This window comes from Dactylosporangium sp. NPDC049140 (assembly GCF_040648435.1).
On the sequence record NZ_JBEZDS010000045.1, the window covers coordinates 1 to 54599 of the forward strand.

The following is a 54599-nucleotide window of genomic DNA, read 5'->3' on the forward strand; positions in this document are numbered from 1 at the left end:
AGCGCCGGCCGGGGCGCGACCCGGGCCGGAACGTAGATGTACATGCCGAGGCCGGTCGGGTTGTTGCCGAAGCCGGTCACCTGGGTCAGGCCGGCGGCCAGGGCGGGCGGGCCCGGCAGGACCAGGGCGGCGAGGCCGGCCGCGAGTGCTGCGGCCGCGGCGAGCAGCAGCCGTGGGATACGGGTCATGGGGTACGTCCTGTTCTGATCAGGCGGCGGTGCAGCGCAGCACAGGCGTGCCGGGACTGCCGCTCACGGAGCCGAGGAAGCCGAACTGGGTGCTGGCGCCCGCGCTGAGCGCGCCGTTGTAGCTCACGTTGCGGGCCGTGACCGCGGCGCCGGAGGACGTGACCGTCGCGCTCCACACCTGGTTGACCGTTTCGCCGGAACCGAACTGCCAGGCGACGGTCCAGGACGCGATCGGGGCGGATCCGGCGGTGACGGTGACCGCGGCCTGGAAGCCGCCCTGCCACTGGCCGGTGACGGCGTACGTCGCGGTGCAGGCCCGGCCGCCGTCCGGCGGAGCGGAGCTCGAAGGCGAGGCGGGCGGAGCGGAGCTCGAGGGCGAGGCGGGCGGCGACGAGCTCGGACCGCCGGTGCTGCCGATGCTGCCCGGCACCGACCGGAGCGCGGCGTACCACGTGGCGGCCATCTTGTCGTAGCCGCCGGCGGTCGGGTGGACCCCGTCGACGAGGTCGGCGGCGGTCAGGACGGCGTGCATGTCGACGAGGTGGACGTGCTTACCGGCGCCCGCCCGGCTCTGCACGATGCCGGGGATGGCGGCGTTGAACGTGCGAACGGCCGACTCCTGGCCGGAGTTCGCGAGGGGAATGATGGTGGCGACGAACACCTCGGCGGTGGGTGCCGCGGAGGTGATGTGGTCGATGAGCGTCGACAGCCGGCCGGGCGCACCGGACTGGTTGTAGTTCTGCAGCACATCGTTGGTCCCGATGTGCAGCAGGACCGTGTGCGGGTTCGACGTGCGCAGCCAGCCGGCGATATTGGCGTCGATCTGGTCGATGCGCCAGCCCGGGTGCCCCTCGTGGTCGTGGTCGCCGAGCGCGGCCGGCCCGTTGAACTGCGAGCCGACGAGGTCCACCCGGTAGCCGCCGGCGGCCACGCGCTGCCACAGCCCGATCCGGTAGCCGCCGGGCACCTGCGTGCCCTCGGTGATCGAGTCGCCGAGGGGCATGACCCGCACGCCGCCGTTGGACTCCGCCCCGGCGAGACCGGGCGTCAGAGCCATGGCGGTCGCGGTCGCCACGGCGACCGCGACGAGCATTCGATGAAGTGACTTCACGCGCCCTCCAGAAGGCTCCGTGTTAGCGCTAACAGCCGCGACCGGACGCTGCCAGAGACGGGCCGGCAATTCAAGGGGACAAGGGTCGTAGATGCATTGGCGTGTATCGCTGTGATGTAACTTTCGTTTCTGCGGAAACCGACCTTCAACCAGGCCACGACATAACAGTTATCGCTAACATCGCCCGAACCCGGCGCGACCGATCGGGTCGCCGCCGGTGCGGCGGAACCGCCATCCCCCGGATGCTCGTCCGGCGGCCGGTTACGCATAATCGTGTACCGATGAGAGGCGTGGTGCTATTCACGGCGGGGGTCTCGGCCGGGCTGCTCACCGTCGCGGTGGCCCGGGGCTGGCTCGGGCCGGACGTCGGCCGCGGGGCGGCGTTCTGCGAGGCCGCGCGGCCGGGGCCGGTGAAGCAGCCGGCGAACACGTTCAGCAACCTGGGGTTCGTGGTCGCCGGGCTGCTGATCGCGGCTGATCGCGGTACCAAACCCATCAACACGGCGATGGCGTGCCTCGTCGTGCTGCTCGGGCCGGCCAGCGCCGCCATGCACGCCACGCAGTCGGCGGCCGGTGGGGGGCTCGACGTGCTGAGCATGTTCCTCATCGCGTCGTTCGCGCTCGGGTACGCCGTGATGCGGTGGCGCCGGGCCGGGTGGCGCACGATGGGCGTGACGTTCGCGGCCGGGGTCGCGGGCTGCGAGCTCGCCGGGCGGTGGCACGAGCCGGTCCCGGTGGTGATGTACGCCGGGAACGCCGCCTTCGGGCTGCTGCTCGTCGCCGCGGCCGGGCTCGAGGTCGCGATCATCCGCCGCGGGGAGGTGCGGTCGCGGCCGGGCTACGCGTACGCGTCGGTCGGCACGATGCTCGTCGCGTTCGGCGTGTGGAACGCCACCCAGAGCCGGCTGTGCGACCCGTACTCGCCGGTGCAGGGCCACGCCGTGTGGCACCTCATGACCGCGGCCGCCGCGTACCTGCTCTACCGGTACTACGCGAGCGAGCGTTGAGCAGCGGGCCCGCGGCCGCCCGGGGGGTATGGGCGGCCGCGGGTGTCTGCGCTGTACAGGCAGCATTCCCGTAGCAAACGCTACGGGTCCATGTTTCGATGTCGCTACGGGATCTCCGTACGGGATCGTTTGGAGTTGCACGACAGGACGGGGGAAGCATGGCGCTGCCGCCCGACCCGGCCCGGGCGCACGGCCTGGACGAGCTCGTCGGCTGCCTGCGCGGGCTGAAGGCGTGGGCCGGGGACCCGTCGTTCGAGACGATCACGCGCCGGATCAACGCGCGCTGGCGGGCCGCCGGGCGCCGGGCGGACGAACTGGCCCGGCGCGGTACCGTCGTCGACTGCTTCAAGACCGGCCGCCGCCGCATCAACGCGGAGCTGATGGTCGCGGTGGTCCAGGCGCTGCACGACTACCCGGAGTACCTGGCCCGCTGGCGGCAGGCCCTGCGCGACGGCCGCGTCGGCACGGAGGCGGCGGCCCGCGTCCGGGTCGCCGACCGGCTGCCGGCCGACATCGCGTTCGTCGGCCGCGACGCCGAGCGGCGGCGGATCGCCGGGCCGGTCACCGTCGTCAGCGGCATGCCCGGCGTCGGCAAGACCGCGTTCGCCGTGCACGCCGCGCACCGGCTCGCCGCGGAGGGCCGCTTCGACGCGACGTTCTTCGCCGACCTGCGCGGGCGGCACCCCGATCCGGCGCTGCCGCCGGCCGAGCCGGGCCAGGTGCTCGACGGCTTCCTGCGCCTGCTGGGCCGCCCCGCCACGCCGGACCGGGCGGCGGCGCTGCGGGCGCGGCTGGAGGGCCGGCGGGTGCTGCTGGTGCTGGACAACGCCGCGTCGGCGGAGCAGGTGCGGCCCCTGCTCGACGCCGTCCCCGGCGCCCAGGCGCTCGTCACGTCCCGGCGCCGCCTCGACGACGCGGACACCCGGATCTGCCTGTGCCCGTTCACGCCGGCCGAGGCCGAGCGCATGCTGCGCGGTGCGGTGCCCGGCGTGCCGGTCGGCGCCGACCCGGACGCGTACCGCCGGGTCGCCCACCGCTGCGGCCATCTGCCCCTCGCGCTGCGCCTGACGGCCGGGCAGATCGCGGCCCGCACCGGGTGGACGGTCACCGACCACGCCGACCGCCTCGACGAGCGCCACGCCCGCCTGCGCCTCGACGGTGAGGTCGAGGCCGCGCTGCATCCGTCGTACCGCGCGCTGCCGCCCGAGTCGCAGGCGCTGCTGCGGCGGCTCGCGCTGCACCCGGGCCCGGACCTCGACGCGGGCGCGGCCGCGGCGCTGCTCGGCACCGACCCCGCCACCGCAGCCCCGCGGCTGCAACGGCTGGCCGACGAGCATCTCCTGGAGCGGCCCGCGCCCGGCCGCTACGCACTGCACGATCTCGTCCGTGTCTTCGCCCGCGACCGCGCCGAGGACGAGGACCGCCCGGCCGAGCGCGCGCTGGCCGCGGCCCGGCTGCGCGACCACGAACGGACGACCGTGCGCCGCTGACCGGCGGGGCCGGGCGCGCGGCGACCGCGGTGCGGACCCCGTCGACGGCGCCGCGCACCGACCGGGCCGGGCCCGGGCGCTCAGTCCACCGGCAGTCCGGCGTTCTGCGCGGTGAGCCGGGCGTGGGTTTCGAACAGCGCGTCGACGCCGGCCTCGTCGATCCAGGCGAAGTGCCCGTAGGCCTCCAGCGACACGAAGCCGTGCAGCGACGACCACACGTGCAGCATGGCCTGGAAGGTGTCGGCCGGGATGGCGATGGGCAGCTCGTCGTTCTTGGTCGCGGCGCAGGCCGCGATCGCCGGGTGGACCTCGCGGATCCGCGGCGGGCCCAGCCGCCCGGCCATGAGCGCCTCCACGAACAGCGCGGACATCTGCGACATCGCCCGCTGCGCCGCCTCCGTCGTCGAGCCGTCCTCGGGGGCGACGTAGCCGCTGACGGGCAGGCCGAAGATCAGCGCGAAGCGCTGCGGCTCCTCGCGGGCCCACCGGCGGTAGCTGTGGGTGATGGCTCGGAACCGGCCGGCGATGTCGTCGGCGGGCAGGGCGTCGCGGGCCTCGGCCACGGCGGTGCCGAGATCGTTGTACGCGTCGGTGATGAGCTCGCTGAGCAGCGCGTCGCGGTCGGCGAAGTACCGGTACAGCGCCGGAGGGGTCATGTCCATCGCACGGGCGATGTCGGTGAACTTGAGGTCGGCGGTGCCGTGCTCGTGCATGAGGGTGACCGCCGTGCGCTTGATCTCCTCGATCGTGGCGGCGCGGGCCTTCTCGCGCCGGGGGGCGGGGCGCGGGGCGTTACCCATGGCGTTCCTTCCGATGAACGGTGCGTTAAGCATCGTTACAGACGTGAAGCCGCTTGACAAGTGATGGCTCGTAGTGTTCGTTAATAGTCGTAACGGAGATGACGCGACATTACCTGAGGCAGGAACGATGACCGACCTCGCAACGCGCCCGCAAGCCGAACCAGCAGGTCAACCGGGGCCCAAGCTCGGCCCGCTCGGGCGCCTCGGGCGCCTGTCCTACCGCCGGAGAGGTATCACCGTCCTCGCCTGGCTCGCCGCGCTCGCCGCCTCCGTCGTGCTCTCGGCGTTCTTCGGCGGCGATTTCAAGGCCGACTACTCGGCGCCCGGTTCGGACTCCAAGGCGGCCCTCGAGCTGCTCGAGCAGCGTTTCCCGAGCCAGTCCGGGGCGACCGTCTCGGTCGTCGTGCGCGCCGACGGCGGCGTCGCCGGCGTCCAGGGCGAGGTCCAGGCGCTGCTTGCGGCGCTGGCCAAGGCGCCGCACGTGACCGCCGCCGAGGACCCGTTCACCAAGCCCGGGGCGATCGCCGGGGACGGCCGCACCCTCGCCGCCGACCTTCGCCTGGACGTCACGAACCCCGACGACATGCCCGTCGCCGACAGCCAGCGGCTGCTGGACATCGCCCACGCCGCCGAGCACCCCGGCCTGACCGTCGCGCTGGGCGGCCAGAGCATCCAGCGGGCCGAGCAGGGCGCGATCGGCTCCGAGGGCATCGGCCTGGCCGCCGCGATCGTCATCCTGCTGCTCATGTTCGGCTCCGTCGTGGCCGCCGGCCTGCCCGTCATCGTCGCGGTCGCCGGGCTGGCCGTCAGCAGCAGCCTGACCGGGCTGCTCATCCTGGCCGTCGACGCGCCGGACTGGTCGACGTCGCTGGCCACCATGATGGGCATCGGCATCGGCATCGACTACGTGCTGCTGATGGTCACCCGCTTCCGCGAGTGGCGCGCCGCCGGGCTCGATCCCGAGGCCGCCACCGTCGCGACGCTGGACACGGCCGGCCGTTCGGTAATGGTCGCCGGGAGCACGGTCATCGTCAGCATGCTCGGCCTGTTCGCCATGGGCCTGTCCTTCATGCGCGGCGCGAGCCTGGTCACCATCCTGGGCGTCCTCGTCACGCTCGTCGCCAGCGTGACCCTGTTCCCGGCGCTGCTCGGGTACCTCGGCCGCTACGTCGACAAGCTCCGCCTGCCGCTGGGCCGGCGCGCCGCCGTCACCGTCTCCGCCGGCGGCCATATCGAGCCGGGCCGCACCTGGCTGGGCTGGAGCCGTGCCGTCCAGCGCCACCGGTTCCTCGCCGCCCTCGCCGGCGTGGCGATCCTGCTGGCCCTCGCCGCGCCGTTCCTCGGCGTGCGGTTCGGCTTCCCCGACGCGGGCAACAACCGCGCGGAGACCTCCACCCGCCAGGCGTACGACCTGGTCGCGGAGGGCTTCGGCCCCGGTGCCAACGGCCCGCTCGTGCTCGCGGTGGAGCTGCCCTCCGGGGAGGCGCCGCTGGACGCCCTCGCCGCCGCGCTGCAACGCACCGACGGTGTCGCGGCCGCCCTGCCGCGCCAGCTCAACGGGGCCGGCGACACCGCCGTCATCACGGTGCTGCCGAAGTACGGCCCGCAGGACGAACGGACCGAGCGGCTCGTCGAGCGCCTCCGCGACACCCTGCCCGCCTCGGTCGCCGGCACCGGCGCGGTCGTGCACGTCGGCGGCGTCACGGCGACGGCCATCGACAGCACGGCCAACATCTCCCGGCGCCTTCCGCTGCTCATCGGCGGCGTCGTCCTGCTGTCCATGCTCCTGCTGCTCGTGTCGTTCCGCAGCGTCGCCGTCGCGGTCAAGGCCGCCGCGATGAACCTGCTCTCCGTGGCCGCCGCCTACGGCGTGGTGGCCCTGGTCCTGCAGGGTGGCTGGGCCGGCCGGCTGATCGGCATCGACACCGAGACCCCGCTGCCCGCGTTCATCCCGGTGCTCATGTTCGCGGTCCTGTTCGGCCTGTCGATGGACTACGAGGTGTTCCTGGTCAGCCGCATGCGCGAGGTCTGGACCCGCACCGCGGACAACGGCCGGGCGGTGACGGAGGGACTCGCCGGCACGGCCCGGGTCATCACGGCGGCCGCGGCCATCATGATCGCCGTGTTCGCCGCCTTCGTCCCGAGCCCGGATCTGGTGCTGAAGGTCATCGGCGTCGGCATGGCCGCGGCGATCCTGCTGGACGCGACAGTCGTCCGGCTGCTGCTCGTCCCGGCCGTCATGCACATCCTGGGCCGGGCCAACTGGTGGATGCCGGCCTGGCTGGGCCGCCTGCTGCCGGAGCTGCACGTCGAGGGCCGGGCGCACGAGCACCTGCCCACGCCGGAGCCGGAGCTCGTGCCGGCCTGACCGGCACCACCGGGGGCCCGCCGCACACCGCGGCGGGCCCCCGGCGTATGCCGGCCGCACGTGGCGTGAACGTGCCCGCCCCGCCGCCGTGCGACGGCGATGCCGGCATCGCCGCCCCGGCGTCAGCGCCGGACGGTCTCGCGGAACGGGCGGAAGAAGTCGCGCAGCTCCTGCGCGTACAGCGCGGGCTGCTCGAACGGCGCGAAGTGCCCGCCGCGGGCCGGCTCGCGCACGTACGTCGTGTTCGCGATGCGGTCGAGCCAGGCGCGGGGCGGGCGGACGAGGTCGCCCGGGAAGAGCGAGAATCCGGACGGTACCTCGACCCGGCGGGCGTGCTGCGCGGGCGGGATGGCGCCGTTCGCGCGGTACATCCGCATCGCCGGGCCGATCGTGCCCGTCAGCCAGTAGATGGTGATGTTGGTGAGGATCTCGTCCTTGGAGTACACGCTCTCGAGGTCGCCGCCGCAGTCGCTCCAGGCGCGCAGCTTCTCGGCGATCCAGGCGGCGAGCCCGGCCGGGGAGTCGTGCAGCCCCACGGCGGCGGTCTGCGGCCTGGTGCGGTGCATGGCGGCGTAGGCGCCCTCGGCCGCGCCCCAGGCCGCGGCCGAGTCGAGGAACGCCCGCTCCTCGGGCGCGAGGAGGGCCGGGTCGCCGGTGTACACGGGCATGCCCACGTCCATGCGGTGCACCGCCACGACCCGCTCGGGGTGATCGAGGGCGAGGTACCGGCTCACGCCCCCGCCGATGTCGCCGCCGGCCGCGCCGAAGCGCGGGTAGCCGAGCACGTCCATGAGCTCGGCCCAGAGCCCCGCGACCTGGATCGTGTTCACCGGCGGCCCGGCGGGCCGGTCGGAGTAGCCGTAGCCGGGCATGTCCGGCACGATCACGTCGAACGCGTCGGCGGGGTCGCCGCCGTGCGCGCCCGGGTCGGTCAGCAGCGGGATGACCTTGGTGTACCGCCAGAAGGAGTCCGGCCATCCGTGCCCGAGGATCACCGGGAACGCCGGTCCGGCCGGCGCCGCGGCGCGGGCGTGCACGACGTGGAGCCGGAGGCCGTCGCCCAGGGTGACCCGGTAGCGCGGCAGCCGGTTCAGCGCCGCCTCCCGCGCGGGCCAGTCGAAGCCGTCGGCCCAGTACGCGACGAGCTCGCGCAGGTAGGAGACGTCGGCGCCGAGATCCCAGCCCGCGCCCGCGGGCTCGTCCGGCCAGCGCGTGGCCCGCAGCCGGACGCGGAGGTCCTCCAGCGGCCCGGCGCCGGCGAGCGGGGCGAACGGTTCGATCATGTCTGGAACCGTACCCCCGGTCCGATATGTACGATCGTACACATGAGCACTGCCGAACTCGGCGACGACGATCCGCGCTCGATGCGTGAGCGCATGCTGGCCGCGGCTCATTGAACACCGGAACGCGTTCTGTAAACAATTCCCAAAACACGTATTGACAACTTTAGTTACACCGCAGTTCAGTGAAAAGCGTGCTCAAACGCCGCCTCCTGTCCCAGACTGCCGCGCTCGCGCTCCTGCTGGGTGCGCTCGTCGCCGCCCAGCCGGCTCAGCCCGCCCAGGCTGCCACCAACGTCGTCACCGACGGCAACGCCCGCTTCGAGGTGCTCACCCCGACGCTCATCCGCCTCGAGTACGCCGGCGACGGCGCCTTCCAGGACGCGACCACGTTCAACGCCGTCAACCGCAACTTCCCGGTGCCGTCCTACACGACGACCGCCACGTCGGACGGGTACCGCGAAATCCGCACCAGCGCGCTGACCCTGCGCTACAAGCAGGGCAGCGGCGCCTTCACCGCGGCGAACCTCTCGGTCGCGCTGTCCACCGGGGTGACGGCCCAGCCCGCCTTCCCGAGCTACTGCGCCTGGAACACCGCCTGCGAGGCCGAGAACGCGCTGCTCACCGGGCGCGCCACGCCCGCCTACGACCATACCGGCTACACGGGCTCGGCGTTCGCCGCCGGGATCGAGTCCACCGGCTCCGGGATCGCGGTCGACGTCAGCGGCGTGCCCGCGGCCGGCAGCTACCGGCTGCAGGTCCGCTACGCCAACGCGACCGGCGGCGACGGGCAGAACACCACGCGCACGCTGTCCACGAGGGTCGGCAGCGCCGGCGGGCCGCAGCTCAGCCTGCCGCCGACCGGCAGCTGGGACACGTGGGGCACCGCGTCGGCGACGGTGAGCCTGCCGGCCGGCACGAGCACGGTCACGCTGGTGCAGAACGCGTCGGACGCCGGGCGCGTGAACATCGACAGCATCGCGCTGACGCCCACCGGCACCACCGCGTTCCCGGCCGCCTCGACGGCGCTGCTCACCACCGGCTACGGCGCCGGGCCCAAGGACGCCCTCGGCGGCTGGTCGCGCTCGCTGGACAACCCGCGCACGATCCCGGTCCCCGAGCACCCGGGCATCCTCGCCCGGTCCGGCTGGTACCTGCTCGACGACTCCCGCACCGCGCTGTTCAGCGCCGCGCACGCGCTCGCCGACCGGCCCTCGCACGGCAGCCAGCCGTACCAGGACGGCTACTTCTTCGGCTACGGGCAGAACTACAAGCAGGGCCTCGCCGACCTCAACGCGCTCACCGGCGGCTCCGCGCTGCTGCCCCAGTCGGCGTACGGCGTCTGGTACTCCCGCTACTACGGCTACAGCACGAGCGACTACCAGAACTCGCTGCTGCCGACCTTCCGCAGCACCTTCACGCCGATCGACTGGCTGGTCGTGGACACCGACTGGAAGTCGCCGAGCCAGTGGAACGGCTGGAACTGGAACTCCGCGCTGTTCCCCGACCCGCAGGGCTTCCTGAACTGGACCAAGCAGCAGGGGCTGAACGTCTCGCTGAACATCCACACCAGCATCGCCGGCAACGACCCGAAGTACGCGGCGGCCAGCAGCACCGCGGGCGGGCTGATCCCCGACGGCGGCAACTACGTGTTCGACTGGTCGAAGCCGGCGCACCTCAGTGCGTACATGAACCTGCACAAGCCCTTCGAGCAGCAGGGCGTGCGCACGTGGTGGCTGGACTACTGCACCGGCTGCGGCGCCTCGACCGCGTCCAACCCGCACGTGTCGCCGGACACCTGGATCAACCAGGCCTACGCGGACGCCGCGACGGCCCGGGGCCTGCGCGGGTTCTCCTTCGGCCGCATCGGCGGCGCGGAGTACGGCAACGACGACTCCAACTTCGCCGTCGGGCCGTGGGCCGAGCGGCGCAACACCTTGCAGTTCACCGGCGACACCCCGGCCACGTGGGACATGCTGAACTTCGAGGCCCGGTTCACCCCGGACGCGGCGGCCGCCGGCTTCTCCAACGTCAGCCACGACATCGGCAGCTTCCACGGCGGGCACCTCGCCGACGACATGTACGCGCGCTGGGTCCAGCTGGGGACCTTCCAGCCGATCGACCGGCTGCACTCCGACCACGGCGACCGGCTGCCGTGGAACTACACGGGCACGGCGGCGGCGAGCGCGGAGACGTTCCTGCGGCTGCGCGAGGCGCTCGTGCCGTACACGTACACCCTCGCCAAGCAGGCGAACACGACAGGCGTGCCGATCGTGCGGCCGCTGTACCTCAACTACCCGGCCAGCAACGAGGCGTACACGAACCCGACCGAGTACCTCTACGGCGACAACGTCCTCGTCGCGCCGATCACGAGCAGCTCCGGCTCCCGCTCGATGTGGGTCCCGCCGGGCACCTGGACCGACTACTTCACCGGGAACGTCTACAGTGGACCGGCCACGGTCACCGTGTCGGCCCCGCTGACCGAGATGCCCGTGCTCGTCAAGTCCGGCGGCATCCTGACGACCCGCACCGACTACGCCGACAACGCCGGCCAGCGGCCGCTGACCCAGCTGACGGTCAATGTGGCCGCCGGGGCCGACGGGAGCTTCTCGCTGTACTCCGACGCGGGTGAGGGCACGTCGACGGCCGCGACCAGCGCCCCGCTGGCGTGGAGCGAGGCGTCGCGCACGCTCACCATCGGCGCGCAGACCGGGTCCTTCACGGGGGCGCCGACCTCCCGGCAGTACACGCTGCGGCTCTCGAACTCCAACGCGCCCACGGCGGTCAGCGTGGACGGGGTGCAGGTGCCGGAGACCGCGTGGTCGTGGAACGCCAACCGGCGCACGGTGACGGTGACGACGGCCGCGCTACCGCTCAACGCCGCGCACACCGTCTCGCTGGCCGGCTCGGCCACCGCCAACCCGACCGGCGGCGAGGTCATCGGCGCCGGCGGCCTGTGCCTGGACGTGCGCGGCGGGGCGTCGGCGGACGGCACCGCGATGCAGCTGTACGGCTGCAACCACTCGGCCGCGCAGACGTTCGCCTACGGGTCCGACAACACCGTGCGGGTGCTCGGCAAGTGCCTCACCGCCGGGGCCGGCGTCACGATCAGCACGTGCTCCGGCGCGGCCGCGCAGCAGTGGTCGCACCAGTCCAACGGCGCCCTCACCTCCGGCGGGCAATGCCTGGACGTGCCGAACTCGAACACCACCCCGGGGGCGGTGCAGCTGCAGGTGTACACCTGCAACGGCTCCTCCGCCCAGCTCTGGAAACTGCCGCCGGGCCCGGTCACCGGCCCGGGCGGGCTGTGCGCCGACGTCGCGAACGCGTCGCCGGACTCCGGCACCGCGGTCCAGCTGTACACCTGCAACGGCAGCGACGCGCAGCGGTGGTCGGCCCCGGGCGACCAGACGCTGCGGACCCTCGGCAAGTGCCTCGACGTCGTCAACGGCGGGACCGCCAACGGCACCGCGGTGCAGCTGTGGGACTGCAACGGCACCGGGTCGCAGACGTGGACCACCCGCGCGGACGGGACGCTCTACAACCCGCCGTCGGGCCGCTGCCTGGACGACCCGAACAACAACCAGCACGCGGGTGACATCCTGCGCATCTGGGACTGCAACACCACGGCCGCCCAGAAGTTCCGGCTGGGCTGACCCCACGGGCGCATCGGGCTCTGCCGCCGCCACGGCAGGGTCCGATGTCCCGCGCTACGGTGGCTTTATGCCGAAAGCAGTCTGGAACGGAATCGTCATCGCCGAGAGCGACGACACCGTCGTGGTCGAGAGCAACCACTACTTCCCGCGCTCCGCACTGCGCGACGACGTGGTCCGGGAGTCGGGCACGCACACGGTCTGCCCGTGGAAGGGCACCGCGTCGTACTACACGCTCGAGCACGAGGGCACCCGCAGCGACGACGCCGTCTGGTACTACCCGGAGCCCAAGCCCGACGCCGCTATGGTGCGCGACCGGGTGGCGTTCTGGAAGGACGTGCAGGTCGTCGCCTGACGACGACGCCGATGGTGGCGCTGACCGGAACGGGGCCGAAGAGGCGCGAGTCGTAGCCAGGGGTGTCGCCGAGCACGACCATCGCGCCGGGCTCCACCAGCTCGGCGACGCGCTTGACGAGCCAGCCCGGCCGCTGGGGAGCGACCGGGCCGGCCTGGATCTCCACGCCCGGCGGGAGCCGCACCGGCCCGGTGGGCCGGTGCAGCACCACGATGTCGCCGACCCGGAGGGGCCGGCCGCGGTACCGGCGGGCGAGCACCAGATCACCGTCGTGCAGGGCGGGCGCCATGCTGCCGCCCGACACCCGCACGACGAACCACGGGAACCACTTCACGGCGACGGTGCCACCTGATCGGTCCGTTCCGCCCCCGCGCCGGCCGGAAAACCGATCAGCATGTACCCGTCGCGTACTTGGCGTAGCAGTGGTTCGGCACGCCCGGGCAGCCGTACATGCACTTCTGGCACCAGTGCAGGCCGCCGGAGCACCAGCAGCTGAGGTGGTAGGCGCAGTCGGCCTCCGCCTGCGCGGGGGCGATGCGGGCGAGCATGCGGTCGGCGAGCCGGTTCACGAGTGCGACCATGGGCGTCCTTTCTCGATCGAACAACGACGATCGAAGGGTCGACGACCGCGCGGAGAGGTGTCAACGCGCGACCGCGAAACGCCGGGCCGGGCGTGAAAGCGCCGTGAAAAACTGTCCCATCGAGATTGATCACGGTAACGTGCCCGGCGTGCGCCAGCCCCTCCACGACGCCTGGCACGCGGTGCGGCTCGGCGTCCGGGCCTGCCCGGGCCCGCTCGCCGGCGACGCCGCCGTCTCGCTGCTCGGCGCGGCCGTGCCGGTCGCCACCGTCTGGCTGCTCAAGCGCGCCCTCGACGAGCTTTCCGGCGGCGGCGGTACCGCCGGAGCGCTCACGGTGAGCATCGCCGGGCTGGCCGGCGCCGGGCTGCTCGCCGCCACCCTACCGTCGCTCGGCACGTTCCTGCAGCACCAGGTGGGCCGCGCGGTCGGCCGCCGCGCCCAGTCGGACCTGTACCGGGCCACGGCCCGCCTCGGCGGCCTCGCCCGGCTCGAGGACCCGCAGTTCCACGACCGCCTCCGCATGGCCCAGTCCGCCGGGCGGTCGGGCCCGGGCCAGGTCGTCGGCGGCGTGCTCGGCATCGCCCAGCTCACGGTGACCCTGGGCGGCCTGGTCGGGGTGCTCGCCGCGATCAGCCCGGCGATCGCCGCCGTCACCCTGCTGGGCCTCGGGCCCGCGCTGCTCGCCGAGGTGCGGCTGAGCCGCGAGCAGGCGGCGATGATGTGGAGCATCAGCCCGCACGAGCGCCGCGAGTTCTTCTACGCCGAGCTGCAGACCAGCATCCCGGCCGCGAAGGAGGTCCGCCTGCTGGGCCTGTCGGAGCTGTTCCGCCGGCGCATGCTCGACGAGCTCGCCGCGGCCGACGGGCAGCGGGGCCGCCTCGACGCCCGCACCCTGCGCGTGCAGCTGCTCCTGGGCCTGCTTTCGGCGGCGGTACTCGGAGCGACACTCGCCTGGGCCGCCCGCTCGGCGGTGCACGGCGGCCTGTCGGTCGGCGACGTCTCGGCGCTCGTGGCCGGGATCGCCGCGCTGCAGACGGCGCTCGCCGCGCTGGTCGGGCGCGTCTCGGTGGTGCACCACGCGCTGCTGCTGTACCGCCACTTCCGCGCCGTGCTCGACGCCGAGCCCGACCTGCCGCAGCCGCCGGACCCGCGCCCGGTACCGCCGCTGCGCCACGGCATCGAACTGCGCGACGTGTGGTTCCGCTACTCCCCCGACCAGGACTGGGTGCTGCGCGGGGTCAGCCTCGTCATCCCGCACGGCCGGGCGGTGGGCCTGGTCGGCCTCAACGGCGCGGGCAAGAGCACCATCGTGAAGCTGCTGTGCCGCTTCTACGACCCGACGCGGGGCGCGATCCTGTGGGACGGCACCGACCTGCGGGAGCTGTCCCTGGAGGGCCTGCGCGCCCGCATCGGCGCGCTGTTCCAGGACTACATGACCTACGAGCTGACGGCCGGGGAGAACATCGCCCTCGGCGACACGACCGCCTTCGGCGACGCGGACCGCATCGAGTCGGCGGCGGCGCGGGCCGGCATCGACCCGGTCCTGCGCGCCCTCCCGCGCGGCTACGACACGATGCTGTCCCGGATGTTCGTCGACGACTTCGACTCCGACGGCGTCCTGCTCTCAGGCGGCCAGTGGCAGCGCCTGGCCCTGGCCCGCACCTACCTGCGCGACCGCCGCGACCTGCTGATCCTGGACGAGCCGAGCGCGGGCCTGGACGCCGAGGCCGAACACGCCATCCACCACGGCCTGCACACCCACCGCACGGGCGCGACGAGCCTGCTGATCTCCCACCGGCTCGGCGCCCTGCGCGAGGCCGACACCATCGTCGTCCTGTCGGGCGGCGAGATCACGGAGCGGGGCACGCACGCGTCGCTGCTGGAGACGGCCGGGGAGTACGCCCGCCTGTTCCACCTCCAGGCCGACGGCTACCGCCCGGAGTCCGAACCCGTCGCCTGACGCCGCGCCGTCCACGCGGCCGGTGGCTGCTGCTCAACGACCCTCTGGTAGCCCCGTTCGTGCAGTCCCACGAGGCACGACTCCGCTGACGCCGCCCGCGAAGCGCGGACGCCTTCACGAACCTGTCAGGCCGTCGGTGTGCTGCAGCCACGCGTCGATGCCGGCCAGGGCCGACCCGATCAGGTCGTGGGGTGCTCCGCTGTGGCGCAGCGAGGTCCGCGCGCAGTCGGCCAGCTGCGCGTCGGTGAGGCCGAGGTGGTCCCGGACGCGGGCGTACTCGGTGAGCAGGTCCGTGCCGAACAGCAGCGGGTCGTCGGCGTTGATGCTGCAGGGCACGCCCCGGGCGAGCAGGGCCGGAAGGGGATGGCGGGCGATCGAGGGGACCACCGAGAGCATCACGTTGCTGGTGGGGCAGATGTCCAGCGCGACGCCGGCGGCCGTCAAGCGGTCGAGCAGTTCCGGGTCGGCGACGGCCGCCACACCGTGCATGATCCGGTCGGCGCCGAGCACCTCCAGCGCGTCACGTACCGACTGCGCACCGGTCAGTTCACCGGCGTGCGGTACGGCGAGGAGGCCACCGTCGCGGGCGATGGCGAACGCCTCGGCGAACAGGGGGCCCGGGGCCGCGGTCTCGTCGCCGTCCAAGCCGAACCCGACGACACCGTGCTCCCGGCGGCGGACCGCGAGCCGCGCCAGCGCAACGGCCTCGTCCGGCGGCCGGTCCCGGTTGGCCGCCACGACCAGTCCGAACCCCACGCGGTAGCGAGCCCGGGCGCTGCGTCCCGCGTCGAGTACGACGTCGAGCACTTCGGCATCGCCGCCCAGGCGGCCGCCGAACAGCCCCGGCCACATCGACGGTTCCACCCACACCGCACCCGCGAGCGCCGCGTCCTCGACGATCTCATGGACCAGCCGCTGCGCGTCCGCGGGCGTACGCAGGCACGCGGCCGCGGCGGTGATCGTGTCGGTGAACGCCGCGAACGAGCCGTACCCGCTGGGCAGCGGGGCGACGACTCCCGCCCGGCCGGCCAGCTCCAGCAACGTCGAGCGGCGCATCGCCCCGTCCACATGGACATGAAGGTGAGCCTTCGGCAACGCGGCGAGGTCCCGGTGGGCGGACATCCCGGCATGGTCGCACACCGGCGCGGCAGTTCGCGCTGCGCTGGCGGAGAACGCACGGTCGGCCCGCACGCTGACGCTGCGCTGACCGCTCTGGATTTTTCGTCCAGCGTCTGGACGGTTACTATAGGCGGGTGGACAGCGCCGATGCGATGATCGCCGCGCTGCGGCCCGTCGCGGACGGGATCGCGGCGACGTTCGGGCCCACCTGCGAGGTCGTGCTGCACGACTACCGGCGCGGGGAGCGGTCCGTCGTCGCCGTGGCCGGGAGCGTCACCGGGCGGGCGGTCGGCGGGGCGCTGAGCGAGATCGGGCTCGCCGTGCTCGCTCAGGGCGACGCGGCCGGCAACGACCTGAACTACGTCTCGCGCACGCCGGACGGGCGGGTCGTGAAGTCCTCAACGATGCCGCTGCGCGACGCGGACGGGCGGGTGTTCGGGGCGCTCTGCGTGAACGTCGACGTCACCGCGCTGCGGCAGGCCGGGGACCTGCTCAGCGCGCTCGCCGGGGCGGTACCGCCGCAGCCGCCCGCGACCACGTTCACCAACGACTTCGAGGATGTCGTCGACGCGCTCGTGCGGGCCGAGGAGCGGGCGCGCGGCCGGCCCGCCGCCGGGCTGGGCCGGGGCGAGCGGATCGCGCTGCTGCGCGCGCTGGACGAGCGCGGGGTATTCCGCGTGCGCAACGCGGTGCCCCGGGTCGCCGACCGTCTCGGGGTGTCCCGCTCCGCCGTGTACGCCGACCTCGCCGAGAGCCGCAAGGACAAGGAGCCGACGGCATGAGCCCACGCACGCTTGACGATCCCGATACGCCGTTCCTGGCCCTCGATCCGCACCGGGTCGCGACGAACGTGCGGCGGCTGCGCGCGCACCTGGACCGGCTCGGGGTACCGCTGCGGCCGCACGTGAAGACGGCGAAGTCCCTCGACGTGGCGCGGCTGGTCCACGACGGCGGGCCGGGCCCGGTCACGGTGTCGACGCTGGCGGAGGCCGAGGCGTTCGCCGCGGCCGGGTACCGCGACATCCTCTACGCGGTCGGCATCGCGCCGCACAAGCTGGACCGCGTGCGGGCGCTGCGCGGGCGCGGGGTCGACCTGACCGTGCTCCTCGACAGCGTCGAGCAGGCCGCGGCCGTGGCGGCGGCCGGGGTGCCGGCGCTGATCGAGGTCGACTGCGACGGGCATCGGGGTGGTGTACCGCCGGATGGTCCGCTCCTCGTGGACATCGCGCGGGCCCTCGGCGCGCCCCGCGGGGTGCTCACGCACGCCGGCGAGTCCTACTTCGCCGACGGCGACGAGCAGCTGCGGGCCGCGGCCGAGCACGAGCGCCGCGTCGCCGTCGCGGCGGCCGGGACCCTGCGCGCGGCCGGGTTCGCGGCGCCGGTCGTGAGCGTCGGCTCGACCCCGACCGCGCACTTCGCGACGGACCTGACCGGCGTGACCGAGGTGCGCGCGGGCAACTTCGTCTTCTTCGACCTGGTGATGGCCGGCATCGGCGTGTGCACCCACGCCGATCTCGCGCTGAGCGTCGTCACCACGGTCATCGGGCACCGGCCGGACCTGGGCCGGATCCTCACCGACGGCGGGTGGATGGCCACCTCACGCGACCGCGGTACCGGGCGCCAGCGGGTCGACCAGGCGTACGGGCTCGTCGCCGACCTCGACGGCAACCCGTACGACGACCTGCTCATGACCGACGCCAGCCAGGAGCACGGCATCCTCGCCGTCCGCCCCGGCGGCACCGCGGAGCTGCCCGACATCCCGGTCGGCGCCCGGGTGCGCATCCTGCCGATCCACGCGTGCGCGACCGCGGCGCAGCACGACCGGTACCACGTCCTCGAGCCCGGCTCGCGGACGATCCAGGCCGAGTGGCCCCGAGTGCGAGGCTGGTGACCATGCGGTTCCTGTCCGAGGCGGACTCCGCCGCCCTGATCGACGAGGAGCTCGCGTTCGCGGCGGCGCGCGAGGCGCTCATCGCCGCCGTCGACGACCGGGCCGAGGTCTTCCCGGCGGTACTCGCGCACGGATCCGATCCCCGCAACCGGTTCACGGTCAAGTCGGCCGCTTCGACCGGCCTGGCCGGGCTGAAGGTCGGCAGCTACTGGCCGGCCGCGGAGCCGCGGCACAACTCGATCGTGCTGCTGTTCGACCAGGCGGCGGGCCGCATCGCCGCGGTGGTGGAGGCCGGGGTCGTCAACGCCTACCGTACCGCCGCCGCCGACGCGGTCGCCGCCGACGCCCTGGCCCGCCCGGACGCCGCGACCCTGACCGTCTTCGGCACGGGGCATCAGGCGCTGTACGAGTGCGCCGCCCTGAGCCGCGTCCGGCCCGTCAAGTCGATCCTCGTCGTCGCCCGAAGCCCGCAGCGCGGCGAGGAGTTCCTGGCGCGCCTGGCGGGCCGGGGGCTGGCGGGCACGCTGACCCCGGCGCGCGAGGCGTGCCTGGCCGCCGACGTCATCGTCACCGCCACGACCGCGACCGCGCCGCTGTTCGACGCCGCCTGGGTGCGCCCGGGCACGCACGTGGCGAGCATGGGCTCGGACGCGGCGGGCAAGCAGGAGCTGCCGCCGGCGCTGTTCGAGCGGGCCCGCCTCTTCTGCGACCTGCCGGCCCAGTCGCGGCGCATCGGCGAGTTCCAGCACCTCGCGGACGGCGCCGGCCCGCTGACGGCGATCGGCGACGTGCTGACCGGCCGCGCCGAGGGCCGCCGCGACCCGGCCGACATCACCGTCTTCGACAGCTCCGGCATCGCCCTGCAGGACCTCTTCATCGCCGACGCGCTGCTGCGGCGGGCCTGAGGCCCGCGCCGGGGCGGCGCAGGGTGCCCCACACGATCTTGCCGGTGACGGTCGGCGCGCTGCCCCAGGAGGTGCACAGCCCCTCGACGATCAGCAGGCCGTGCCCGCCGGTCTCCGGGTCGGGGGTGCGCAGCCGCGGCAGCGTCGGGCGGCCGTCGCGCACCGCGACGATCACGTAGTAGCGGCCGAGCTCGACGTCAGGTCGCGCGGTGAGCACCTTCGCCAGGGCCTGGCGCAGCACGGGCGTGGTGGCCCGGCCCGGCACCCCGGCCGGTTCGAGGACCGCCAGCGGGAAGTCCTCGACGACGGGGCACCGCAGGCCCGCCCGGCTCATCGTGGATCATCGCCGTCCGGCGTATGGACCCCCTCGGCAGCCGGGTGGTTCTGGTTGCCCACTTTCGCATCCTGAGAGTTGCCCACTTTCGCATCCTGAGATCGGTAAACAAATGGTGTCCCAGATGACCGCCTCGCGGAAGTCCCGGCGGCACACGCGAGGGCCGGCCGCCCCCTCGGCGACCGGCCCTCCCGCAGTAGCGTCAGCGCTGCTGGGTGTCGCTCTGCCCGGTGTGCCGCTTTGCGTAGTCGACGCCCTTGTCGATCTGGTCCGAGTACTTCTCGCCAGTCCGCTGGTCCGCCTGGTCCCCGGCCTTGTCGACGGCCTTGTCGACCTTGTCGTCGTGCTTGCCGAGGAACTGCTTGGCCTTGTCCATGAAGTCGTTCATGATCCACTGCCTCTCTGACGGGGATGTCGACCCGGTACCCGCGCTGACCAGCCGTAACCACCGGGCCACGGGTGAGGCGGCCCGTCGCGGGAGCGGGTCGCCCCGCACAACGGCACCGTCTTCGAGCCGGCGGCGGGACGTATGCTCGCCGGACATGAGGCGCAGAGCGATTGCCGGCGTGGCCGTGATCGGGGCACTCACCGTCGCCGGAGTGATCGTCCTCGTGCTGCACCGCGGGCCCGGCGGCGCCGCGAGCCCGCAGGCCGCGGTCGCCGGCTACGTGGCGGCGCTCGGCGCGGGCGACCGCGGCCGGCTGGAGGACATCGCCGACCCCGACCACGACGCGAGCACCGAGATACCCGACCGGCTGCGGCGGCTGGGATCGGGCCGGCTCGTCGTCACCGGCACGGCGATCGGCACCACCGAGTCCGACCACCTGCGGCCGGTGGACATCACCGGCACCGTCGAGGGCTCGCCGTACAGCGAACGGCTCTGGCTCTACCGCCACGACGACCGGTGGTTCATCGCGCTGGGCCCGCACCGCGACGCCCGCCGCTGACGGGCCTACACGGCCGGGGCGCGCCGGCTCAGCGGGTCTGCCAGGCGCGCCACAGGCGGGCGTAGGCGCCGCCAGCGTCGACTTGCCCGCGCCGGTGGAGCCGACGAGCGCGACCCGGGTGCCGGGCGCCACGCGCAGCGACACGCCGTGCAGGACGTCGGTGCCGTCGTCGTACGCGTACCGCACCCCGGTCATCGTCAGGTCCGCGGGCGCCGGCACGCCCCGCTCGGGGTCCGCGGCCGGCACGGGCACGCCGAGCACGCCGACGAGGCGGGCCAGGGCGGCGCCGGCGGCCTGGATGTCGGCCCCGCTGAACAGCAGCCCGCCGACCGGGTTGAACAGGCGGTGGAAGAGCACGGCCGCGGCCGCGGTCTCGCCCACCGTGACGGCGCCGGCGCGCACGAGGAGGTAGCCGGCGACGACGATCGCCAGGACGCCCGCGAACTCGGCCCGGTTGACCCGCCCGACGAGCCGCGTGAACAGCTTGAACACCGCGTACTCGATGTCGCGGGCCCGGGCCGAGGCCTCGTCGATGCCGCGCAGGTGCCGCGGCTCGAGCCGGTAGGCGTGCACGGTCGGCCGGCCGAGCATGCTCTCGACCAGCAGCCGGCCGCGGTCGGCGATCGCGGCGCGCTGGCGGCGGTACCCCGGGGCCGAGCGCGGCAGGTACCAGCGCAGGCCGAGGACGTACAACGGAAGGGACACCGCCCCGGCGAGGCCCAGGCGCCAGTCGATCCCGGCCATCGTGGCGAGGCTGAGCACGGCCAGCAGCGCCGAGGAGATCATGGCCGGCAGGATCTCGGTGACCACCCGGTTGACGGCCGCCACGTCCGGGCCGACGCGGGCGAGCAGGTCGCCGCGGCCGGCGCGCTCGAGGGTCGCGGCCGGCAGGTGCAGCGCCCGCTCCACGGTGGCCTCGCGCAGGGTGGCCAGCAGGCGGCCGCCGGCCCGCGCGACGAGGAAGGCGGCGAGCCCGGCCGTGAGCCCGGCGGCGAGCGCGGCGACGCCGATCACGACCCCGATCCCGGCGATCGCCGACGGCGCGGCCCCGGCGCGGACGCGGTCGACGAGCACGCCGAGCGCGGAGACGGGCACGATCGCGGCGGCCGCGCCGATCAGGCCGACGGCGAGGGTGCCGGCCACCTCGAGGCGCCGGGTGCGCAGCTCGCCGCGAAGCCAGCGCCAGGTCTCCCGCGCGGTCGCGACCGGCAGGCTCACCGCAGCACCGCCTTCGCGTAGTCGGCGTCGCTGGCGCCCAGGTCCGCATGGGTGCCCGCGGCCCGGACGCGGCCGGCGTCGACGACCACGACCCGGTCGGCGACGGCGAGCAGGGCCGGGCTGCTGGTCACCACGAGCGTGGTCAGGTCCTTGCGCAGGGCCCGGACGCCCAGGGCGACCGACTGCTCGGTGACGGCGTCGACGGCCGTGGTCGGGTCGTGCAGCACGAGGATCGGCGGCCGGGCGAGCAGCGCGCGGGCGAGGGCGAGGCGCTGGCGCTGGCCGCCGGAGAGCCCGGCCCCGCGCTCGTCGACCGCGTGCTCGACCCCGGCCGGGTGGGCGGCGACCACCTCGTCGGCGGCCGAGGCCCGCAGCGCCGCGGCGAGGGCGTCCGGGTCGGCGCCGCCGGGCGCGAGGTTGGCCGCGAGGGTGCCCGCGAAGAGGTCGGTGTGGTGCGGCTCCACGTGCAGGACGGCCCGCGCGGACTCGACTTCCGGCAGCGGTACCCCACCCAGCCGCACCGCCCCGCCGACCTCCGCGGGCGCCACCCGCCCCGCGAGGATCGCCACGAGCGCCTCGGCGTCCGCGGGCCGGTAGGCCACGACGCCGACGAACTCGCCGGGCCGCAGCGCCAGGTCGAGCCCGTCGAGGGGGCCGTGGCGCACCCCGGCCAGCTCCAGCGAGGCGCCGCCGGCCGTCCCGGCCCCGGGCTCGGGCAGCACGTGCGGGGCGTTGAGCACGAGCGCGACGCGCTCGGCCGAGCCGCGGGCCTCCGCGATCCGGCCCGGCACGACGGCGAGCGCGCCCAGCGGCTCCATGAGGAACTGGGCGAGGCCGATGACGGCGATGAGCTCGCCGACGGTGATCCGGCCGGTCAGCGCGAACCAGCCCGCGAGCACGGCGACGCCGCACGCGAGCAGGCCGCTCGTGGCGGTCGACGCGGCCAGGTACGTGGCCTGGGTCCGCGCCGCGCGCAGCGACGCGGCGAGGGAGGCGCGGCTGACCTCGCGGTAGCGGCGGGCGGCGGCGGGCTCGGCGCCGATGCCGCGCAGCGGGCGCAGGCCGGTGACGAGGTCGGTGGCCAGCGACGCGGCGCGGCCGGCGAGGTCCTGCTGGGCCTCGACCCGGCGGGCGATGCGGGGGCCGGCCAGCTGCAGGAGGGCCAGCACGACCGGCGTGCCGGCCAGCACCGCGGCGCCGAGGCGCCAGTCGACGGCGACGAGCGCGACGGCGCAGATGAGCGTCGCGGTGACCGCGCCGGCGATGCGGGGCACGTAGTCGAGCAGGTACGAGACGTTGTCGGCGTCGGTGGACGCGCCGGTCAGCAGCTCCCCGGCGGCATCGACCTGCTCGAGCTCGGCCCGGACGGCATCGCCCGGGTGTGGTCGGTCACGGGCGAGCGGGACTTCTGAGCCGTACGTCCGGGCCATACTCGGCGTATGAACGAGGATGAGCGCCCCGAGCCGCCGCTGGACGGCGACGAGGCGGCCACGCTGCTGGGGTTCCTGGAGTTCCAGCGTGCGACGCTGGCGTGGAAGTGCGCGGGCCTCGACGCGGGCGGCCTGAACGCCACCGTCGGGGCCTCCGCCATGACCCTCGGCGGGCTGCTCAAGCACCTGGCCTACGTGGAGGACGACTGGTTCGTGCACTGCCTGCTCGGCGAGGACCGCCCGGCGCCGTGGGCCGGGGTGGACTGGGCGGCCGACCGCGACTGGGAGTGGCACTCCGCCGCCGGCGACGACCCGTCCGACCTGCGCCGGCTCTGGCAGTCCAGTGTGGACCGCGCCCGCCGGATCACCACCGAGGTGCTGCATGAGCGCGGCCTGGGCGCGGCGGCGGCCCGGCCGTGGGCGGACGGCCGCCGCCCGACCCTGCGCTGGATCCTGTGCCACATGATCGAGGAGTACGCCCGGCACAACGGCCACGCCGACCTGCTGCGCGAGTCCGTGGACGGCGCCACCGGCGAGTGACGGCTCAGCGCAGGAAGGCGGCCAGCGCCTCGGTCAGGGCCCCGGGGTTCTCCTCGGCGATGTGGTGGCTGCGCGCAGCTCGGCGTGGTTCTCGGCGCCCATGGTCTCCGGGCGCACCATCACTGTCGGCTAACCATCGTTCACCCGTGCGTGATCACCGCCGCACCCGGCCGCTGGCCGAGGAGGCGAACGCGGACGGGTCGGCGAGCCTGCCGGGCCGGGCCTTCAACCGGCGGGTCGAGATCGCGCTGCGGCTGCCGTAGACCTCCTCAGGCGGCCAGCGCGACGACGGCGGCGGTCACCGCGTCCGGGTCGACGAGCTGGTGGAAGTGCCGGCCGGGCAGCTCCACCACCGGCCAGCCGCGCTCCTGGGCGTCGGCCGCGACGGGCTCGTAGGCCGGGCTGAACAGGATGTACCCGCACGGCAGCGCCGCCCAGCCCGGCGGGTTCGCGATCGGCTCGGTGTAGTAGCTCAGCGGCAGCCGCGGCTGCTCCTGCGACACCTCCCGCTGCGTCGCCGCGTCCGGGAACAGCGGCGTGACGTCCTCCCACCAGTCCGTCCAGCGCGGCAGCCGCCCGTCGCGGGCCATGCCCCGCAGCACCTCGACCCGCTCCGGCGTCGCGGCCCGGCTCGGCCCGCTCCGCGCCGGCAGCGCGGCCTCGACGAACACGCACGCGGCCGCGGCGCCCCCGAGCGCCGCCGCGACGGCCGGCACGAACAGCCCGGCGCTGCTGTGCGCGACGACGGCCACGGGTCGCCCCGGCGGCAGCCCGGCCGCGGCGACGGCGGCGGCGACCTTGGGCGCGAACGGCGGCCCGTCGTCGGCGATGTGCACCAGCGGCGGTACGGCGACCGCCGCGCCCGCATCCCGCAGGCGCGCGGCGACCGGCGCCCACGAGCGCGGGCCGAGGAGCGGGCTGTGCACGAGCAGGTACGCGGTCTCCACCCGTCCGACCCTAGACGGCCCGTGACCGGCGATCGCGCCAGGTCCGCGGCTCAGGGCGCAGGCCAGGCCTCCGTGCACTGGATCAGGCCGGACGCGGAGACGAGCAGCGCGGCGTGGTCGTCCAGCGTGCCGAGCCACTCCAGCGACCGGGGGCCGGCGGCGGCCGCCGCGGTGGCGTACACGTCGGCCCAGAGCAGTTGCGGGCCGGTGACGGTGACCGCCCGCACCGCCGTCGCCGGCTGCCCGGTGGCCGGGTCGACGATGTGCGCGCCGCGGTGGGCGGTGCCCGACGTGGCGACGGCGCCGGTCCGGCGCTCGATCACCTGCAGCAGGCGCGCCGGGTCGTCGGGGTGCTCGATGCCGACCCGCCACGCCGGGTGGTCCTCCTCCGCGTGCACGAGGACGTCCCCGCCGGCGTTCAAGCACCAGGAGTACCGCCGCAGCTTTCGCAAATGCGCCGCCGAGCGCTCCACGGCCCAGCCCTTCACCAGGCCCGACGGGTCGAAGCGGGGCGCGCCGGTGCGCGGGTCGGGCAGGCCGCGCGGGTCGAAGCGGCCGCCGGTGCGGGCGCGGGCCTCGTCGCACAGCGCCAGCATCTCGGCGAAGAGCGGGTCGTCCGGGCGCTCGCCGCGCTCGAAGCGGGCCAGGTCGCTGTCGTCGCGGTACGGGCTGAACATCGCGTCGAAGCGGCGCAGCTCGGCGAAGACGGCCTCGGCGCCGAGGCGGACCTCGGGGCCGTCCGGGTCCTCGCCGCGGACGTGGAGGCTGATCGGCAGCCCCATGATCTGCTCGACGTAGGCGCGCTGGTTCATGACAGGTGGGCGGCGTCGAGGGCGGCCTGCAGCGACTCGATGTAGCCGTCGCTGGTGACGGTGGCGCCGGTGACGGTGTCGATGCGGGCGTTCTGCGCGGCGATGGTCTCCCGCACCAGGATCGGCAGGGCGCGCTTGTTGATCTGGACGTCCCGGTTGTTGTTGTCCGGGTACACCGGCACCGACACCGCCGTGATCTTGCCGGCGGCGACGGTGATGACAACCTGGACGTCGCCCCAGCGGGTGGCGGCGACCGAGCCCTTGTACGCGGTGCCGCTCCCGTCCCCGCCCCCGGCGGCCGGGGTGGTGCTCGCGGGCATGGCGGCGCCGAGGCTGGTGCGGTAGCTGAACAGCAGGACCACCGCGGCGAGGGTGGACAGCAGCCAGAGGACGATGCGTCGCAAGGTGGCTCCTACCAGGCGAACTGTTCGGTGTGGACGCGCTCGGGGCCGGCCCCGGCGGCGAGGGCGGCGCCGGTGGCGGCCGCGGTCCAGCTGTCGGGGCCGCACACGTACACGTCGGCGCCGGCCAGGTGGGGCGCGAGGTGGTGCAGCGGCGGCACGCCGGCCGGCTGCCAGGACCCGTGCCCGGCGCGCGGGCCGAGCAGGTGGATGACGCGGACGCCGCGGTGGCGGGCCAGCCAGTCGAGCTCGGCGCGGAAGGCGATGTCGGCCGCACTGCGGGCGCGGTAGACGAGGGTGGCCTGGCCGGGCCGGTACGGCAGCTCGCCGAGCAGGGCCAGCAGCGGGGTGATGCCGACGCCGCAGGCCAGCATGACGACCGGGCCGCCGCGGTAGTGCTCGCCGGTGAGCTTGCCGTACGGGCCCTCGATGAGGGCGCGGGTGCCGGGCCGCAGGGTGGCGGCGCGGGCGCTGCCGTCGCCGAGGTCCTTCACGGTGATGCGCAGGACGCCGGTGTGCGGGGTCGCCGAGAGGGAGTACGGGTGGGCCCGGGACCAGCCGGGGCCGTCGAGGAACCGCCACTGGAAGAACTGCCCGGCCCGCACCGGCAGCGCCCCGAGGTCGCGGCCGCGCAGGTAGATCGAGGTCAGGCCGGGGCCTTCGGCGACGACCCGGTCGACGACGAGGCGGTGGCGCCAGTTGCGCCAGGCGGGGATGCCGAGGCGGTAGACGAGGACGGCGCCGGCGGACACGGCGTAGAGGGTCCACCAGTACAGCCGCGACCACGCCGAGCCGATGAAGTCGGCGCCGGTCCAGATCTGGTGCGGCAGGGCGAGACCGACGCCGAGATACGCGTACACGTGCAGCAGGTGCCAGGACTCGTAGCGCAGCCGGCGCCGGGCCCGGCGCATCGACGTCACCACCACCATGACCAGCAGCACCGTCCCGGCCGTGCCCAGGAGCATGCCCGGGTAGTCCACGACGAGGTCCCACAGCTCACCGAACACGTTCACGTCGGCCGCGCCGGCGTAGCCGATCGTGATCAGCACGATGTGCGCGAGCATCAGGTGGAACGAGGTGAACCCGGTCCACCGGTGCCAGCGGGCCAGGCGGTCCTGCCCGAACGCGCGCTCCACCACCGGTACCCGGGCCATCAGCAGCACCTGCAGCAACAGCAGGTCCGAGGCGAGCAGCCCGGTCAGCCGGCCGAGCGAGCTCAACGCGTCGGGCCACGCACCGCCCAGGGCCTGCACCCCGCCGTTGGCGACCCACAGGGCGGTCACCACGAGCAGGCTCACCCCGGCGGCCACCCCACCGGCGTCGGCCCACCACCACGGCGTGGCGCGCACGGCCGGCCGGCGTCCGGCGGTGGGCGGGGCGAGAGTCGTCGTCATGACTGCAACCATCGGCAGAAAACCTGTGAACGGCCTGAATACACGTATAAAAATCTCCTAAGAAGGCCGCGCTCTATGCTGACCCGATGGCTCGCGACACGGCGACGGTGCCGCGCGGTGCGTGGCGCACCCTCGCGGCGTGCAGCGGGCTCGCGGCGCTGCTGCAGGTCGACGGCACCCTGGTCGCGGTCGCGCTGCCCGACGTCGGCCGGTCGCTGCACACCGCGCCGCAGCCGCTGGGCTGGGTCATCACCGTCTACTTTCTCGCGTTCGCGGTCGTCCTGCTACCCGGCGGCCGGCTCGTCGACCGGTTCGGGGGGCGCACCGCCGCCCTGGCCGGCCTCGCGCTCTTCGCCGCGGGTGCCCTGCTCGGCGCGCTCGCCCCGGGCTTCGCGGTGCTGGTGGTGTCCCGCGCGGTCCAGGGCGCCGGCGCGGGCCTGGCCAGCCCGGCGGCGCTGTCCGGCGCCGTCAGCGGCTTCCCGCCCGAGCGCCGCGGCACCGCGCTGGGCATCTGGGGCGCCGCCTCCGGCGTGGCCAACATCGCCGGGCCGCTGCTCGGGGGCCTGCTCACCACCGGCCTGGGCTGGCGGGCGGCGTGGTGGGCGCTGCTGCCCCTCGCCGCCGCGGCCGCCGTCGCCGTGGCGCGCCTGGTGCCGGGCGGGCCGCCCGGCTCCGGTCCGGAGCCGCCCGCCGGGGTGCTGCGCCGCCCCGCCGTGCTGGTCGCCGTGGCCGCCGCGGGGCTGAGCTTCCTCGTGATGATCGGCGTGTTCTTCATCATCGAGCAGTACCTGCAGGACGCCGCCGGCTACAGCCCGCTGCTCGCCGCGGCCGCGCCGATGGTGATCGCGGTGTGCATCGGCGCGGTCGGGCCGTTCGCGGGCCGGCTCATCGACGCGCGCGGGGAGCGTCCGGTCATGATCGCGGCGTTCGCCGTGGCCGGCGCCGGGCTGGCCTGGTACGGGCTCACGGACACGCCCCTGCACGGGCCGGCCGCGCTGCCGCTCGCCGTCGCGCTCGGCCTCGGGCTCGGCCCGCTGTTCGCCGGGGTGTCGCGGGCGGGGCTCAATGCGGTACCGCAGCGGGCCCACGGGCGGGTGGCGGCGCTGATCTCGGCGGGGCGGCTGCTCGGGGCCGGCCTCGGCGCGGCCTTGGCGGGCGTGGCGATCCGCGACGGCGCCGGGGCCGCGGAGGTCCGCACGGCCCTCGTCTGCGGCGCGGCGCTGTGCCTGCTCGCCGGCGTGCCCCTGGCGGCCCTGCTGCGGACCCGGCCGGCCTGAGCCCGGGCTCCTCCGCCGCGCCCTACACCTCCGGGCCACCGCGCGGCCCTGAGTCCGGGCTCCTCCGCCGCGCGCTACGCCTCCGGGAGTACCGCGACGCCCGGCACGGCGCCGCCCCGCAGCAGCCGCCGCAGTCCCTGGCGGGCCTCTTCCGGCGGGCCCGCCAGCATCGTGGCGAGCGTGCGCAGCTCCCCCAGGTCGGCGTCGGAGTGCCGGCGCAGGTCCCAGCAGCGCTGGAACGCCCGCTGCGCGTGCCCGGCGTGGCGGCGGGCCGCGTCGAGGTCGCCGGCCCGCACGGCCAGCGCCGCCAGCCGGACCTGCGGCGCGAGCGCGGCGTCGGGCTGGGCCCGCACCGCGGCCTCGTACAGCGCGCGGGCCGGGCCGAAGTCGCCGACGTCCTCGCGCTCGGCCTCCTTGCGCAGCAGGACGTCGCCGCGGCCGAGCAGCAACCGCCAGTGCTCGGGACGGACCTCGAGGCCCTGGTCGAAAGCGCCGAGCGCGTTGACGAAGTCGCCGAGCCAGACGTAGGAGTGGCCGAGCCCGGCCCAGCCGTCGATGCGGCGCTGGTCGAGCACGAGCCCCTCGCGGTACGCCTCGATCGCCCGGTCGTGCTCGCCCAGCACCGCGTGCGCGTCGCCGAGCGTGATGTACGCGAACGCGGTGGGCGGCGGCAGCGTGGCGGCCCGGGCGCAGGTCGCCAGCGCCTCGGCCGCGCGGCCGCGGGCCAGGGCGACACGGGCCAGGCCGGTGTGCGCGTAGGCGTTGTCCGGGCTGATCTCCAGGGTCGTGCGGAAGGACATCTCGGCCTCGTCGTACCGTCGCAGCCGCTCGGCCGCGTCGCCCAGGCCGTTCCAGGCGAAGTCCGCGCGCGGCTCGATGACGATGGCCCGGCGGTTCTCCTCCAGCGCGGCCTCGAACTCGCCCCGCGCGAGGTGCACGGCGGCGACCCCGTGCGGCGCGTACGCGTCCCGGGGGTTGATCTTCTCGGCCTCGCGGTGCGCGCGCTCGGCCGCGTCGAAGTTGCCCAGGCCGAGGTGGGCCTTGCCGAGCCCGTCCTGCGCGAAGGAGTTCTTCGGGTCGAGCTCCAGCGCGGCCAGGTGCGCCTCGACCGACTCGGCGAGCAGCCCGGCGCGGTAGCAGGCGTCGCCGAGCTGGTTCCAGCCGAACGGCTCGGTCGGGTTGGCCTCGGCCGCCTTCTCGAACAGTGCGACCTGCCGCTTGAGGTCGCCCTTGCCCTGGGCGCCGGTGGCCCGGGCCAGCCCGTCCCAGGCGGCGGCGTCGGCCGGGTTGGCGTCGACCGCCTCGCGGTAGGCGTCGCGGGCCTCGTCCCACGAGCCCAGGCGCAGGTAGGCGTCGCCGAGGCCGCGCCGCACGTACGCGGCCCGCTCGTCGAGGTCGCGCGCCCGGTGCAGCGCCTCCAGCGCGTCGGCGACGTCGCCGTGGCGCAGGTGGGTCAGGCCGAGGGAGCACCAGGTGTACGGGTCGTCGGGCCGCAGCTCGACCGCCCGGCGGTGCTTGTCGAGGGCCTCGACGTGCCGTCCGCGCCCGGCGAGCGCCTCGCCCAGGCCGTTCCAGGCGTGCGCGAAGGCGGGGTCGCGCTCCAGGGCCTGCTCGTGGTACTCCTCGGCCTCCTCGAACCGGCCCCGGCGGGCCCGCAGGTTGCCCAGCCCGTGCAGGGGGTAGGCCGAGTCGGGGTCGCGCTCGACGGCCGCGCGGTAGGCCCGCTCGGCCTCGTCCCACTGGTGCTGCTGCAGGTAGGCGTTGCCGAGGCCGTTGTACAGGTAGGCCGCGGCGGGCCAGCGCTCGATCGCCTCCTGGTAGACCTGGATCGCGCTGGTGTAGTCGGCCAGCTCCACGTACGTGTTGCCGAGCCCGTTCCAGGGGTGCGCCGCGACGCCCTCCACGTCGGCGCCGTCCCACAGCGCCGACGGGACGAGCCCCCGGGCCTCCTCGAAGGCGGCCCGCGCCTCGGCGAAGCGGCGCTGCTCGAAGTAGGTGACGGCGAGCGCGTTGCGGATGACGGCGTCGGCGGGGTCGGCGACGTGCGCGCGCTCCAGGAGCCGCTGGGCGTTGCGCAGGTCGCGGGCGGCGAGGCAGGCGACGCCCAGGTTGTAGACGAGCGCGCGGACGTCCCGGCTGTGCTCGTCGCGGGCCGGGATGCCGCGGGCCGCCAGCACCGCGGACTCCAGGACCGCCGGGTCGGCCGTCTCGTCGTACTCCTGGTACTGCTCCAGGGCGCGGGTGAGCCGGGCGAAGCCCTGCCACGTGATGCCCGCCGCGCCGGGCGACAGGGTGTGCGCGATGCGGGCCGCCGCCGTGCGCAGCAGCTCGTCGCGGCCGGCCCGGACGTCGTCGCAGATGGTCAGCACGGAGAAGTCGACGGGCGCGGCGCGGCGGCCCGGCCGGAGCTGGACCGTCAGCCGCAGCGCCCGGCCCTGCCGGAACACCTGCCCGCTGATCGAGGGCCCGGAGCGGCGCAGCGGCCAGACGTGGCGCAGCGCGGCGAGCAGCGAGCCGACCGGGAGGGTCGCCCCGGCGAGCTCGACCGAGCCGATGCCCACCACGGCGTCGGCCAGCCGCGCGGGGGCGGCCGGCGTGAGCACGCTGTCGGCGACGGTGTCGCGCCGGTTGAGCACGACCGGCGGCCGCGACGAGTCCTGGATCTTCAGCTCGCCCTGTACCTCGTGGACCGAGCGGACCCGGTGCAGTTCGCCGGCCAGCGCCCGGGCCAGGGCGGTGCCGTCGAGATCCGCGCCGTCGAGCGAGCTGTCGAACGTGATCCCCGGCGGCCGGCCCAGCCACACGATCAGCCCGACCGCCAGCACCAGCAGCAGCAGGACGCCCGCGACCTCGAGCACGACCAGGCCCGACTCCCGGACCTGCACCAGCACGGCGCGGCGCCGCTCGTCGGCGAACCAGGCGACGGCCGCGCCCGCGGCGATGATGAGCAGCACCGGCACGGCCAGCCGGGCGAGGTCGGCGGCCCAGCGGGGGCGGGGCGCGCGGCGCGGATCTCGGCTCATGTAGGCACGTCACCAGCCCGGCTCGCGGGTCGAATCTGCCGTGCACCACGCTATCCGCCGCGCGGGGGCGGATCGACGTGCTGCTCCGTATCCGACAGTGGCCGGGCGCGGGGATCAGGCCAGTTCCGGTGGTACCGCCACCCGCGGTGGTTCCCCGCCGGCCCCGTCGAGCAGCCGCAGCAGGACGGCCGCGGCCAGGGCCCCGACCTCGCCCCACGAGCGCCGCACGGCGACCATGTCCCCGCCGACGACCCCGGTGTCGTCGAGCACGGCGACCTCGGCGCCGCGCCGGCGCTCCTCGGCGGCCTGGCCGGCGTCGGCGCACACCACCGCCGCGGGCCGGTGCTCGGCGAGTAATCGCCGGGCGGCGGCCCGGTCCGACCACACGCCGGCGACGCCGTCGGGCGGCGGTTCGTCGCCGACGACCACGTACGGGTACGGCACCGGCTCCGCGTCGCCGATCAGGATGGCCCCGCACGGGTCGACGCCGTCGGGTAGCGGTCCCCGGCCGAGCCTCACGACGAGCCCGTGGCGGTCGAGGGTGTCCACTATGGACTCCACCACGGCGCCGTACGGGCCGGTCAGCCCGTGCGCGCAGCGGACGTACACCACCCGGGACGACAGGGCCTCGTTGACCGGGACGTCGAGCAGGTCGGCGAACGCCGGGTTCCGCATGGCTCTCCTTTCCAATGGAGAGAGCGCTCTCTGCACCTGTCACGGCCAGGTCTTTCGAGCCTTGAGAGCGCTCTCACCGCAAGCTTGGTACGCCCGCGCGAGGAGTGTCAAGCGAGCCGCTGCGCCTCCTCGCCGCTGAGTCTGGTGCGCGCCCGGCAGGCCGGGTTCGGGCACTCGGCGACGTGGCGGACGCGGACCGGGAACAGCGGGACGAAGAACAGGCTGAACTTCGTGACCTCCCGCACGAGCGCGGCCCGGCCGGGCTGCCCGCAGACGCGGCAGACAAACGCGACCCACCGCAGAAACTCGCGCTTGGTCTTGAATCCAAAGATCAGCAGCATGGCGGCAGCCTACGCGGCGACGCCGAGGACGAGCTTGCCCCGCGCCCGCCCCGACCGGCTCCGTTCCAGCGCCGCGCGCCAGTCCTCGAGCGGAAAAACGCGCGCCACCGGTACCGTGAACTCCCCCGCGGCCGCCAGCCGCGCGTAGTCGCCGAGCACGTCGTCGCGGCGCGCGGCGAAGCCGGCCCGGGCCCCCAGCGCCTCGGCGGCCGCGAAGTTGCTCAGGGTCACCACGTGCGCGGGCGCCTCGACGGTGCGCACCAGGTCCGGCAGCACGTCGCTGACCGGCCCAGCGTCCAGCGCGAGGCCGACCGGCCCGCCGGCCAGCGCCCGCACCCGCTCGACCAGGCCGTCGCCGTAGGCGGTGACCTCGGCCCCGGCGGCGCGCAGCGCGTCCGCGTACGTCTCGCCGGCCGCCGCGATGACCCGCGCCCCGCGCCGCACGGCCATCTGCGTCGCGGCGAACCCCACGGTCGTGCCGGCGCCGTAGACCAGCACCGTGCCGTCCGCGCCGGCGCCCAGCACGTCGAGGCCGCGGTGCGCGGTCTCGACCGCCATCGGCAGCGCGGCGGCCGCGACCGGGCCCAGGCCGGGCGGGCGCGGGAACCAGATGTCGAGCACGGCGTGCTCGGCGGCGCCGGCGGTCGGCCCGGTGTACGGCGCCGGCCCGAACACCGCGTCGCCGACGTCCACGCCGCGCACCCCGGCGCCGAGTGCGTCGACGGTGCCGGCCACCTCCAGCCCGATGCCGCGCGGCAGGTCACCGGCGAACAACCCGCCGCACAGCGCCCAGTCGGCCGGGTTGAGCCCGCACGCCTGCACGGCGACGCGCACCTGCCCGGGCCCGGGCTCCGGCGGCGCGGCCTCCTCCAGGCGCAGCACCGCGGCCGGGTCCCCGTACTCGTGGAAGCGAAGGGTACGCATGACGTCCTCCCCAACATGACGACAGAAGCTGACATCACCGACGCTAGCAGAAGTGATGACAGCATCTGCTGTCGCTATGCTCACTGGCATGGCACGGTGGGAGGGCAACACCCGCGGGCGGCTGGAGCGCGCCGCCCTGACGCTGTTCCGCGAGCAGGGCTACGACCGCACCACGGTCGCCCAGATCGCGCAGCGGGCGAACCTGACCGAGCGCTCGTTCTACCGCTGGTTCACCGACAAGCGCGAGGTCCTGTTCGCCGGCGACGAGCTCGAGGAGCGCCTGGTCGCGGCGGTCGACGCCGCCCCGCCCGGCACCGGCGCGCTGCCGGCCCTGCTGGCCGCCTGCACCGTCGTGCCCGAGGTGCTCCGCCCCCGCGACTTCCTGCTGGAGCGCGCCGAGGTCATCGCGGCCAACCCGCCGCTGCAGGAGCGCGAGCTGATCAAGCTCGCCGCGCTGTCGGACGCGCTCACCGCCGCCCTGGTGCGCCGCGGCCACCCGGAGCCGGCCGCCCGCCTCGCCACCGACGCCGCCGCCGCCGTGCTGCGCCTGGCCACGCGCCGCTGGGTCACCGACGAGCGCGCCGACTTCGCGGCCCTGCTGGCCGCGGCCACGGCCGACCTGCGGGCCGTCGTCGGCGGCGCGTGACCGGCTCACAGCCCGCTCGCAGGTTGTGCGCAGGCTCGTGCCAGCCGCCCCGGCCAGCCTGGGCCCATGGGAGACCCGAAGCGCGACACGTACGAAGGACGGCCGTTCGCCCGGCCCGGCGAGGAGCTGGTGGACCAGGGGCTCGGCTTCGACATCGGCACCGTGATGCGGCGGCGGCAGGTGTTGCGCGCGTTCGGGCTCGGGGCGGCCGTCCTCGGGCTCGCGGCGGCCTGCAGCGACGACCTGGACGGCGGCACGGCGAGCAGCGCGAGCGGCACGCCGAGCGGCGGCACCGCGAGCGGCGAGATCCCCGACGAGACCGCCGGGCCCTACCCGGGCGACGGTTCCAACGGCCCCGACGTGCTCAACCAGAGCGGCATCGTCCGCAGTGACATCCGATCCGGCTTCGGTACCGCGAGCGGCACCGCCGGCGGCGTGCCCATGGCGCTCGAACTGTCCATCGTGGACATGGCCGGCGGCAGGCCGTTCGCGGGCGTCGCCGTGTACGTGTGGCACTGCGACCGCGAGGGAAGGTACTCGCTGTACTCGCCGGGCGTCACCGACCAGAACTACCTGCGCGGGGTCCAGATCGCCGACGCGCAGGGCAAGGTCCGGTTCACGAGCGTGTTCCCGGCCTGCTACGACGGCCGCTGGCCGCACATCCATTTCGAGGTGTACCCCGACCAGGCGAGCATCACCGACGCGACGAAGGCGATCGCCACGTCGCAGGTCGCGCTGCCCAAGGACGTGTGCGACACCGTGTACGCCACGTCCGGGTACTCGGCCTCGGTGGCGAACCTGGCGCGGGTGACGCTGCAGGACGACATGGTCTTCGGCGACGACGGCGGGGCGCTGCAGCTCGGCACCGTCACCGGCAGCGCGACCGCCGGCTACAGCGTGGCCCTGACCGCCAAGGTCGACACGCGCACCACCCCGACCGGTGGCGGCGCCCCGGGCGGCGGGCCGGGCGGACCGGGCGGCGGACCGCCGCCGAGCCGCTAGGACGCCAGGACCCGCGCCAGGGTCCGCCGGCCGATGCCGGCCATCCCGGGGTTGCTGCGCCGGTAGTACCAGACCAGCCCCATGGACTGCACGAAGGCCCACGCCCGGCCGCGCTGCCACTCCGCCTCGTCACAGCCGAGCCGCGAGCGCAGCGCGGCCCTCGGGCCGGCGTCGAGCAGGTGCCAGGCGCCGACGAGGTCCAGGGCCGGGTCGGCCGGGCCGAGGCCGCCCACGTCGATGACGCCGGTCAGCCGCCCGGCGCGGACGAGCACGTTGCCGGGCATGAGGTCGCCGTGGCTTGTCACGTCGGGCGCGTCGCCACGGGGCCGGTCGCGCAGGTCCGCCCACAGCCGGCGCAGCCGCGGCACGTCCAGCAGCCCCTCGCTGTTGGCGAAGCACGTCCGCATCCACTCGTCCTGGGCCGCGATCCGCCCGCCGCGGCCGCGGCCGCCGAAGGTCCGGCCCTCCGTCGGGATCCCGCGCAGGTCGGCGATGAGCTCGGCGAGGTCCTCGGCCAGCCCGTCCGAGGAGGCGCCGGCGACGTCGCCGGGCACCCAGGTGAGCACCGACCACGGCAGCGGGTAGCCGGGCCCGGGCGCGCCGAACGCGACCGGCTCCGGCACCGCGAACCGGGTGTGCGCGGCGAGCTTCACGGCCGCCTCCGCCTCCGCGCGCAGTCCGTCCGCGCCGCCCGGCTGCAGCGGGAACCGGGCCACGAGCGCGTCGCCGAGGCGGAACACGGCGTTGACGGTGCCGGGGGCCAGCTCCCGCACCGGCAGGTCCCGCCACTGGGGAAACTGCGCGGCGACGAGGCCGCGCACGGTCTCGGGCGTCACCGGCAGCTGGTCGGGATGCATCCGCACACCGCAGGGTCACCGATGCCGACGCCGCAGGCAAGCGGATTTGTCCGGGATCGGCGCCGGGAACGCTCAGGCCCGGGCGGGGCCCGCCGATGACCCACGCGACCCGACCGGGACGTTTCCCGCGCTGCCCGGCCTCCGGGAAACTTTCACGGTCCCGTCCACGTCACTGGGCGTCATATCTTGATCAGTTGACCAACGTCGATGGATGCGGCCAGTGTCGGGCACATGTCCAGGACTCGAACGCTTCCGTCGTCGTTGCGGCTGGCGTCCGTCGCCGCGCTCGCGCTGATCGCGGGGGCCCTGCTCATCGCCGTCAACGACGCCAGCGGCAGCGCACCCGCCGCCGCATCCCTGACCACTGCGGCCCCGTCCGTCTCGGGGACGCCGAACACCTCCCCGTTCCCGCCGTCGCCGCCGACGAACCTGCAGGCGGGCGCCGTCACGACCACGTCGGTCACGCTCACCTGGACCGCGTCCGCGCGCGGCTGCTGCGCGGTGACCGGCTACGACATCCTGTACCAGCAGGTGTTCAACGACATCTTCTGGACCGCGAGCGTCGGCAACGTCACCACCGCCACCGTCACCGCCGAGATCCGGCCCGGCCAGCAGTACCGCTTCTGGGTGTCGGCCCACGACGACCTCGGGCACCGCTCCGGCAGCTCGGCCGTGGTCAACGTCGTGACCCCGGTCGCGACCGGCGGCGACACCGTACCCCCGGCCGCGCCGACCGGCCTCGCGGCCGACCCGACGAACGGCCCCACCACGACGCTCACCTGGTCACCGTCGACCGACAACGTGGGCGTCACCGGCTACAACGTGTACCGCTTCGACGGCGTGTTCATCTCCACGCTGCTGGCCACCGTCCCCGGCACCACCTACACCGCCGCGGTCGTCACGCCGAGCGACCAGTTCTACGTCCGGGCCCGCGACGCGGCGGGCAACCTGTCGGCCGCCTCGAACTCGGTCACCGTGACCGGCGGGAGCCCGCGGCCCTCGTCGAGCTCCCCGTCGCCGAGCGCGCCGCCGCCCCTGTCCTGCCGCGCGACGTTCACCTACACGTCCGTGTGGTCGTCGGGCTTCGTCGCCGACGTCACGGTCACCAACACGGGCACCACGCCGATCGTCGACTGGGTCATCACCTTCAGCCTCGGCGGCGACCAGCGGGTCATCCAGTCCTGGAACGGCTCCTACGTCCAGACCGGGACCGCGGTGACCCTGACCCACGCGACCTGGAACCGCACCATCCCGCCGGGCGGCTCGGTCACCGTCGGCCTGTACGGCGAGCGCTCCACCCCGGCCACCCCGCCCGCGGTCGTCTTCGTCAACGGGGTGCCGTGCGCATCATGACGTCCATCAGCCGCCGACACCGCTGCGGGTCCTCGGTGAGACCCTTGCCGAGGCCCCACAGCCAGTAGTCGACAGTACGGAACGCCACCCAGTCGCGGGCGCGGGCCCGGTCCACGCCCGCGGCCGCCACGGCGGTGTCGAAGTGGCCGGCCACCTCGTGGCCGGCCATCTCGTCGAGGCGGGTCCACAGCACCCGCGCGAGGTCGAACTCGATGTCGCCGCGCAGCAGCACCGCGTCGACGGCGAGCCACGGCTCCCGCCGCCCGCGCAGCACCTGGGCGCTGTGCAGGTCGCCGTTGACCGCGAGCCCGGACCCGGTGTCCGCGAGCGCGGGCGCGACCCGCAGCGCCTCGGCGAGGTAGGCGGCGCCGAACGGCTCGCCCAGCGCCTGCCACTCGGCCTCGAGCCGGGCCGCGCGCTCCCGCACCCGATCGGCGGTCGACGGCACATCATCCGGCGCCGGTACCGCGAGCCGCCGCATCATCGCCCCGAGCACCGCGACCGCAGCGCCGACGGGCTCCGCCAGCAGCGACTCCCCGAGCCGCTCGAGCAGCGTCGCGCCCGTGGCGGGATCGGCGTCGACGAGCAGCACGGTGCCACGCCCGTTCCAGAACCGCAGCGCGCGCGTGTCCTCACCGCCGGGGGGCGCCATTCGCAGTACCAACGCGGAATCCCCGCGCAGGACCGGCACGACGAGCGCGTTGGAGCCGTGCACGACCTCCCCGTCGACGCGCAGCCCCCACCGCCGGCACTGCGCGGCGACGAGGCCGGGCAGCGCGTCGAGCCACTCGGAGCCCTCGCCCCACCACCGCGGCATGGCGCGGAGCGAGGCCGGTACGACGATGTCCACGCCGCCGACCGTAGGCGTTCGGCGGCGCGGTTGCATACCCTGGCCGACGTGCAGCGTCCCGATCACCCGGAACCGTTCGTGGTTCCGGTCGGCCCGGTCGACCCGGAGCGTGGCGAGACGGCGGACTTCTACCTGCCCGATGCGAGCGCCGGACCGGCCCGGCCCGCGCTGGTGCTCGTCCACGGCGGACCGGTGCCGGCGGACCGAAGGCCCACGCCGCGGGACTGGCCGGTCTATCGCGGGTACGGCTCGCTGCTCGCCGGCCGCGGCGTCGTCGCCGTGACCTTCGACCACCCGCTGCACGGCCCCGGCGCCTACCCGCGGTCCGCCGAGCGGGTCCGCGAGGCGGTCGAGCGGGCCCGCGAGCACCCGCGCGTCGACGGCGACCGCATCGCGCTGTGGTTCTTCTCCGGCGGCGGGCCGCTGTGCGCCGGCTGGCTGCGCGACCCGCCGGCGTGGCTGCGCTGTGTCGCGCTGACGTACCCGCGGCTGGGCGGACCCGCGCTCGAACCCAGCTTCCGGCCGGTCGACGCGGTCGAGGCCGTCGGCGCGGCGGCCGCGGCCGGGGTGGCCGGTGCGATGCGGGCCAGCGCCCTGCCGATCGTGCTGACCCGGGTGGGGCTGGAGCGCCCGGACATCGCCGCCACCGTTGCGGAGTTCGTGGCCACGGCACAGGCCGCCGAGGCGAACCTGACAATCGTCGACGTGCCGGCCGGGCGGCACGCCTTCGACACCCTCGACGACACCGACGCCTCCCGGCGGGCGGTCACCCAGGCCGTCGACCACGTCCTGGCGGCGCTGCGCTGACCGGATGCAACCGGTTACGGCGCGACCGGGCGGCTGCTGTCGTTGTACGCGTTCTTGGCGTCGACCACGCTGGCCTGAATGTGCTCCGGGTCGACCCCGTGCACGTTGAGCGGCGGGTGCACCCGCCGGACGAGCTCGGCCTCGATGATCGCCGGCTCCGCGTCCTCCGCCCAGGTCAGGCGCAGGTGCGCGTACATCCACGCGGTCAGCCGGGCCTCGTCCGGCGGGACCAGGACGACCCGATCGGTCCAGGTCGTGCGGTAGCCCTCGGCGACGAGAAGCCCGGCCAAGGTACGGCGCAGCGTCGAGCTGCCCGAACGCCGCAGGTGGTTGCGCAGGATCCGGCCGCGCAGGCTGGTCGCCCGTCCGAGGTACAGCAGCCGTAGCGACGGGACGCTCTCGTTCGGCGGCCCGGGAAGCTCGGGAAGGATCGAGGGCGACGCCCACCAGGCGTACACACCGCCGCCCCGGGCGAGTTTCTTGACGGCGACATCGAGTGCGACCGGCGCGCCAGACAACAGCCGCATGGCCTCGTCGATCCGGGCCCGGTCGGCCGGGTCTTCGTCGGGTCGCGTTCCGGCAGTGGTCATCGGGGCCATGCTAGCCGCCCCGAACCGCCTCAGGAGATGGCCCCGGCTTTGACCACAGCGCCCTCGATGACCACGTCGAGACAGTCGCGGAACAGGTCGTCGACGGTGCGGCCGGGCCGGAAGTACTCGGTGATCGCGGCCACCAGGGTCGGGTGCCGCTCGGTGAACACGTCAAGGTCGAACGTCTTCAGCGCCTCCGCGTCGGGGCGGGGGGCCTGCTCCTCGAGGACGTGGCCGACCGTGAAGCGCTCGACGGTCAGCACGATCACGCGGGCCTGCCGCAACGAGATGCCGCGCGCCACCAGGGTGCTCATCGCCAGGTCGGAGATCGCGGCCATCCTGACGGACAGCTGAGCGGCGGAGATGACCCGGGCGCCGTCGGGATGGGCGAGCAGCGCTCGGCGCAGCCGCCCGGCCAGGCCGCTCAGCCAGTCTTTCCAGGGTTGATCCGGCTCGGGCGGTGCCATGTCGCCGAACTCCTGGTCGAGGATCGCGTCGGCGATCGCGGTGACCAGGGCCGCCTTGTTGGGCACGTGCCAGTAGAGGGTCGGCGACTGCACGCCGAGCCGCGCGGCGAGCTTGCGCGTCGTCACGCTGTCGAGCCCCTCGGCGTCCAGCAGAGCGACGGCCTCATCGACGATCCGCTGCCGGTCCAGCGCCAAATCGGTACCTCCCATCGGAACTCTATCAGTGGTAGAGTCCTCTATCACTGATAGAGACGAGGAGATGCAGATGACAACCAAGCACCCGATCCGCGGCCTGCTGCACCGGGCGACCCATCGCGTTCCGGGAGTTCCCGCGCACGCCGAGCACCCGGCCGGGCGCCAGGGCCCCGCGGTCCACGAGGGCACGGCGGCCCCCGGCCGCGCCCGGCGCGTGAACCACGGGTGGAACCACTCGCCCGCCCGTCCGCCCCGGTTCCTGCCGGCCTGGCAGCGCCGGATCGCGGCGCTCTTCGGCCGGGAGGTGGGATGAAGGCGGCGGTGCTGCACGAGATCGGTGGCATCCCCCGCTACGAGGACTTCCCCGATCCCGTGGCCGGCGACGATGAGGTGATCATCGAGGTGAAGGCGGTCGCGGTCGAGAACGTCGACAAGCGCATCGCGGCCGGCACGCACTACGCGAGTCAGCAGTACACCGCACAGTTGCCCGCGATTCCCGCCTTCGACGGCATCGGCGCACTGCCGGACGGCACCCTCGTCGGGTTCGGCAACCCGCGCCGGCCCTACGGCGCGCTCGCCGAGAAGACCGTGGTACCCAAGGGCGCCTACATGCCGATCGCGGACGGTATCGATCCGGCGGTCGCGACCGTGCTGGGCACGGCCATCACCGGCATGTCCATCAGGACCGCCGCCGGCTTCGTGCCGGGCGAGACCGTGCTCGTGCAGGGCGCGACGGGCGTCGCGGGTCGGCTCGCGGTGAAGGTGGCCCGCCTGCTCGGCGCCGGACGGATCATCGCGACCGGCCGCGACGACGACCGGCTGCGTGACGTACAGATCCTGGGCGCCGATGCGGTGATCAACACCGCCGTACCGGACGAGGCGCTGGCGCAGGCGTACCTCGATGCCAAGGGGGACGGCTACGACGTCGTGCTGGACTATCTCTGGGGCCGGCCCACCGAGATCCTGCTGCGATCACTGATCCCGGAGACCTTCGCGTTCCCGAAGCCGACCCGGCTGATCCAGATCGGCGAGTCCGCCGGCGCCGGGCTCGTGGTCGCCGCGGAGAGCCTGCGCACCTCCGGCGTCGAGATCTACGGCGCGGCCAAGGGACTCGGCCCGCAGACCATGCAGGAGGCGTACGGCCAGGTCGTGCAGTGGGCGCACTCCGGCGAACTGACCTTCGACGTGGTGAAGGTCCCGCTGAGCGACATCGAGGCCGCCTGGCAACGCACCGACCTACGGGGCAGCAGGCTCGTCGTAGTGCCGTGACCGGCGCGCCGAATCGGGGGGACGACGAGCGTGATGACGGCGTTGTACCGCAGCTGATGCAGCAGCTCGAGATGGCCGGTGCGGACGAGACCAACGGGTCCGCCCCGGCTATCTCCGATCGAACCGGGCTCCATCACCGTGCGGTCGGCCACTGCCCCTTGCTCTGGAAGTACTGCGCCGCCTCCGGCTCCTCGGTGAACTCCAGTAGCCCGCCGGTCTTCTCCTGCAAGATCTCCCGCACCGCCACCGGCGTGGCGAAGAAGAACTCGCGCCGCTCGTTGACGAAGTTCACCCGACGGTCGGCAAACGCCTTGTGCAACTCGTGCTCCAGCGCGACGGCGTCGTCGGAGAAGTACAGTGCGTGCACGTCGTACGGGAACGGCACCGATGCGTCGCCGAGCTCCCGGACCCGGTCGAGCGGCTCCAGCCGTCGCGTCATGCCGATCTTGACAATCCCGGGTCCGAACGCCCCGATGTTCGAGATGACGTACACGTAGCCGGCGCGGATGTTCGCGATGCGGTAGTCGTTGTCCTGGATGGCCTGGTCGATCGCGGCCAGCCGGCCCGCCAGTTCGGCCGCCTTGGCGTCGTCGCCCTTGGCCCGCAAGGCGGCCAGGACGGTCTCGTAGTGGGTCCGCTCCTTCTCCAGGCGCTCGCGCTCCGCGGCCAGTTCCTGCTCGGCCCGGCGCTGCTCGCGCAGCAGTTCGCGCTCTTCGCGGGCCCGCTCGCGCTCCTGCTGGGCCTTGACCTGGAAGTCGGCGGTCAGCTCCAGCTCGCGGATCCGCAGCGAGTGGTACTGCGGGTTGATCCGCATCTCCATGATGACGCCCAGCTTCTCGATCGCGGTGACGGCCGACTCGAGGCGCTTCTTCGCGGTCGTGATGTTGCCCGCGCGCAGTGAGCGGACACAGTTGTCGGCCTCGGCGTTGTAGGCGCGCAACATGAGTTTGGACAGGTCCGTGACCATCTTGCGGCCCTTGGCGAGCGAGCCGGAGAAGGTGAACATGTCCGCGGCAAGCACGGCGTGCCCGGCCTTGATGATCCCGTCCATCTCGTGCTCGAGTTCACGGAGCCGCTCCTTGTAGGCGGCGGCGTCCTCGAGGGGATGGTGGTACCGGTAGATCCCCACGTCCTGCAGGACGCGACGGTCGTCGAGCTCGACGAGTTCGCCGTCCCGCGAGGTTTCTCGCGCCGCCAGCGCGACTTCGAGTTCGGCGATGCGGGCCCGCAGCGCCTCGCGGTCGTCGCGGGGCGGGTCAGGCCGCCGCGGCGCGGGTTCCGGCCTTCGGTCTGAGGGCTCCGGGTCGGGCCGGCGCGGCGCGGGTTCCGGGCCGGCCTCGGCCGGATCGGGCAGCCACAGCGCCCACCCCGCAGGTGGCGGGGGCCACGCCGGGTCCGGCTTCCACCCGGCGGGCGGCACCCAGCCGGACGGCGGCCGCGGCCATCCCGGCGGTGGATTGAACCGCACGGTCACCGCCCCCGCACCCGCACGCCTACGCTGGAGTCGGCCGGCGCGAGGTCGAACGGCGACTTCGACAGCGCCGCCCCGAGATGCACGAGCGTGGCGTGCGGTATCACGTTGGCCAGGTCGAAGGTGGTGAAGGTGTCTCGGTCGGCGGCGACGATCACCAGGGGTATCGCCTCGGGCAGCCCGGTCGCCGGCACGATGGTCCGCGTGCTGACGGTGAGCGCGACCGATCGGATCTTCCCGGCCCGGTCGGCCTCGAAGACCTCGTGGAGGGTGCGCACCGCCACCTGCCACACCGCGCCGGCGTACCGGTCCTTCTGCTGCTTCACCGGCAGCGCGGTGGGCGTGATCTCGTCCGCGGCCTTGACGTATCGGTACTCCTTGACCGTCGGGACGCGGCCCGGCGCCGGCACCACGGCGTCGAGCGTGAGCTCGCGGGTGCCGATGTCGAACCGGTGCTCGTAGCCGACGGGAAAGCCGTCCGGGTAGACGGAGTTGGCCAGCACCACCCCGACGTAGTCCTGAATGGCGGACTCGACATCGAAGGCCAGCTCGTTGATGAACTGCGCGATGCGCTGGTTGTGCGCCGCGGCCTCGGCCTCCCGCTGCCGGCACTGCTCCCAGTACGACTCCTCGGCCGCGCCCAGCCGGGCGACACGGTCGTGCTCGGCCTGACGCCGGCGTTCGAACTCCGCCGTGTGGGCGGCGTGCATCCGCCCGCAGTGCTCGTGCCAGGTCCGGTAGGCCGCCTCGTGCGCGGCCCGGGCCTGGGCGACAGCCTCCTCGTGCTTCTTGCGGCCCCCGCCGAACACTCCCTTCGGCGCGACCGGCTCCTGGTACACCGGCTGCGGCGGATACACCAGCGGCGGCATGGGCGGCACCGGCGTGCCGAGCGGTCCCGGGTCGAACGGCGGATGCTCCACCGACGTGACCTTCAGGGAGTCGAGGTCGACAAAGTCGTCGACGGCCAGCGTCGACGCGAGCAGATTATCGATGTCCTCGTACAGCTGCACCAGGTCGGCGTTCATCGCGGCCGCCTCGGCCGTGCGCGCCTCGACGTGCAGGCGTGCGGCGACCCGCTGCACCTCGGCCTTCTCGGCGGCGCTGGCCCGCGCCGCCGCGGCGGCCGCCCGCTCGAAGCTCGCCCGGGCCCGCTCCATCTCCCGCTGCGCGGCGGCCTGTGCGCGCATGGCCGCCGCCACCTGCTGCCGCCGGCGCCGCTCCGCCTGCTGCGCCTGGTGGTTGAGCTCCGCGAAGAAGCCACGTCGTGCCACTGCACCTCCCGGTGATCGGGTGCATCGTCGCGACATCTTCGCAGGCCGCACGGCCTGTGGTAAGGCGAACCAGGAGCGTTGACCGGTTCGGACGACGCCACGTCAGCCGACGGGACCACGCATTCCGGAAACCATCAGTGGCGCACCGCGTGAGCGCGGGCCGGGGATCGGGCGCGGCCCGCGGGGCGGACCATCTCGACGACGGCAACGACTACTACTACGCCTTCGTTCGGCACCCTCGCCGAGGCTCAGACCGCCGCACACCAGCGTCCGGGAGCCGAGGAACCTCTCGCGCTCGTACGGCAACAGGAGTACATCGAGTAAACGGCCGCGAGTTCGTCCGGGCCGATCGGCTGGTCGTCGAATGTCAATGCCATGGTGGTCCCTGCTCGTGCGCGCCCGAAGTGACCGGGCCCAAACCCGGCGGGAGCTGGCGTACCGCGATCGCCACGGCGTGCTCCGCCGTCGTGGTCTCGCCGATCACGTCGCCCAGGTAGCGGGAGCGCACGACGAAAGCGTCCTCGGTCTCGGCCCACAGGCTCAGGCCCACGTCGCGCAGGAACGGGCGGGTCGTGGCCGAGAACTTCAAAACCCAATGGCTGGTGTACGGGTACAGCTGCCGCAGTTCCGGCGCGGCGTAGGACGCCTCCGTGATGGCGTGCAGGCGCGGCAGGCCCGATGCCGTCATCTCCGCGCGCACGCACTGCCACTCGGCCTCGGCCAGGCGCGCCGGGTCGCCGTCCGGGACCTCGAAGCGGCCCGTCGGCTCCATGAACGGGGCGCGCGCGCAGATGTCGGCGAGGCTCGCCCCGGCGCGCCAGGCGGCGGCGACCTCGGCGATCTCGGACACGTCGTCGGCGTACCCGTGGATGAGCGGCAGGTGCTGGTGGGCCTCGCCGCCGACGATCGACCAGCGGCGCTCGTGCTCGAAGGCGCTGATCTCCAGGCCGTTGCGGTGCGCGACGGGGGTCGAGACGGCCGCCCGGTGCATCGGGTCGCGGCCGTCCGCGGTGGCCTCGACGCCGTGGGCCCGCAGGGCCTCGGCCAGCCCGCCGGCGGCCTCGACGTCGGGGTAGAAGCTCATCGCGTGCCCCAGGCCAGTAACGCCGCCGTCGGCAGGACGAGGTCGTCGCCGGTCAGGAACGGGGCGGCCAGGCGCTCGTACTCGCGCCGGGCCCGGGCCATCGTGGCCTCGTCCCGGCCGGCCAAGGCCTCGCCGAGGGCGCCCATGCCGTTGGCCGGGCCGATCCACCACGAGTCGAGGTCGGTGCGGTGCTCCCAGGTCAGGAGGCGGGCCGACACGTCGCGCAGGCCGGCGCCGCGCAGCAGGCCGGTGACGCCCTCGGTGGTGCGCTCGAAATTCAAGGCGGGCGGGACGATCGACGGCGACGGGGGCAGGCCGGCCGCGTCCAGCACGTCGTTCCACAGCTGCTGCAGCGGCGGCGCCGGGCGTGGCCACACGGTGATCGCGACACGGCCGCCCGGGGCGGTGACGCGGGCGAGGTCGGCGGCCGCGCGCGCCGGGTCGGGCACGTGGTTGACGACGAAGTTGGCGACCACCGCGTCGAAGGCGGCGTCGGGGTACGGCAGCTCCGGCAGCCGGCCCAGGCGCACGTCCGGCACCCGCGACCGGGCCAGCTCGACCATGGTCGGCTCGGCGTCGACCGCCGCGACGCGCGCGCCCCGCTCCAGGGCCAGGACGGCGACGGTACCGGAGCCGGTGCCGACGTCCAGCAGGGCGCCGCCGGGGGCCGGGCCGGCCACGTCGAGCAGGTCCGGGGCGGTGTGCGCGCACAGGTGCGCGTAGCTGTCGGCGAACGCCGTCGCGCGGCCGGTCCATTTGGCGTCGGGAGCGGGCATGGGATCAGCGTAATTCAGGTGCCGCGACGCCCGACCGCCGTTACGCTGCGCGCCGTGTCCGAAGTCCTCTGTGCCCAGCCGTCGCCCAAGGCGTCGTTTTGAAACGGCTCCGGCATCTGCGCATGGACCTCCGGCCGCTGCGGCACCGGGACTTCCGGCTGCTCATGGCCAGCGGTGTCGTCACGATGTTCGGCAGCTTCATCACGATGGTGGCGGTACCGTTCCAGCTCAAGCAGCTCACCGGCTCCTACGTGGCCGTCGGCGCGGTGGGCGTCGTCGAGCTGGTGCCGATGGTGCTGAGCGGGCTGTGGGGTGGCGCGATCGCCGACGCGGCCGACCGGCGCAAGGTGATCCTGGCCTGCGAGGCGGCGCTGGCCGTGTGCACGGCCGGGCTGCTGCTCAACGCGCTGCTGCCGCATCCGGCGGTGTGGCCGCTGTACGTCGTCGCCGGCTCCGTCGCCGCGCTCGACGGGCTCCAGCGGCCCTCGCTCGATGCGATGACGCCGCGGCTGGTGCCCCGCGACGAGCAGACCGCCGCGAACGCCATCTCGGGCGTGCGCTGGCAGATCGGCGCGGTCGCCGGGCCCGCGGTCGGCGGGGTGCTGGTCGCCCTGGCCGGCGTGCCGATCGCCTACGCCGTGGACGTGCTGACGTTCCTGCTGTCCGTCGCGCTGCTGTGGGCGCTGCGCCCGGTGCCGCCCTCGGCGGAGGCGGAGCGCCCGAGCCTGCGCGGGATCGCGCGCGGGGCGCGGTACGCGTGGTCCCGCCCGGAGCTGCTGGGCACCTACTTCGTCGACATCGCCGCGATGTTCCTGGCCATGCCGGTCGCGCTGTTCCCGTTCGTCGCCGACGAGCTGCACTCGCGCTGGGCCCTCGGCCTGCTGTACGCGTGCCTGCCGCTCGGCGCGATGGTGGTCTCGGTCACCAGCGGCTGGGCCTCGCACGTGCACCGGCACGGCCTGGCGGTGCTTGTCGCGGCCGGGGTGTGGGGGCTGGCCATCGCCGGCTTCGGGATCGCCCCGAACATCGGGGTCGCGATGGCGCTGCTGGTCGTGGCGGGCGGGGCGGACATGGTCAGCGGGCTGTTCCGCTCGACCATCTGGAACCAGACGATCCCCGACCACCTGCGCGGGCGCCTCGCCGGGATCGAGCTGCTGTCGTACTCGATCGGCCCGACCGCCGGCCAGCTGCGCGCCGGGCTCATGGCCAGCGCCGTCGGCCTGCGCGGCGCGATCGCGGCCGGCGGGCTGCTGTGCACCGGCGCCGTCGCCCTGTGCACCGTGCTGATGCCGGGCTTCACCCGCTACGACGAGCGCACGTCCCCGCACGCCCAGGCCGCGGCGGAGCCTCAGCCGGCCGCGGCGCCGTAGTCGTTGCCGGGTTCGCGGTACACGGCGTGGACCTCGCCGGTGTCGGGCTGCTGGGCGAGCTCGATGAACACCGTCGGGCCCTGCACGCGGTAGTAGGTGGAGCCGTACCGGGCGAAGGTCGTCTCGGCGAGGCCCTTGCGGAAGGCGGCCTGTTTCACGGCCGCCTGCGCGGGGTCGAGCACGCTGAGCCACTGGTCGACGAGCGCCAGCAGCAGCGCCTGCTGCTGGGGCCGCAGGGTGGACGCGGCGATGCCCGCGGCCGGCAGGGTGCGCCCGTCCTGGCCCGGGCCGAGGACGACGTCGTGCACCGGCTGGGGCAGGACCGACGCCTGCTGCTGGCCGGGGTCGAGGTCGTCGATGAAAGCCTGGCCCTTGCGGATCTCGCCGCACAGCGGCCCGGCGCCGCCCCGCAGCGTCGGGGCGAGGGTGAGCGCGTCGCCCTCGACGGTGAGGTTGAGGGCGAGGTTGTGCCCGCCGAACTGCAGCGTCCAGATGCCGGCGGCGGTGGGGGCGCCGAGGATGCGGACCCAGTACCGGTCGATCCCGTCGGCCGCGGTGATGTCGATCACCTGCTGGTAGCCGCGGTCGCTCAGCGCGGCCCGGAGCACGCCGAGGACGGCGGCGCGCTGGACGCTGCCGAGCGCGCCCATGCGCAGCCCGGCCCGCGGGAACCGGGCGTCGGGCAGGTCCGACCAGTGCGCCAGGTTGGCCGGGGTGCGCTCGGCCCGCACGGCACCGCGCTGGTCGTCGTCGAGGGTACTGAGCAGCGACTTCGCGGCCTCGAGCACATCGCCGGAGCTCGCCGCGGCGCTCGCGCCGGGTGCCTCGCAGGACGAGGTGACGGTCGCGACCGGGACCGCGTCGCCGCCCGACCCGCAGGCGGTCGCGGAGGCCAGCACCAGTCCGGCGACGAGCAGCGAACCACGCACAAATCGCCAGTTTAGCCACGGATCGGTATGACGTCCGCCGAGAAGCTGGTGAGCATGCGCAGGACGCTGTCGAGGTGGGCACCCATCGCCGCCTCGGCGCGGGCCGGGTCGCGGGCGCAGACGGCCTCGACGATGGCCAGGTGCTCGGGCAGCGACACCGCCGGCCGGCCGGGCAGCAGGGCCAGCCGGAACTGGTGGCGCACCATCTGCCCGTGCAGCTGGTCGATGACCTTCGCCGCCGCGCCGTGCCCGGCGATGCGGCGCACCTCCGCGTGGAGCTCCGGCTCGATGAGGCGCTGGCGGGGCGCGTACTCCCCGCGCAGGATCGCGGCCCGCAGCTCGTCGAAGACCTCAGGCATCGCCGCCCCCGGGCCGGTGCCCCTTCTTGGCCGCCTGCACCAGCTCGTAGACGTGGGTGCGGATCTCGGCGAAGCGCGGGGAGGAGCGGGTCTGGAGCTGGTCGCGCTCGTCCGGCAGGTCGACCCGCACGTCCTCGAGCACCACGGTCGGCCGGTTGGACAGCACCAGCACCCGCTGGCCCAGGTAGACCGACTCGTCGATGTCGTGGGTGACGAACAGGACGGTGATGCCCAGCCGCCGCCACAGCGTGCGCACGAGGTCCTCGAGGTCGGCGCGGGTCTGGGCGTCGACGGCGGCGAACGGCTCGTCCATGAGCAGCACGCTGGGCTCGTACGCCACCGCCCGCGCGATCGCGACGCGCTGCTGCATGCCGCCGGAGAGCTGCCAGGGGTGGGCCTCGGCGCTCTCGGTGAGCCCGACGGCGTCGAGGGCGGCCGCGACCCGGGCGGCGCGGTCGGCCTTGTTCAGGCCCTTCTCCTTGAGCGGCAGCTCGATGTTGCGGCGGACGGTGAGCCAGGGGAAGAGGCTGCGGCCGTACTCCTGGAAGACCACGGCCATGCCGGCGGGCGGCCCCGTGACCGGGGCGCCGTCGAGCGCGATCCGCCCGCCGCTCACGTCGAGCAGGCCGGCGATGCAGCGCAGCAGGGTCGTCTTGCCGGCGCCGGACGGGCCGACGATGCACACGAACTCGCCCCGGCCGATGCTGAAGGTCAGCTCCCGCACGGCCTCGACGCTGCGGCCGTGCCCGGTGTACGTCTTGGCGAGGCCGTCGACGTCGAGCGCTACAGAGTTGTCCATCACACTTCCCGTTCGGCCTGGCGCTGACCGCGGTACCACGCCAGGGTTCGGTGTTCGACGAGGCGGAACAGGCCGGACAGCGCGACCCCGATGAGGCCGAGCAGGATGATGCCGGTCCACATCTGCGGGATGGCGAAGCCGCGCTGGAACTGCACGATGGCGGCGCCGAGCCCGCGGTTGGCCCCGAACAGCTCGCTGATGACCATGAGGATCACGCCGATCGACAGCGCCTGCCGCGCGCCGGTGGCGATGCGCGGGCTGGCCGCGCGCAGGATCACGTGCTGGAGGGTGGCGAGGCGGCCGAGCCGGTAGGAGCGGGCGGTGTCGCGCAGCAACCCGTCCGCCGAGCGCACGCCCTCGACGGTGTTGAGCAGGATCGGCCACAGGCAGCCCAGGGCGATCGTGACGAGCTTGGGCGTCCAGCCGGTGAAGCCGGCGAAGAGCGCGATGACGGGGATGAGCACCGGCGGGGGCAGGGCCCGGAAGAACTCCAGGGCCGGCTCGGTCAGCGCCCGCAGCGTCGGCGACGAGCCGATCCCGGTGCCCAGGGCGACCCCGCAGACCAGGGCGATCAGGTACCCGAGCGCGAGGCGGGCGAGGCTGGGCAGGACGTCGTGCAGGATCGGGTCCTTCGTCCACGTCTGCGGGAACGCCTCGAGGATCGTGCGCAGCGGCGGCCAGAAGAAGCTGGTGCTGCCGGCGGAGGCGAACCACCAGACGGCGACGAGCACGACCGGCAGGGCGACGGCGTACAGGACCCTTTTCACAGATTCTCCCGGACCGACGTGTGCCAGCGCAGCACCCGGCGCTCGACCGCCCGGGCCGAGACGTTCACCAGGACGCCGATGATGCCGATGACGATGACGAGCGCGTAGGTCTCGGCGACGGCCCCGGAGCCCTGGGCGACGCCGATGGACCGGCCCAGGCCCGGCACGCCGATGATGAGCTCGGCGGTGATCTCCAGGATCAGGGCCACCGCCGCGGCGAGCCGGAACCCCGTCACCACGTAGGGCAGCGCGGTCGGCCAGATGACGGTGCGCACGACCGCCCAGCGGGAGAAGCGGTAGGAGCGGGCGGTGTCGCGCACGACCGGGTCGACGTCGGCGACCCCGTAGAGCACCTGGACCAGCACCTGCCAGAAGGACGCGTAGACGACCAGGACCAGCGCCGACTGCATCCGGCTGCCATAGATGAGCACGACGAGCGGGATGAGCGCGACCGACGGGATGGGGCGCAGGAACTCGATCGTCGAGGCGGTCAGCGCGCGCAGGACCGGCACGCTGCCGATCAGCACGCCGATGACGATGCCCGCGGCCATCGAGATCGCCAGGCCGAGCGCCCAGCCGCGCAGGGTCTGACCCAGTGCGGTCCAGAAGCCGGCTTCGGTACCGATGCGCGCCAGCCGGGCGACGATGGCGCTGAACGGCGGCAGGTAGTTGCGGTCGACGAGGCCCAGCCGCGGCGCCGCCTCCACGAAGGCGGCGACCACGGCCAGGCCCAGCACGCCGAGCGCCGGTCGTTGCGCTGTCCGGGCGGGCATCACGGCAGCAGTGCGTCCAGGGTGAGCGGCTTGGTGATCAGGCCGTCGTTCTTGGCGAGGTCCCCGAGCAGCTGCACCGAGTCGCGGTCGACCGCGCTCGGCCACTTCGGCAGGGTCAGGGCGGCCTGGACCTTCGGGTCGAGCTTGGTGTAGGTGGACAGGATCGCCCGGACGTCGTCGGGGTGGGCCGCGGCGTACTCGACCGACTTCTTCATCGCCGCCGTGAACGAGGCCACGACCTTGGCGTTCTGCGCGGCGAACTGCTGCGAGGTGAAGTACATGCCGACGGTGAGGTCGGGGTCGGTGCCGGCGTAGTTGGAGACCACCTGCCGGTAGCCCTGGCCGGTGGCGATGGTCAGGAACGGCTCGACCACCTGCCCGGCGTCGACGTCGCCCTTGCCGACGGCGGCGGTGATGTCGGGGAACGCGAGCTCGGTGAAGTTGATCGTCTTCGGGTCGCCGCCGGCCTTCTGCACCACGTTGTTGATCGTCGTGGTGTTGATGTTCTTGAGCGTGTTGACCGCGACCTTCTTGCCGGCCAGGTCCTTGGCCGTCTTGATCGGGCTGTCCGCCTTGACGATGACGGCGCCGAAGTCCTTGCCCTCGGTACCGGTGGAGGCGACACCGGCCGCGACGACCTTGAGCGGCAGGCCCTGGGAGTTGGCCAGCAGCAGCGAGGTGGTGTTGCTGAAGCCGAACTGGTACTGCCCGCTGACGACGGCCGGCACGATCGCCGCGCCGCCCTGGGCCGTCTCCAGCGTGAGGTCGAGGCCCTCGGCGGTGAAGAAGCCCTGTTTGACGCCGAGGTAGATGGGGGCGACGTCGACGATCGAGATGACGCCGACCTTGACCTTGGTGACGCCGCCCGAGCTGGTCGGGGCGGTGCCCGCGCCGCCGTCGCCGCACCCGGCGAGCAGGGCGGCGACGGCGGAGACGGCAAGGACGGAGCGGCGGCGCAGGCGAATCGGGGTGGGGGTGCCGGGTCGGGGCATGGGTCCTCCTTGGACGACGAGCGCCCGGCGGGGCGCTCGCAAAGCCGACGACGCGGACGTTACACAGATCGTCAACAATTGTGAAGCCGCCGATTGCGAGCATCTTTTGGTTGACAGCGACGATTGCCGGGTGAATTGTTGACAATCGAGTCCGAGCTTGACGGAGTGACGCATGCCCCACTACGTGGTCAGGTCGATCGACCGGGCCGACCCCGATGTCATCGCCGCCCTGCGCACCGCGGGCGTCGCCACCACCCATGAGGCCGCCGGTCGCACCGGCCTGCTCGGCCCCGAGATCCAGGCCCGCCAGGCCGGCACGGCGATCGGCGGCTCCGCCGTCACCGTGTCGTGCCACCCCGGCGACAACCTCATGATCCACGCGGCGGTCGAGGTGTGCCGGCCCGGCGACGTGCTGGTCGTGACCACCACCTCGCCGTCGACCGACGGCATGTTCGGCGAGCTGCTGGCCACCTCGCTGGCCGCGCGCGGCGTCCTCGGGCTGGTCATCGACGCCGGGGTGCGCGACGTCGCCGAGCTGCGCGGCCTGGGCTTCCCGGTCTGGTCCCGCGCCGTGCACGCCCAGGGCACCGTCAAGGCCAGCCCGGGCTCGGTGAACGTGCCGGTCGTGGCGGCCGGGCAGCTCGTGCGGCCGGGCGACATCGTCGTCGCCGACGACGACGGGGTGCTCGTGCTGCCGATCGCGGCCGGCGGTACCGTCGCCGAAGCCGCCGCCGAGCGCCTCGCGAACGAGTCGGCCAAGCGGGAACGGCTCGCCGCCGGCGTTCTCGGCGTGGATCTCTACGGGCTGCGGCCGCTGCTCGAGGAGCTCGGCGTGCGGTACGTGGATCGGCTCCCCGGATGAGCGACGGCATCCCCTGCCTGCAGATGCGCGGCGGCAGCTCCAAGGGCGCCTACTTCCTCGCCGCCGACCTGCCCGCCGACCCCGCCGGGCGCGACGACCTGCTGCTGCGGATCATGGGCTCCCCCGACGAGCGGCAGGTCGACGGCCTCGGCGGCGGGCACCCGCTGACCAGCAAGGTCGCGGTCGTCTCGCCCTCCCCGGACGGCGGGGCCGACGTCGACTACCTGTTCCTGCAGGTAGTACCGGACCGGGCCGTCGTCACCGACGCCCAGACGTGCGGCAACCTGCTGGCCGGGGTCGGCCCGTTCGCGATCGAGCGCGGCCTCGTCCCGGCCGCGGGCGACGTGACCACCGTGCGCATCCGGATCGTCAACCCCACCGAGAGCCTGGTCGAGGCCCGGGTGCGGACCCCCGGCGGCCGGGTCACCTACGACGGCGACACCGTCATGGCCGGCACGCCGTTCCCGGCCGCCCCGATCGACCTGGTGTTCCCGGGCGGGGCGAACCCCGTCTTCCCCACCGGGGCGCTCCTCGACGAGTTCGCGGGCGTGCCGGTCACCTGCGTCGACGCCGGGATGCCGGTCGTCGTGCTGCGGGCCGGCGACCTCGGCCTCGACGGCACCGAGGAGCCGGCCGACCTCGAGGGGCGCGCGGAGCTGCGGGCGACGCTGGAGGCGGTGCGCCTCGCGGCCGGGCCGGCCATGGGGCTCGGCGACGTGGGCGGCACGACGGTACCGAAGCTGACCATCGTGTCCGGGCCCCGCCACGGCGGCACCGTCACCACGCGCACCTTCATCCCGCACCGCGTGCACGCCGCGATCGGGGTGCTCGGCGCCGTGTCCGTCGCGGTGGCCGTGCGGGTACCCGGGACGACCGCTTTTCAAAGTGTTGCCGGGGCGCTGGTGCGGGTCGAGCACCCGACCGGCACCTTCGACGTGGCCGTCGACGTCGACCCGGACGGCGCGGCGACCCGCGTGCGGCGCAGCACCGTGGTCCGCACCGCACGCAAGATCTCCGACGGGCTCGTGTGGCCCCGCAGTGGAAAGGCAGCCGGATGACGATTCCGCACGACCCGGACGGCCGGCGCGAGATCGCCCACGTCGGACCGCTCGAGCTGTACACGCCGGTGCTCGACGCGTCGGCCGACTTCTTCGTGCGCGTGATGGGGCTGCGCGAGGTACACCGGGACGAAACCTCGGTCTATCTGCACACCTGGGACGACTACCAGTCGTGGACGCTCCGGCTCGTCCGGCGCGACGCCGCCGGCATCGGCCGCACCTACCTGCGAGCCGCCAGCCCCCAGGCGCTGCAACGGCTGGTGGCGAAGACCGGCGCGGCCCGGGTCGTCACCGACGTGCACCACCTCGGCGAGGTGCACGTGTGCACCGACCCCGATGGGCACGAGCTCGGGCTGTACTGGGACGTCGAGTGGTACCAGGCCGACGACACCGACCGCCCGGCGCTGAAGAACCAGGCCGCCGCCTACCCGGGCCGGGGCGCGAACCTGCGCCGCCTCGACCACGTCAACTACCTCACCGCCGACGTGCCCGGCACCGCGGCGTTCCTGCGCGACGTGCTCGGCGCCCGCTGCACCGAGCAGATCGTCAAGGACGACGGCGACCCGCAGGCGATCTGGTACTCGCTGGGGAACAAGACGTACGACCTGGTCTACACCGAGGACTGGACCGGCTCCCGCGGCCGGCTGCACCACGTCGCCTTCGCCACCGACACCCGCGAGGAGATCCTGCGCGCCGCCGACGTCTGCCTCGACGCCGGCGTGCACATCGAGACCGGCCCGCACAAGCACGCGATCCAGCAGACCTTCTTCCTGTACGTGTGGGAGCCCGGCGGCAACCGCGTCGAGATCTGCAACGCGGGCGCGCGGCTCATCCTCGCCCCGGACTGGAAGACGATCAGCTGGACCCGCGAGGAGCGGGCCCGGGGGCAGGCGTGGGGCCTCAAGACGATCGCCACCTTCCACACGCACGGCACGCCGGTGGTCGAGCCGTGATCATCGACTGCCACGGCCACTTCACGACGGCGCCCGACGCGCACGCCGCCTGGACGGTCGGCTCGCCCTATCCGCGCATCTCCGACTCGGCCCTCCAGGCGTCCGTGGAGGGGCAGCTCCGGCTCATG

Annotated in this window: 54 protein-coding genes and 2 pseudogenes (1 of these 56 running past the window's edge); 23 read left to right on the forward strand and 33 right to left on the reverse strand. The window is 74.3% G+C overall.

Annotated elements, in window-relative coordinates; genetic code table 11:
* Positions 1-188 (reverse strand): annotated as a pseudogene (locus tag AB0B76_RS45005) (esterase); the annotation flags it as partial.
* Positions 189-207: 19 nt separating this feature from the next.
* A complete protein-coding gene (locus tag AB0B76_RS45010) occupies positions 208-1245 on the reverse strand; it encodes a cellulose binding domain-containing protein (protein WP_360388150.1) in 1038 nt (345 codons plus the stop codon).
* A gap of 344 nt (positions 1246-1589) precedes the next feature.
* On the opposite strand from AB0B76_RS45010, the gene AB0B76_RS45015 reads away from it, so the two are divergent.
* Positions 1590-2306, forward strand: a complete 717-nt coding sequence (locus AB0B76_RS45015; RefSeq protein ID WP_360387882.1) for a ceramidase domain-containing protein — start codon at positions 1590-1592, stop codon at positions 2304-2306.
* Positions 2307-2464: 158 nt separating this feature from the next.
* On the forward strand, positions 2465-3796 hold the full coding sequence (locus tag AB0B76_RS45020; protein WP_360387885.1) for a hypothetical protein: 1332 nt from the start codon (positions 2465-2467) through the stop codon (positions 3794-3796).
* Between the two features lie 80 nt (positions 3797-3876).
* Here the strand turns inward: AB0B76_RS45020 and AB0B76_RS45025 are convergent, their stop codons facing one another.
* Positions 3877-4596, reverse strand: a complete 720-nt coding sequence (locus tag AB0B76_RS45025; RefSeq protein ID WP_360387888.1) for a TetR/AcrR family transcriptional regulator — start codon at positions 4594-4596, stop codon at positions 3877-3879.
* Between the two features lie 127 nt (positions 4597-4723).
* On the opposite strand from AB0B76_RS45025, the gene AB0B76_RS45030 reads away from it, so the two are divergent.
* Positions 4724-6964 carry an MMPL family transporter gene (locus AB0B76_RS45030; RefSeq protein WP_360387891.1) on the forward strand — a complete coding sequence of 747 codons (2241 nt, stop codon included), beginning with the start codon at positions 4724-4726 and terminating at the stop codon, positions 6962-6964.
* A gap of 122 nt (positions 6965-7086) precedes the next feature.
* Here AB0B76_RS45030 and AB0B76_RS45035 read toward each other — a convergent pair whose 3' ends face one another.
* Positions 7087-8247, reverse strand: a complete 1161-nt coding sequence (locus tag AB0B76_RS45035) for an epoxide hydrolase family protein (RefSeq protein ID WP_360387894.1) — start codon at positions 8245-8247, stop codon at positions 7087-7089.
* A gap of 191 nt (positions 8248-8438) precedes the next feature.
* On the opposite strand from AB0B76_RS45035, the gene AB0B76_RS45040 reads away from it, so the two are divergent.
* Both AB0B76_RS45040 and AB0B76_RS45045 read left to right on the forward strand, forming a co-directional pair.
* Positions 8439-11900: a ricin-type beta-trefoil lectin domain protein gene (locus AB0B76_RS45040; RefSeq protein ID WP_360387896.1), complete on the forward strand. Its 3462-nt coding sequence runs from the start codon at positions 8439-8441 to the stop codon at positions 11898-11900.
* Between the two features lie 67 nt (positions 11901-11967).
* Entirely contained in the window at positions 11968-12252 is a 285-nt protein-coding gene (locus AB0B76_RS45045) for a DUF427 domain-containing protein (protein ID WP_360387899.1), read from the forward strand.
* Here AB0B76_RS45045 and AB0B76_RS45050 read toward each other — a convergent pair.
* Complete coding sequence (locus AB0B76_RS45050) at positions 12200-12586, reverse strand: S26 family signal peptidase (protein ID WP_360387901.1); 387 nt, start codon at positions 12584-12586, stop codon at positions 12200-12202. The two genes, AB0B76_RS45045 and AB0B76_RS45050, sit on opposite strands and share 53 nt — an antisense overlap.
* 55 nt (positions 12587-12641) lie before the next feature.
* Positions 12642-12833: a hypothetical protein gene (locus AB0B76_RS45055; protein ID WP_360387904.1), complete on the reverse strand. Its 192-nt coding sequence runs from the start codon at positions 12831-12833 to the stop codon at positions 12642-12644.
* A 148-nt stretch (positions 12834-12981) separates the two neighbouring features.
* Here AB0B76_RS45055 and AB0B76_RS45060 point away from each other — a divergent pair, with 148 nt between their 5' ends.
* Positions 12982-14793 (forward strand): ABC transporter ATP-binding protein, encoded by a 1812-nt coding sequence (locus AB0B76_RS45060; protein ID WP_360387906.1) that lies wholly within the window; start codon positions 12982-12984, stop codon positions 14791-14793.
* A 114-nt stretch (positions 14794-14907) separates the two neighbouring features.
* Here AB0B76_RS45060 and add read toward each other — a convergent pair whose 3' ends face one another.
* Positions 14908-15915, reverse strand: a complete 1008-nt coding sequence (gene add, locus AB0B76_RS45065; protein ID WP_360387908.1) for an adenosine deaminase — start codon at positions 15913-15915, stop codon at positions 14908-14910.
* A 131-nt stretch (positions 15916-16046) separates the two neighbouring features.
* On the opposite strand from add, the gene AB0B76_RS45070 reads away from it, so the two are divergent.
* The 3 genes from AB0B76_RS45070 to AB0B76_RS45080 are packed head-to-tail and all read left to right on the forward strand — an operon-like array spanning position 16047 to position 18708.
* On the forward strand, positions 16047-16694 hold the full coding sequence (locus AB0B76_RS45070) for a PAS domain-containing protein (RefSeq protein ID WP_360387910.1): 648 nt from the start codon (positions 16047-16049) through the stop codon (positions 16692-16694).
* The gene (locus AB0B76_RS45075) at positions 16691-17803 is read left to right on the forward strand and encodes an alanine racemase (RefSeq protein ID WP_360387913.1); all 1113 of its coding nucleotides are present in this window, start codon (positions 16691-16693) and stop codon (positions 17801-17803) included. Before AB0B76_RS45070 ends, AB0B76_RS45075 begins: the two co-directional genes overlap by 4 nt.
* A 2-nt stretch (positions 17804-17805) precedes the next feature.
* Positions 17806-18708, forward strand: coding sequence for an ornithine cyclodeaminase family protein (locus AB0B76_RS45080; protein ID WP_360387916.1), 903 nt, complete (start codon positions 17806-17808; stop codon positions 18706-18708).
* On the opposite strand, the gene AB0B76_RS45085 is transcribed toward AB0B76_RS45080, so the two are convergent.
* Positions 18677-19042: an ATP-binding protein gene (locus AB0B76_RS45085; protein ID WP_360387918.1), complete on the reverse strand. Its 366-nt coding sequence runs from the start codon at positions 19040-19042 to the stop codon at positions 18677-18679. The two genes, AB0B76_RS45080 and AB0B76_RS45085, sit on opposite strands and share 32 nt — an antisense overlap.
* Before the next feature lie 202 nt (positions 19043-19244).
* On the reverse strand, positions 19245-19430 hold the full coding sequence (locus AB0B76_RS45090; RefSeq protein ID WP_360387921.1) for an antitoxin: 186 nt from the start codon (positions 19428-19430) through the stop codon (positions 19245-19247).
* A gap of 154 nt (positions 19431-19584) precedes the next feature.
* On the opposite strand from AB0B76_RS45090, the gene AB0B76_RS45095 reads away from it, so the two are divergent.
* Positions 19585-19989, forward strand: a complete 405-nt coding sequence (locus tag AB0B76_RS45095) for a hypothetical protein (RefSeq protein WP_360387924.1) — start codon at positions 19585-19587, stop codon at positions 19987-19989.
* 387 nt (positions 19990-20376) lie between these two features.
* On the opposite strand, the pseudogene AB0B76_RS45100 reads toward AB0B76_RS45095, so the two are convergent.
* A pseudogene (locus AB0B76_RS45100) lies at positions 20377-21207 on the reverse strand (ABC transporter ATP-binding protein); the annotation flags it as partial.
* Entirely contained in the window at positions 21204-22637 is a 1434-nt protein-coding gene (locus AB0B76_RS45105) for an ABC transporter ATP-binding protein (RefSeq protein WP_360387927.1), read from the reverse strand. The pseudogene AB0B76_RS45100 and the gene AB0B76_RS45105, both read right to left, overlap by 4 nt.
* A 9-nt stretch (positions 22638-22646) precedes the next feature.
* On the opposite strand from AB0B76_RS45105, the gene AB0B76_RS45110 reads away from it, so the two are divergent.
* Positions 22647-23177 (forward strand): DinB family protein, encoded by a 531-nt coding sequence (locus tag AB0B76_RS45110; protein ID WP_360387930.1) that lies wholly within the window; start codon positions 22647-22649, stop codon positions 23175-23177.
* Positions 23178-23446: 269 nt separating this feature from the next.
* On the opposite strand, the gene AB0B76_RS45115 is transcribed toward AB0B76_RS45110, so the two are convergent.
* The 4 genes from AB0B76_RS45115 to AB0B76_RS45130 are packed head-to-tail and all read right to left on the reverse strand — an operon-like array spanning position 23447 to position 26731.
* Positions 23447-24124, reverse strand: coding sequence for an alpha/beta hydrolase (locus AB0B76_RS45115; protein WP_360387933.1), 678 nt, complete (start codon positions 24122-24124; stop codon positions 23447-23449).
* 50 nt (positions 24125-24174) lie between these two features.
* Entirely contained in the window at positions 24175-24936 is a 762-nt protein-coding gene (locus AB0B76_RS45120; RefSeq protein ID WP_360387935.1) for an FAD:protein FMN transferase, read from the reverse strand.
* Complete coding sequence (locus tag AB0B76_RS45125; RefSeq protein ID WP_360387938.1) at positions 24933-25340, reverse strand: FMN-binding protein; 408 nt, start codon at positions 25338-25340, stop codon at positions 24933-24935. The genes AB0B76_RS45120 and AB0B76_RS45125 overlap by 4 nt, the downstream gene beginning before the upstream one ends.
* 8 nt (positions 25341-25348) lie before the next feature.
* Positions 25349-26731: a ferric reductase-like transmembrane domain-containing protein gene (locus tag AB0B76_RS45130; RefSeq protein ID WP_360387940.1), complete on the reverse strand. Its 1383-nt coding sequence runs from the start codon at positions 26729-26731 to the stop codon at positions 25349-25351.
* 86 nt (positions 26732-26817) lie between these two features.
* On the opposite strand from AB0B76_RS45130, the gene AB0B76_RS45135 reads away from it, so the two are divergent.
* Positions 26818-28008, forward strand: coding sequence for an MFS transporter (locus AB0B76_RS45135; protein WP_360387943.1), 1191 nt, complete (start codon positions 26818-26820; stop codon positions 28006-28008).
* Between the two features lie 74 nt (positions 28009-28082).
* On the opposite strand, the gene AB0B76_RS45140 is transcribed toward AB0B76_RS45135, so the two are convergent.
* The 4 genes from AB0B76_RS45140 to AB0B76_RS45155 form a co-directional block, all read right to left on the reverse strand.
* Positions 28083-31031 carry a tetratricopeptide repeat protein gene (locus AB0B76_RS45140; RefSeq protein ID WP_360387945.1) on the reverse strand — a complete coding sequence of 983 codons (2949 nt, stop codon included), beginning with the start codon at positions 31029-31031 and terminating at the stop codon, positions 28083-28085.
* Positions 31032-31145: 114 nt separating this feature from the next.
* Positions 31146-31706: a hypothetical protein gene (locus AB0B76_RS45145; protein WP_360387947.1), complete on the reverse strand. Its 561-nt coding sequence runs from the start codon at positions 31704-31706 to the stop codon at positions 31146-31148.
* 107 nt (positions 31707-31813) lie between these two features.
* Positions 31814-32047 carry a zinc-ribbon domain-containing protein gene (locus tag AB0B76_RS45150; protein WP_360387950.1) on the reverse strand — a complete coding sequence of 78 codons (234 nt, stop codon included), beginning with the start codon at positions 32045-32047 and terminating at the stop codon, positions 31814-31816.
* A gap of 9 nt (positions 32048-32056) precedes the next feature.
* The gene (locus AB0B76_RS45155) at positions 32057-32971 is read right to left on the reverse strand and encodes an NADP-dependent oxidoreductase (RefSeq protein ID WP_360387952.1); all 915 of its coding nucleotides are present in this window, start codon (positions 32969-32971) and stop codon (positions 32057-32059) included.
* A gap of 88 nt (positions 32972-33059) precedes the next feature.
* Between AB0B76_RS45155 and AB0B76_RS45160 the strand changes: the two genes are divergently transcribed.
* Both AB0B76_RS45160 and AB0B76_RS45165 read left to right on the forward strand, forming a co-directional pair.
* Positions 33060-33617: a helix-turn-helix domain-containing protein gene (locus AB0B76_RS45160; protein WP_360387955.1), complete on the forward strand. Its 558-nt coding sequence runs from the start codon at positions 33060-33062 to the stop codon at positions 33615-33617.
* Positions 33618-33683: 66 nt separating this feature from the next.
* Positions 33684-34619, forward strand: a complete 936-nt coding sequence (locus AB0B76_RS45165; protein ID WP_360387958.1) for an intradiol ring-cleavage dioxygenase — start codon at positions 33684-33686, stop codon at positions 34617-34619.
* Here AB0B76_RS45165 and AB0B76_RS45170 read toward each other — a convergent pair.
* Positions 34616-35476 (reverse strand): aminoglycoside phosphotransferase family protein, encoded by an 861-nt coding sequence (locus tag AB0B76_RS45170; protein ID WP_360387960.1) that lies wholly within the window; start codon positions 35474-35476, stop codon positions 34616-34618. The two genes, AB0B76_RS45165 and AB0B76_RS45170, sit on opposite strands and share 4 nt — an antisense overlap.
* A 231-nt stretch (positions 35477-35707) precedes the next feature.
* Between AB0B76_RS45170 and AB0B76_RS45175 the strand changes: the two genes are divergently transcribed.
* Complete coding sequence (locus AB0B76_RS45175; protein ID WP_360387962.1) at positions 35708-36829, forward strand: cellulose binding domain-containing protein; 1122 nt, start codon at positions 35708-35710, stop codon at positions 36827-36829.
* On the opposite strand, the gene AB0B76_RS45180 is transcribed toward AB0B76_RS45175, so the two are convergent.
* Complete coding sequence (locus AB0B76_RS45180) at positions 36804-37679, reverse strand: aminoglycoside phosphotransferase family protein (protein WP_360387965.1); 876 nt, start codon at positions 37677-37679, stop codon at positions 36804-36806. The two genes, AB0B76_RS45175 and AB0B76_RS45180, sit on opposite strands and share 26 nt — an antisense overlap.
* Positions 37680-37727: 48 nt before the next feature.
* Between AB0B76_RS45180 and AB0B76_RS45185 the strand changes: the two genes are divergently transcribed.
* Positions 37728-38486, forward strand: coding sequence for an alpha/beta hydrolase (locus AB0B76_RS45185; RefSeq protein WP_360387968.1), 759 nt, complete (start codon positions 37728-37730; stop codon positions 38484-38486).
* Positions 38487-38500: 14 nt separating this feature from the next.
* Here the strand turns inward: AB0B76_RS45185 and AB0B76_RS45190 are convergent, their stop codons facing one another.
* Both AB0B76_RS45190 and AB0B76_RS45195 read right to left on the reverse strand, forming a co-directional pair.
* Positions 38501-39076 carry a GIY-YIG nuclease family protein gene (locus AB0B76_RS45190; protein ID WP_360387971.1) on the reverse strand — a complete coding sequence of 192 codons (576 nt, stop codon included), beginning with the start codon at positions 39074-39076 and terminating at the stop codon, positions 38501-38503.
* A gap of 29 nt (positions 39077-39105) precedes the next feature.
* Entirely contained in the window at positions 39106-39753 is a 648-nt protein-coding gene (locus tag AB0B76_RS45195) for a TetR/AcrR family transcriptional regulator C-terminal domain-containing protein (RefSeq protein ID WP_360387973.1), read from the reverse strand.
* 55 nt (positions 39754-39808) lie between these two features.
* Here AB0B76_RS45195 and AB0B76_RS45200 point away from each other — a divergent pair, with 55 nt between their 5' ends.
* Together AB0B76_RS45200 and AB0B76_RS45205 are read left to right on the forward strand one after the other, a co-directional pair.
* Entirely contained in the window at positions 39809-40051 is a 243-nt protein-coding gene (locus AB0B76_RS45200) for a hypothetical protein (RefSeq protein ID WP_360387975.1), read from the forward strand.
* Positions 40048-41007 carry a zinc-binding alcohol dehydrogenase family protein gene (locus AB0B76_RS45205; protein WP_360387978.1) on the forward strand — a complete coding sequence of 320 codons (960 nt, stop codon included), beginning with the start codon at positions 40048-40050 and terminating at the stop codon, positions 41005-41007. Before AB0B76_RS45200 ends, AB0B76_RS45205 begins: the two co-directional genes overlap by 4 nt.
* Before the next feature lie 133 nt (positions 41008-41140).
* Here AB0B76_RS45205 and AB0B76_RS45210 read toward each other — a convergent pair whose 3' ends face one another.
* From AB0B76_RS45210 to AB0B76_RS45225, 4 genes are all read right to left on the reverse strand, one after another.
* The gene (locus AB0B76_RS45210; RefSeq protein WP_360387981.1) at positions 41141-42481 is read right to left on the reverse strand and encodes a DUF4041 domain-containing protein; all 1341 of its coding nucleotides are present in this window, start codon (positions 42479-42481) and stop codon (positions 41141-41143) included.
* Positions 42478-43749, reverse strand: coding sequence for a hypothetical protein (locus AB0B76_RS45215; protein WP_360387984.1), 1272 nt, complete (start codon positions 43747-43749; stop codon positions 42478-42480). Before AB0B76_RS45215 ends, AB0B76_RS45210 begins: the two co-directional genes overlap by 4 nt.
* 367 nt (positions 43750-44116) lie before the next feature.
* Positions 44117-44833, reverse strand: coding sequence for a DUF6193 family natural product biosynthesis protein (locus tag AB0B76_RS45220; protein WP_360387987.1), 717 nt, complete (start codon positions 44831-44833; stop codon positions 44117-44119).
* Positions 44830-45609: a class I SAM-dependent methyltransferase gene (locus tag AB0B76_RS45225; RefSeq protein ID WP_360387990.1), complete on the reverse strand. Its 780-nt coding sequence runs from the start codon at positions 45607-45609 to the stop codon at positions 44830-44832. Before AB0B76_RS45225 ends, AB0B76_RS45220 begins: the two co-directional genes overlap by 4 nt.
* Positions 45610-45731: 122 nt before the next feature.
* On the opposite strand from AB0B76_RS45225, the gene AB0B76_RS45230 reads away from it, so the two are divergent.
* Entirely contained in the window at positions 45732-46979 is a 1248-nt protein-coding gene (locus tag AB0B76_RS45230; RefSeq protein WP_360387993.1) for an MFS transporter, read from the forward strand.
* Here the strand turns inward: AB0B76_RS45230 and AB0B76_RS45235 are convergent.
* Genes AB0B76_RS45235 through AB0B76_RS45260 form a run of 6 tightly spaced genes read right to left on the reverse strand, consistent with a single transcriptional unit; the run spans position 46958 to position 51598 of the window.
* Positions 46958-47908 carry a DUF3500 domain-containing protein gene (locus AB0B76_RS45235; RefSeq protein ID WP_360387996.1) on the reverse strand — a complete coding sequence of 317 codons (951 nt, stop codon included), beginning with the start codon at positions 47906-47908 and terminating at the stop codon, positions 46958-46960. The genes AB0B76_RS45230 and AB0B76_RS45235 overlap by 22 nt on opposite strands.
* Before the next feature lie 11 nt (positions 47909-47919).
* Complete coding sequence (locus AB0B76_RS45240; protein ID WP_360387998.1) at positions 47920-48267, reverse strand: FCD domain-containing protein; 348 nt, start codon at positions 48265-48267, stop codon at positions 47920-47922.
* Positions 48260-49066, reverse strand: coding sequence for an ABC transporter ATP-binding protein (locus AB0B76_RS45245; RefSeq protein ID WP_360388001.1), 807 nt, complete (start codon positions 49064-49066; stop codon positions 48260-48262). The genes AB0B76_RS45240 and AB0B76_RS45245 overlap by 8 nt, the downstream gene beginning before the upstream one ends.
* Entirely contained in the window at positions 49066-49833 is a 768-nt protein-coding gene (locus AB0B76_RS45250; RefSeq protein ID WP_360388004.1) for an ABC transporter permease, read from the reverse strand. The genes AB0B76_RS45245 and AB0B76_RS45250 overlap by 1 nt, the downstream gene beginning before the upstream one ends.
* Entirely contained in the window at positions 49830-50606 is a 777-nt protein-coding gene (locus tag AB0B76_RS45255; RefSeq protein ID WP_360388006.1) for an ABC transporter permease, read from the reverse strand. The genes AB0B76_RS45250 and AB0B76_RS45255 overlap by 4 nt, the downstream gene beginning before the upstream one ends.
* Positions 50606-51598, reverse strand: coding sequence for an ABC transporter substrate-binding protein (locus tag AB0B76_RS45260; RefSeq protein ID WP_360388009.1), 993 nt, complete (start codon positions 51596-51598; stop codon positions 50606-50608). The genes AB0B76_RS45255 and AB0B76_RS45260 overlap by 1 nt, the downstream gene beginning before the upstream one ends.
* 172 nt (positions 51599-51770) lie before the next feature.
* On the opposite strand from AB0B76_RS45260, the gene AB0B76_RS45265 reads away from it, so the two are divergent.
* The 4 genes in view from AB0B76_RS45265 to AB0B76_RS45280 are tightly spaced (each overlapping or abutting the next) and all read left to right on the forward strand, a layout consistent with a single transcriptional unit that may run on beyond the window.
* Complete coding sequence (locus AB0B76_RS45265) at positions 51771-52460, forward strand: 4-carboxy-4-hydroxy-2-oxoadipate aldolase/oxaloacetate decarboxylase (protein ID WP_360388012.1); 690 nt, start codon at positions 51771-51773, stop codon at positions 52458-52460.
* Complete coding sequence (locus AB0B76_RS45270; RefSeq protein WP_360388014.1) at positions 52457-53518, forward strand: 4-oxalomesaconate tautomerase; 1062 nt, start codon at positions 52457-52459, stop codon at positions 53516-53518. Before AB0B76_RS45265 ends, AB0B76_RS45270 begins: the two co-directional genes overlap by 4 nt.
* Positions 53515-54471, forward strand: a complete 957-nt coding sequence (locus tag AB0B76_RS45275) for a VOC family protein (protein ID WP_360388017.1) — start codon at positions 53515-53517, stop codon at positions 54469-54471. The genes AB0B76_RS45270 and AB0B76_RS45275 overlap by 4 nt, the downstream gene beginning before the upstream one ends.
* Positions 54468-54599: the beginning of an amidohydrolase family protein gene (locus tag AB0B76_RS45280; RefSeq protein WP_360388020.1), read on the forward strand. 828 nt of this gene lie beyond the right edge of the window; 132 of the gene's 960 nt are visible here — the first part of the coding sequence; it begins with the start codon at positions 54468-54470; its stop codon lies off the right edge, out of view. The genes AB0B76_RS45275 and AB0B76_RS45280 overlap by 4 nt, the downstream gene beginning before the upstream one ends.

Excerpts from the sequence above, each read along its gene's own strand:
- AB0B76_RS45025 (WP_360387888.1), bottom strand. The coding sequence starts at position 4,596 with ATGGGTAACGCCCCGCGCCCCGCCCCCCGGCGCGAGAAGGCCCGCGCC.
- AB0B76_RS45230 (WP_360387993.1), top strand. The coding sequence starts at position 45,732 with ATGGACCTCCGGCCGCTGCGGCACCGGGACTTCCGGCTGCTCATGGCC.
- AB0B76_RS45010 (WP_360388150.1), bottom strand. The coding sequence starts at position 1,245 with ATGGCTCTGACGCCCGGTCTCGCCGGGGCGGAGTCCAACGGCGGCGTG.
- AB0B76_RS45150 (WP_360387950.1), bottom strand. The coding sequence starts at position 32,047 with ATGCTGCTGATCTTTGGATTCAAGACCAAGCGCGAGTTTCTGCGGTGG.
- AB0B76_RS45200 (WP_360387975.1), top strand. The coding sequence starts at position 39,809 with ATGACAACCAAGCACCCGATCCGCGGCCTGCTGCACCGGGCGACCCAT.
- AB0B76_RS45175 (WP_360387962.1), top strand. The coding sequence starts at position 35,708 with ATGTCCAGGACTCGAACGCTTCCGTCGTCGTTGCGGCTGGCGTCCGTC.
- AB0B76_RS45145 (WP_360387947.1), bottom strand. The coding sequence starts at position 31,706 with ATGCGGAACCCGGCGTTCGCCGACCTGCTCGACGTCCCGGTCAACGAG.
- AB0B76_RS45085 (WP_360387918.1), bottom strand. The coding sequence starts at position 19,042 with ATGAGCCGGGCGGGCCTGCGGTGCCCCGTCGTCGAGGACTTCCCGCTG.
- AB0B76_RS45205 (WP_360387978.1), top strand. The coding sequence starts at position 40,048 with ATGAAGGCGGCGGTGCTGCACGAGATCGGTGGCATCCCCCGCTACGAG.
- AB0B76_RS45055 (WP_360387904.1), bottom strand. The coding sequence starts at position 12,833 with ATGGTCGCACTCGTGAACCGGCTCGCCGACCGCATGCTCGCCCGCATC.
- AB0B76_RS45160 (WP_360387955.1), top strand. The coding sequence starts at position 33,060 with ATGGCACGGTGGGAGGGCAACACCCGCGGGCGGCTGGAGCGCGCCGCC.
- AB0B76_RS45220 (WP_360387987.1), bottom strand. The coding sequence starts at position 44,833 with ATGAGCTTCTACCCCGACGTCGAGGCCGCCGGCGGGCTGGCCGAGGCC.
- AB0B76_RS45225 (WP_360387990.1), bottom strand. The coding sequence starts at position 45,609 with ATGCCCGCTCCCGACGCCAAATGGACCGGCCGCGCGACGGCGTTCGCC.
- AB0B76_RS45165 (WP_360387958.1), top strand. The coding sequence starts at position 33,684 with ATGGGAGACCCGAAGCGCGACACGTACGAAGGACGGCCGTTCGCCCGG.
- AB0B76_RS45110 (WP_360387930.1), top strand. The coding sequence starts at position 22,647 with ATGAACGAGGATGAGCGCCCCGAGCCGCCGCTGGACGGCGACGAGGCG.
- AB0B76_RS45090 (WP_360387921.1), bottom strand. The coding sequence starts at position 19,430 with ATGAACGACTTCATGGACAAGGCCAAGCAGTTCCTCGGCAAGCACGAC.
- AB0B76_RS45030 (WP_360387891.1), top strand. The coding sequence starts at position 4,724 with ATGACCGACCTCGCAACGCGCCCGCAAGCCGAACCAGCAGGTCAACCG.
- AB0B76_RS45265 (WP_360388012.1), top strand. The coding sequence starts at position 51,771 with ATGCCCCACTACGTGGTCAGGTCGATCGACCGGGCCGACCCCGATGTC.
- AB0B76_RS45130 (WP_360387940.1), bottom strand. The coding sequence starts at position 26,731 with ATGACGACGACTCTCGCCCCGCCCACCGCCGGACGCCGGCCGGCCGTG.
- AB0B76_RS45195 (WP_360387973.1), bottom strand. The coding sequence starts at position 39,753 with ATGGGAGGTACCGATTTGGCGCTGGACCGGCAGCGGATCGTCGATGAG.
- AB0B76_RS45020 (WP_360387885.1), top strand. The coding sequence starts at position 2,465 with ATGGCGCTGCCGCCCGACCCGGCCCGGGCGCACGGCCTGGACGAGCTC.
- add (WP_360387908.1), bottom strand. The coding sequence starts at position 15,915 with ATGTCCGCCCACCGGGACCTCGCCGCGTTGCCGAAGGCTCACCTTCAT.
- AB0B76_RS45080 (WP_360387916.1), top strand. The coding sequence starts at position 17,806 with ATGCGGTTCCTGTCCGAGGCGGACTCCGCCGCCCTGATCGACGAGGAG.
- AB0B76_RS45095 (WP_360387924.1), top strand. The coding sequence starts at position 19,585 with ATGAGGCGCAGAGCGATTGCCGGCGTGGCCGTGATCGGGGCACTCACC.
- AB0B76_RS45260 (WP_360388009.1), bottom strand. The coding sequence starts at position 51,598 with ATGCCCCGACCCGGCACCCCCACCCCGATTCGCCTGCGCCGCCGCTCC.
- AB0B76_RS45155 (WP_360387952.1), bottom strand. The coding sequence starts at position 32,971 with ATGCGTACCCTTCGCTTCCACGAGTACGGGGACCCGGCCGCGGTGCTG.
- AB0B76_RS45140 (WP_360387945.1), bottom strand. The coding sequence starts at position 31,031 with ATGAGCCGAGATCCGCGCCGCGCGCCCCGCCCCCGCTGGGCCGCCGAC.
- AB0B76_RS45120 (WP_360387935.1), bottom strand. The coding sequence starts at position 24,936 with ATGAACCAGCGCGCCTACGTCGAGCAGATCATGGGGCTGCCGATCAGC.
- AB0B76_RS45045 (WP_360387899.1), top strand. The coding sequence starts at position 11,968 with ATGCCGAAAGCAGTCTGGAACGGAATCGTCATCGCCGAGAGCGACGAC.
- AB0B76_RS45270 (WP_360388014.1), top strand. The coding sequence starts at position 52,457 with ATGAGCGACGGCATCCCCTGCCTGCAGATGCGCGGCGGCAGCTCCAAG.
- AB0B76_RS45275 (WP_360388017.1), top strand. The coding sequence starts at position 53,515 with ATGACGATTCCGCACGACCCGGACGGCCGGCGCGAGATCGCCCACGTC.
- AB0B76_RS45105 (WP_360387927.1), bottom strand. The coding sequence starts at position 22,637 with ATGGCCCGGACGTACGGCTCAGAAGTCCCGCTCGCCCGTGACCGACCA.
- AB0B76_RS45035 (WP_360387894.1), bottom strand. The coding sequence starts at position 8,247 with ATGATCGAACCGTTCGCCCCGCTCGCCGGCGCCGGGCCGCTGGAGGAC.
- AB0B76_RS45245 (WP_360388001.1), bottom strand. The coding sequence starts at position 49,066 with ATGGACAACTCTGTAGCGCTCGACGTCGACGGCCTCGCCAAGACGTAC.
- AB0B76_RS45190 (WP_360387971.1), bottom strand. The coding sequence starts at position 39,076 with ATGACCACTGCCGGAACGCGACCCGACGAAGACCCGGCCGACCGGGCC.
- AB0B76_RS45170 (WP_360387960.1), bottom strand. The coding sequence starts at position 35,476 with ATGCATCCCGACCAGCTGCCGGTGACGCCCGAGACCGTGCGCGGCCTC.
- AB0B76_RS45240 (WP_360387998.1), bottom strand. The coding sequence starts at position 48,267 with ATGCCTGAGGTCTTCGACGAGCTGCGGGCCGCGATCCTGCGCGGGGAG.
- AB0B76_RS45255 (WP_360388006.1), bottom strand. The coding sequence starts at position 50,606 with ATGCCCGCCCGGACAGCGCAACGACCGGCGCTCGGCGTGCTGGGCCTG.
- AB0B76_RS45075 (WP_360387913.1), top strand. The coding sequence starts at position 16,691 with ATGAGCCCACGCACGCTTGACGATCCCGATACGCCGTTCCTGGCCCTC.
- AB0B76_RS45135 (WP_360387943.1), top strand. The coding sequence starts at position 26,818 with ATGGCTCGCGACACGGCGACGGTGCCGCGCGGTGCGTGGCGCACCCTC.